The organism is Phyllobacterium sp. YR620 (assembly GCF_900104165.1).
Classification (GTDB): domain Bacteria; phylum Pseudomonadota; class Alphaproteobacteria; order Rhizobiales; family Rhizobiaceae; genus Phyllobacterium; species Phyllobacterium pellucidum.
Map to the genome: position 1 here is coordinate 112974 of NZ_FNJP01000006.1, position 57671 is coordinate 170644.

The following is a 57671-nucleotide window of genomic DNA, read 5'->3' on the forward strand; positions in this document are numbered from 1 at the left end:
TGGCGCGCAGTTCGTCGAGTTTGTTCTTGTCCCATGATGCCATGATCGTGTCCCATAGTCTTCATGCTCGGGGCGATCGGCGCGGATTCGCTTTGTCGATTTTTCAGGATATCCGCTGGTCTGTGTTCCCCGGGCATTTTGCCTCTTTCAATGCATTATCGATCCAAACCCGATGGAAAAGCAATTGACATTGTTATAGCATGGCTTGTGAAAATATCTCACATGACTTTCCCGCGGTTGAGCGCTAATGGAGTTCTATGACGCCTGGTCGCCTGCCCCCGCTCAACCCACTGCGCGCCTTCGAGGCGGCGGCGCGGCATGGGTCTGTTACGGCGGCAGCGCGGGAGTTGAACGTTACCCACGGCGCGATCAGCCACCAGATCAAAGCATTGGAGACAATGCTCGACGTCCAGTTGTTCGAGCGCGGTGCGCAGCGGCTGAAATTGACCTCGCAAGGCGCACTGCTTTTGCCGACGGTCTCGAAGGCTTTCGAAGATATTGCCGCGACGACGGCGCTGATCAAGCGGCCGACCACAAGCGGCGAACTGACAGTGACCTGCGTTCCCGCATTGCTCTCGCTTTGGTTGATACCGCGTATGAACCAGTTCACGGAGCAGTATCCAGACATAAGACTGACGCTGATCGCATCGAACGATTCCGATCATCTGTTTTCGTCGGACGTGGATGTCTGCGTGCTCTATGGCCATGGGAGCTGGACCGACTGCTGGTCCCGCCTGTGGACTACGCTCAAACTTTTTCCCGTAGCGAGCCCGACGCTCCTTAATATGCGCCCGCTCCGATCCGTGCGTGATCTGCGCAATCACGTTCTCCTGCATGGCGATGACGGGCGCGAGTGGAATACCTGGCTTGCTGCTGCCGACGCCACCGAGCATGCGCGGGGCGCTCAGCATTTCATGAGCGATGCGCGCCTGTCGACCGAGGCCGCGGTCTACGGGCAGGGGGTGGCGCTCGGCGATACGATCACCGCAAGCACGCTGATCGCCAAGGGCGAACTCATCGTGCCTTTCGACCTCACAGTGCCGGCCAACAACGCTTTTTATGTCGCCTGTCGCAATGAGGTTCGCAACGCCCCGATCGTCAAGGTGTTTATCGATTGGCTCTTCGCTTCGCTGGAGGCGGATACCATCACCGAACCGCAAACATCAGCCCGCCGGATTATCCGCCGCCGCAGCGGCAAGGTGAGCGCGCCGGAGCGACTGGTCGAATTACCCATTCCGGCAACGCGCCCGCGACGCCCCGAGCGCTCGCAGAAGCGCCGGGCCAAACTTGATACACGATAGGAACGACTATGCCAGTTGCCCCACTCAACCTGCTCATAACGCGTCTCTCGCCCCCGCCAATTCCAGCCGTGCAGTCCTGGGGCAAGTCCTATGACGGCGCCCTTGGGCCGCTGATCGATCTCTCGCAGGCGGTTCCCGGCTATCCGCCGCACCCTGCCATGCTGCAATGGCTCGGCGAGGCAGCCGCATCCCTTGCTTATACCAATTACGGCGCGATCGAAGGCGAGCCTGCGCTCCGTGACGCTTACGCCGCGCATGTGGCAGAGCTTTATGGCGCCAGAATTGGGGCCGAGAATATTCATATCACCTCGGGCTGCAATCAGGCTTTCATGTGCGCTGCCATGGCCGTGGCTGCGGCAGGCGACACCATTCTGGTGAGCAACCCCTATTACTTCAATCACGAGACGACGCTGGCGATGCTCGGCATCAAAACCGAACTTGTCGCGTGCCATGCGAGCGAAGGCTTCGTGCCGACGGTCGAAGCCCTCATCGACGCAATCGTACCCGGCGTCCGCGCACTCGCGCTGGTGACCCCAAATAACCCTACCGGCGCGATCTATCCGCCAGACCGGCTGAAAACCCTCTTCGACGCGTGCAAGCGCAACGGCATCTGGCTCATCCTCGACGAAACCTACCGCGACTTTCTTCCGGAACACTATGGCGCACCGCATGGGCTCCTTCGCGAAGAGCATTGGCCGGACCACCTGATCCAGCTCTACAGTTTTTCAAAATCGTTCTGCATCCCTGGCCACCGCCTTGGCGCCGTTACGGCAAGCCCGCGCGTCGTCGAGGAAATCGCCAAGATCATGGACAATCTGCAAATCTGCGCGCCGCGGGCGGCGCAGGGTGCGGTCGCACAGGCGTTGCCGGCACTTGCGGAATGGCGGGCCGGCAATCGCCACGAAATCGAAGTGCGCTCGCAGGCCTTGCGCGATGTCATGGCCGGGCTCGACGAGTGGAAGCTTGAGGCGATCGGCGCTTACTTTGCCTTCGTGCGCCATCCATTCCAAGGCAGATCATCAACCGAAGTCGCCGAGCATCTCGCAAAACGGGTCGGCATCCTTTCTATTCCCGGACAGTATTTCGGCGAAGGGCAGGATCAGTTCCTGCGCTTCGCCTTTGCCAATGCCAATGCGGCGACGATCGGCCAGTTGCACGGCAGAATGCATGGCTTCAGCATCTGACGCACCTGCAAACCGTCGCTGATGCCTAGTAACCCTTAGCCGCTCCGGAAGCAGCGCGGCTATCCATGGCGCCGTTATACCGCGCTCCGCCGCCTTCTTCGATTTGCGAAAGACTGGCGCCGCCGACGAGGATACCGGCGGCCTCACCCCAGATGGTCCAGTCCTTGTCGATATTTACATCGTGACCCATCTCCACCAGCAGCTTGCGCGTATCCGACGAGAGGGCGTAGGGCTCCATGTAGACGCGATCCGGCAGCCATTGGTGGTGGATGCGCGGGGCGTCGATCGCCTCCTGAATATTCATGCCGTGGTCGATGACGTTGACAATTGCCTCAAGCGTGATCGTGATGATGCGGGCGCCCCCTGGACTGCCGATCACCATGAATGGCTTGCCGTCCTTCGAGACGATGGTCGGGCTCATCGAGGAAAGCGGCGTCTTCTTCGGTTCTATTGCATTGGCTTCGCCTTGTACGAGCCCGTAAAGGTTGGGCGAACCCGGCTTCGAAGTAAAATCATCCATCTCGTTGTTGAGGAGGACGCCGGTGCCCGGCGCCATCACCCCGGCGCCGAACGAGCCGTTGAGCGTATAGGTGACGGCAACGGCATTGCCTTCGTCATCGACGATGGAGTAGTGCGTGGTTTCCTTGCTTTCGCCGAAGCCTTTCGGCATCAACTTCTGCGAGACACCGGCCTTGAACGGGCTGATCTTGTCGCGGATTTCCTCGGCATATTTCTTGTCCAGCAGTTTGCTGACAGGGTTGTCGACAAAGTCGGGATCGCCAAGTGTCGTATTGCGGTCGACATAGGCATAGCGCATGGCCTCGACCATGGTATGCACGGTTTCCGCCGAACCATAGCCGAGATAACCGAGCGGATATCCTTCGAGAATATTGAGTATCTCGCAGATGATTACCCCACCCGAGCTTGGCGGAGGCGAGGATACGATGTCATAACCGCGATAGTTGCATTTGACCGGCTCGAGTTCTCGCACACTGTACTGCTCGAAATCGGCTTTCGCCAGAACGCCGCCACCCGCCTCGCTCGCTTTGACGATGGCATCCGCGGTTGCTCCCTTGTAGAACGCGTCAGGGCCCTTTTCGGAAATGGCGGAGAGTGTCGCGGCGAGATCAGACTGGACCAGTGTTTCGCCGATGGAATAGGTCTTTCCGTCGGGCTTCAGGAAGACAGCGGCCGCCGTCTTGTCTTTGGCAAGGGTCTCGGCACCATCCTGCAGCGACGCGACGTCGCCCTGATCGAGTTCGAAGCCATCACGGGCAAAGCGGATCGCGGGACCGATCAGCTCTTCACGCGGCTTGGTGCCGTATTTGGCACGGGCCGTTTCGAAGCCCATCACCGAGCCGGGCACGCCGATGGCGAGATAGCCATCGGTGCTTGCGCCTTTCACAATATTCCCCTTGTCATCGAGATACATCGTGCGCTTCGCGGCGAGTGGTGCGCGTTCGCGAAAATCGAGGAATGCCGTCTTGCCGTCCTTCATACGGATGGTCATGAAGCCACCACCGCCAATATTGCCTGCGGTCGGGTAGACCACCGCCAGCGCATAGCCGACCGCGACCGCCGCATCGACGGCATTGCCGCCGTTCTTCAGCACCTCTACACCGACCTCGGAGGCCAGATGTTGTGCCGTTACGACCATGCCGTGCTCGGCCTTCACGGGCTCGGGCGAAGCCGCCGAGGCGCCTGTCGTCCCCACAGCTGCCAGCACCACGCTGAGCGTGAGAGCGCTCGCCATCGTTAAGCGATAGTCCATGATCGTTCCTCCCAAAGATCGTGACAAGAGGAGAGATAATGGAGGCAGCCTGAGCGGCGTGTCCAGCAAAAGTATAGTACTTCCTGCTTATGCGTCCTGATCAAGTTCGGCATAGTGGCGAAATATGCCGGATTCATTGAAATCGAGGCGACGGTCCGATTCAAGATATCGGCTGATGTTGGGGCGCTTCTGCACCATGTCGTGCACGGCGGCAACGGCAGGGTAATCTTTGGCAAGCTTTCGCGTCGCGCGCGGAAACGCGTAACGCAGGCCCTCGAAAACCTGGAACAGCGAAAGGTCGACATAAGTGAGACTGCCGCCGACCGCGTGCCCGCTTCCAGCTGGATTTTGCTTCAGCACGCGTTCGAAATAGCCGAGGAACTTGGGTATCCGATGCTCGATGAAATCAGTGGAGCGATGCTTGGCCGCCTCCTTCTGGTCTTCGTAATACGCGTTGGTCGAGAGCGGATGGTGCGTGTCATGCACCTCGGCGACGAAATCTGTGATGGTAAGTTGCAGGCCGTTTGCCACAAAGCGCAACGATTCATCTTGCGGCGCAAGACTGAGCTTTGGCCCGAGATAGAGAAGGATGTTGGCAACGTGCGAGACAATCAAGTCACCGTCTTTCAGGAATGGCGGCGCGAAAGGGATATGCGGCTCGGTCCGGCTTTTGAGAAATCGCATCATGGCCGCCATGCCATCAGACTGGCGTGCCACATCGATGTAGTCAGCGGCGGCTTCCTCGAGAGCGAGACGAATGAACTCGCCGCGTCCCTGCAGACCATCCCAATAATAAAGCTCATACGCCATGCTCACCTCCTGCCTCCGCTATCGTTCCGAGTCGCAAGCCAAGCATGCGATTATGGCAGCAATTCCTTTGAGCCTTGCGAGAATGCAATTGACTTCACTGATCGGCGAGCAAAAGCTTTTGCGGCCAGCATTGTCGTGAAACGGTCAAGCAGCGGCCCTATCATCGCAAGTACCCTACAACCGCGAGAACTGAAAATGAGCCTCCCCATAATTTCATCCGTCGGCTTCTGCACTTATACGAGCGAGGGGGGCGATTTCAGCACGCTTGAAGGGTCGATCCGTACAATCGCCGACCTCGGCGCCACCGCTGCCGAGCTTTCGCTTTACGGTGAGGAGATCATCGCCGGCGGTCGTATTATCCCAAGCCGCGCCGAGCGCCTGGTGCAAATCACCAAACAGTTCGATCTGCATTACAGCGTCCACGGCCAGATCGTATCCAACTTCATGGACAGAGAGCACCTCGCCGAGCAGAAAGCCGTCGTCCGCGCCATGCTTGAACTATGCAACCGTATCGAGGCGGGCGTGCTGGTTCAACATTCCGGCCAGGCGAAGATGCAAGCGGCCACCCGCAACCGTGCGCTCGATGCGATGGAGCGCGACGCGCTCGCCGAGATGGCGGAAGTCGCCGGCCACTATGGCGTGCGCATCGCGCTCGAAAACATCTTCGCCCTAAGCGACAACGAATATCGCCAGACGCCTTCGCAAGTTGGGGAAACGGTCAGGTCCGTTGACAGCCCGCATGTCTGTGCGCTTATCGATTTCAGCCACGCCTATATCGAATGCACGCGCCTCGGCCTCGATTGGCGCGCGGAGATCAAGGCCATGGCGCCCGTCACCGGCCACCTGCACGTGCATGACAGCTTTGGCCGCCCCTACACCATGACGAAGTTTTATCACCCGGCGGAAGCGACTGCCCTCGGCATCGGCGATCTGCACCTGCCGGTCGGCTGGGGCGACATTCCGTGGGAGGAGATCTTTGCAGAACTGACCTTCCTGCCCGATACGATGCTCGTCCTCGAAATCACTGAAGACAGGTTCAAGGCTGAACAAGCGGAGAGTCTTGCGCTCGCCAACAAGCTTGCCGCCCTTGTCAATGATCGGCGGCTTGCCGCCTGATGCCTCAACGTATGGTGAAGGGCTCAAATGCGGCGTAGGCCGCGTCAGGCACCTTGACCGACAGGAGGTCGATATTTCGCGTGAGGCTTGAGGGTTTCGCCGTTCCGATGAGGACGTTGGCGACAACGGGTTCGCGCAATGGAAATTGAATGGCCGCGGCAGCGAGCGGAATCGCGTTGGCTTCCGCAATATCCTGCATGGCGCGAACCCGGGTCAGCACGTCGTCGGATGCCGGGCCATAATCGAAATTCGCGCCCGGAACCGGACCGGTCGCCAATATGCCGGAGTTGAACACACCGCCGATGACCAACGAAATGTTCTGCTTGCGGCAGGCATCCAGAAGACCGCCTTCCGCCGAGCGGTCGAGTAACGAATAGCGTCCGGCAAGCAAAATGCAGTCGATTGGACTGCGCGCAACTACGTCAAGACAGACGTCGACCTCGTTGACGCCGAGGCCGTAGGCGGAAATGGCGCCCGACGCCTTGAGTTCTTCCAGCGCCCGCATGCCGCTATCGAGAAGCTGTCGCAAGTAGACGGCATTCTTCTCGGCGCCATGCGTATACGCGCCAATATCGTGAACGTAGAGAATGTCTATCCTGTTCAACCCGAGACGGGCATAGCTGAACTCGAACGAGCGCATGATCCCGTCATAGCTGTAGTCGTAATCGACCGTGAAGGGCAGGGGATTCACATAGGAATAATCCGGCACCTGATCCTCTGGAACCGGACGAAGCAGGCGCCCAACCTTGGTCGAGAGCACGTAATCTTCGCGCCGCTTGTCGCGCAGGAAATCGCCGGTCCGCCGCTCGGACAGGCCGAAACCGTAGAATGGCGCGGTATCGAAATAACGCAGGCCCGCATCCCAGGCAGCCTGCAACGTTTCCATGGCAGCTTCACGGGTGCACTCGCGGTAGAGACCGCCGATCGCCGCGCCGCCAAATCCGAACGCGGTGACGGCGAGCGATGTATTGCCAATTTTGCGGATATCCAAGACGTCCTCCCGAACCATTGATTATCGTTACGCTATTTCTTGCGCAGGGCATCGGCAAGCGCCGCACCGAATGCGCCCTGCGGCGGCACCGACTGCTGCTTTGGCGCGGGCGCGTTGGAGCGGGGTTTATGCGATGGCGCGTCGCTGGGTCTTGGCCCACGCGGCGCCGGCGCACCGCCATCCTTGCGCATCGTCAGTCCGATACGGCTGCGCTTGACGTCGACATCGACCACCCTGACCTTGACGACATCACCAGCCTTGACCACCTCGTGCGCGTCCTTGACGAAACGGTCCGCTAGCTGCGACAGGTGGACAAGGCCGTCCTGGTGCACGCCGATATCGACGAAGGCGCCGAAGGCCGCGACATTGGTTACGGTCCCCTCGAGCAGCATGCCGGGCTTCAGGTCCTTGATGTCATCGATGCCGTCGGCAAAGGATGCCGTCTTGAACTCAGGCCGCGGGTCGCGCCCCGGCTTTTCCAGTTCAGCAATGATGTCGCGCACCGTCGGCAGACCAAAGCGGTCGTCGACGAAAACGCGCGGATCGAGGGCCCGCAACGCAGCGCCGTCATTCATCAAGGCGCGCACATCACGGCCGCAGGCGCTGACGATTTTCTTGGCGATTCCATAGGCTTCCGGATGCACGGCCGAGGCATCGAGCGGTTCGGTACCATACGGGATACGCAGGAACCCGGCGCATTGCTCGAAAGCGCGCGGCCCGAGGCGAGCCACTTTCAGGAGATCACGCCGCGTTTTGAACGGTCCGACCTCGTTGCGATAGGCAATAATCGCTTCGGCAAGCGCGTTGCCGAGTCCGGAAATGCGAGCGAGCAACGACGCCGATGCCGTGTTGAGGTCGACGCCGACTGCATTGACCGCGTCTTCGACGACACCCTCGAGCGAACGCGCAAGACGGTACTGGTCGACATCGTGCTGATACTGGCCAACGCCGATCGATTTCGGTTCGATCTTGACGAGTTCGGCCAGCGGATCCTGCAGGCGACGAGCAATCGACACCGCGCCGCGCAGCGAAACATCGAGGTCGGGGAATTCGGCCGCGGCGGTCGCCGAGGCTGAATAGACGGACGCACCCGCCTCGCTGACGATGACCTTCATTGGCTTCGGCGACGGCATCGCTGCGAGCATGTCGGCCACGAGCCGCTCCGTTTCGCGGCTTCCTGTTCCGTTGCCGATGGCAACGAGTTCCACCTTGTGGCTGACGATCAATCGCGTAAGCTCGGCCTGGGTGCCGCGCACGTCGTTGCGTGGCGGGAAAGGATAGACAGTCGTCGTCTCGAGAAGTTTCCCTGTACCGTCGACAACCGCCACTTTCACGCCGGTGCGGATGCCGGGGTCGAGCCCCATTGTCGAGCGCGATCCGGCAGGGGCCGCCAGCAGCAGATCCTTCAGGTTACGCGCAAATACGCGGATAGCCTCCTCTTCGGCCCGTTCGCGCATTGTCGTCATGAGGTCGATCGAGAGGTTGAGCGAGAAGCGGATTCTCCATGCCCAGCGCACCACGTCCATCAGCCAGATATCGGCAGCGCCACCCTTGTCGGAGATCGCATAGGCATTTGCGATCATCCGTTCAACCGGCTTGACCGGAGCCGTATCCTCGGCGTCCACTTCGATCTCGAGCGACAGAACCTCTTCATTGCGGCCACGCAGCATGGCGAGCGCCCGGTGGCTAGGGACCGCCGACCAACGCTCGAAGTGATTGAAATAGTCCGCGAATTTCGCACCCGTGTCGGCTTTGCCGTCGACTACCTTGGCGCGCAATACCGCACGGTCCTGCATGTAATTGCGCAGGCGGCCGACCAGATCGGCATTTTCTGAAAAAGTCTCGACCAATATGTCGCGCGCTCCCTCGAGCGCTGCCTTCACATCCGGCACATCGTCATTGATAAAGTTCGTTGCAAGTTGCTGCGGAACCGAGGCTCGATCGGAGAGGATCGCTTCCGCCAAGCGCCCGAGGCCACGCTCGCGAGCGATCTCGGCCCGTGTGCGCCGTTTTGGTTTGTAAGGCAGATAGATGTCCTCAAGCTCTGCCTTCGTCGCGGCTGCCGCGATCTTGCCTTCGAGTTCATCGTTGAGCTTGCCCTGGCTTCGGATCGACTCGATGATCGTATCGCGGCGGGCATCAAGTTCGCGCAGGTAGAGCAGCCGCTCGTCGAGCGTACGCAATTGCGTGTCGTCGAGCCCGCCCGTTACCTCCTTGCGATAGCGCGCAATGAAGGGAACCGTAGCGCCGCCATCCAGCAACTCGATCGCCGCATTTGCCTGTTCAGGCCTCGCATTGATCTCGGCTGCGATAAGACGGGCAATACGGGCGGTGTGGGCACTATTTGCGGTCACGGGGCATTTCCATCACTTATGATCGGGCGGCGACAATAGGACTGCCCGATCATGACCGCAATGCGCGAGACGCTTCGCGTCAGGGCTTTTTCAACAGCGATTTGGCGTCCTTTATGCCGAGTGCCTCCGGCCGCGAGCAGCTTGTCCTGATGTCGATGAACTTCTTTTCTTCGCCGGAGCGAAGGATCGACACCATCACATCCACCCCGTGGAGCGCGCGTTCGAGCGAGCACCGGATGTCGCGGCCCTCGATGATGGCCGCTGCCATGTCAGCGAGACCAGCAGTCCGGTAATTGGCCATCATGCCGGCCGCGTGTTTCTGGTTGGCGATACCGAACGGATGCGACCATGCCTTCACCGGTTTGACCTTCTTGCCCGGCTTCGCCAGCTTGACCTCGCCGCCAAAGAAATTCGGATCGGGAAGGAAGATCGACCCATCAGTGCCGTAGAGCTCCATGTTAGGGTGATGGTGCGCCCAGACGTCCCAGCTTGCAGACAGGGTGACGGTTGCACCGCTCGCGAATTCCAGCAGAGCCTGGATTGTCGTCGGTGTCGTCACGTCGATGACTTCACCCTTGCGGGGAAGGCTCGAAATCGTCCGAGTCGTCGAAGCCATCGAGGTGAGCGCTGCGACGCGCCTGACCGGTCCGATCAGGTTGACGAGATTGGCGATGTAGTAGGGACCGAGATCGAGGATTGGACCACCGCCGGGTCGGAAGAAGAAATCAGGATTTGGATGCCAATGTTCCATGCCATGGCTGAGGACATGAGCCGTGCCTGAGGTAATGGTACCGACCTCGCCATCATCGACCAGCTTGCGGGCCAACTGGTGCGCTCCGCCGAGGAAAGTATCGGGCGCGCAACCCGCCTTGAGCTTTTTCTTCTCCGCAAGCTTTTGAAGCTCAAGTCCGTCTTTCAGCGACAACGTCAGGGGCTTTTCCGAATAAAGGTGTTTGCCCGCGCTCAGGATTTGTTTGGATACGTCAAAATGCGCATCGGGAACCGTGAGATTGACAACGATGTCGACGTCGTCGCTGGCAAGCAGCGCGTCCATCGAACGGGCCTCAATGCCATGTTCGCCGGCGCGATGCTGCGCGGCTGCCGCATTGATATCGGCGATAGCCTGCACTTTGATGCCTTTGAAGAGCGGTGCGAGATTGAGATAGGTCGATGAAATATTGCCGGCGCCGATAATCCCGATACCAAGTGACCTGGCCATGATGCTGCTTTCCTCAGTACGACTTGACGGTGGCAATGGAACGGCGGGCAAACCTTTCGTCATCCGACGGATTGTCGTGCTCCATGATGAAGTATTGCGCGGGCGTCTCGCGCAGGGTTCCCATCAATCCTTTCCAGTCGATAGTGCCGTGGCCGACATCGGCCCAGCCGTCCTCGTTCGCATTTTCGCCCGGCCCCGCAATATCCTTGACGTGAACCGCGACAATTCGATCGCCGTGACCCTTGATCCACTGCACGGGATCGGCGCCGGCACGGATAATCCAGGCAATGTCGGCTTCCCATGCGATACTTGGCGCGGCCGCGAAGATGGCATCTTGCGGCAAGCTGCCGTCGGCGAGCGCCTTGAATTCAAAATCGTGGTTGTGCCAGCCGAAAACGTAGCCTGCTTTGCTGTAGGTTGCGTGGGCGCGTTCGAGCCGCTCGCCGAAAGCAAGCCAGCCTTCCCGGTCCGCGGGCCGCAGGTCCGGCGCAAGGTGGGGGCAAAAAATCGCCTTCATGCCCAGCCTACCGGCAATGTCGAGCACCTTCTGCGGCTCGTTCTCCAGAAGGTCGATACTGAAGTGACCCGTTGGCATGGCAAGGCCGTTGGCGTCGAGGGCCGCTCGCGTTGCTTTCGGATCGGCATAGACGGCGCCGAAGCCTTCGACCTGCGCATAACCATGGCGTTTGAGCATGGAAAAGGTCTTTTCAAGCGGCGGGAAGTTGCGCGAGCTATAGAGCTGATAGGAAAAATCGGTCACTGCGGTTCTCCAGGATTCATGCGGGGACTAGATGCGGATTTCGCTTTCGGCGTCGAAGACGGAAGCGAGGTTGGGATTGAAGGTCAGGAATACCTTCTCTCCGGGTTGATAGCGGCGGCCCGAATCGACGCGGACCGAAATCGGCTTACCCGCAACCTTGAGCCAGACGAGACTATCGGCGCCCATCGGCTCGTCGAGATCGACGGTCGCGGGCGATGACCGCCCGGCCGGACCGGGTGCGTCGCCTATGGCGATATGCTCAGGCCGGAAGCCGAAGATGGCGGCGCGGCCAAAGGGCAGGGGCTGTTGCGCGGCGTAGGACGCGAGGGAGATGTCGAGACCCTTGGCCTTGAAAACGGGACCAGCACTGTTGCCGCCAATCTCGCCTTTCAGGAAATTCATGGCTGGCGAGCCAATAAAGCTCGCGACAAACAGGTTGCGCGGGCGGTTATAGATCGTCAGCGGGTCATCGAGCTGCTGTATCAGCCCGCCCTTCATCACTGCGATCCGGTCTGCCAGCGTTAGCGCCTCGATCTGGTCGTGCGTGACATAGATCATCGTATTGGCGAGCTTCTGGTGCAGCCGCTTTATCTCGACGCGCAATTCCGAGCGAAGCTTGGCGTCGAGATTGGACAAGGGCTCGTCGAAGAGGAACACATCGACGTCGCGCACCAGGGCCCTCCCGATCGCAACCCGCTGGCGCTGCCCGCCGGAAAGCTCAGCCGGCTTGCGATGCAGCAATGGCCCGATCTGCAGGATCTCGGCGGCGGCGGCAATACGCTTTGCTATTTCCGCCTTCGGAAGTCCGGCGACCCTCAGCCCGAATGAGAGATTCTTTTCGACCGTCATCTGCGGGTAAAGCGCATATGACTGGAAGACCATCCCTATGCCGCGATCCTTTGGCTCTTCCCAGGTGACGTTCTTGCCCTTGATGAAGATCTGCCCCTCGGAAATATCGAGAAGACCCGCAATGCAATTCAGCAGCGTGGACTTGCCGCACCCGGATGGTCCAAGCAGGACCAGGAACTCGCCATCGGCCACGTCGATATTGAGGTCCTTCAGGACACCGACCGAACCGAAATTGAGCGAGAGATCTTTGATCGAGACGCTGTGCAACTGGGTCATCCTTTGACGGCGCCAGCGGCAATGCCCCTGACGAAATACTTGCCTGAGAAGAAATAGACGAGGAGGGGGACGGCGCCGGTCAGAATGGTTGCCGCCATGTTGACGTTGTATTCCTTCACGCCCTGCGTCGAGTTGACGATGTTATTGAGCTGCACCGTCATCGGAAAATTCTTGGTCCCGGCGAAGATCACGCCGAAAAGGAAATCGTTCCAGATGCCGGTTACCTGCAGGATCACGGCAACAACGAAGATCGGCAGCGACATGGGCAGCATGATCTGCAGAAATATCCGCCAGAAGCCGGCACCGTCGACACGCGCGGCCTTGAAGAGTTCAGGAGGCAGGGAAACAAAATAGTTGCGAAAGAGCAGCGTCAGGATCGGCATGCCGAATATCGTATGGATGACGATGACACCGGTGAGCGTGCCGAATATCCCAAGTTCGCGGGTGATGATGACCAGCGGATAGAGCATCACCTGATAGGGGATGAACGCGCCGAAGATCAACGCGGTGAAGAACAGCTCGGAGCCCTTGAAGCGCCAGTTCGACAATGCATAACCGTTCACCGAGGCGATAATGATCGAGAAGATCACGCTCGGTACCAGGATCTTCATCGAATTGAAGAAGCCAACCTTGATCCCCTCGCAGTAGAGCCCGGTGCAGGCACTGTTCCACGCTGTCGCCCATGGCTGGAATGTCACTTCGACCGGCGGTGAGAAGATGTTGCCGAGGCGGATTTCCGGCATGCCCTTCAGCGAAGTCATGACCATGACGTAGAGCGGAATGAGGTAATAGACCGCTGCGACGATGAGGATCCCGTAGATCATGATCGAGGTCGGCGACACGATGCGACGAGGACGCCGTCCGCGCGGCCCTGCAGGATTGATGAGGCTCATTTGCCCACTCCCAGCGTCCCGTTTCTCGGCCGATACTCATAGAGCGCCCACGGAACGAGGATGATCAGTACCGTCGTCAGCATGATCGTCGAAGCGGCGAGGCCCTGTCCGAGGTTGCCGCGCGAAAACATGAAATCGTAAACGTATTTCGCCGGAACTTCCGAGGCGATGCCCGGGCCGCCATTGGTCATGGCGACGACGAGGTCGTAAACTTTCACGATCGTAGCGGCGATGATCACGAGGGTCGTCGCAAAGACCGGGCGCATCATTGGAATGATGATGAAGAGATAGGTCCTCCAGGTGGGAATGCCGTCGACCCGTGCCGCCTTCCAGATCTCGTCATCAATGTTGCGAAGCCCGGCCAGCATCAGCGCCATGACAAGGCCGGTGCCCTGCCATAGGCTGGCGATGACAATCGCGTAGATCGTAAAGCGCCCATCGGTCAGGATCGGGAAATTGAACGTCTCGAAGCCGAGGTCGCGCACGACTTTCTGCACGCCGTAGGCGGGCGTCAAGATCCATTGCCAGACGAGGCCGGTGACAATGAACGATAGCGCATGAGGATAAAGGAAGACCGTGCGGAAGGTGTTCTCGAAGCGGATCTTCTGGTCCATCAGCGCGGCGAGAATAAAGCCTAAAACCAGCGAAAAGCTGAGCGCGAGGACGCCGAATATGGCGAGGTTTCGCAGCGATACTATCCACCGCGAGGTGGTGAACAATCGCCTGTACTGATCGATTCCGACGAAATCCAGTGTCGGAAGCGACCGCGATGACGTGAATGAATAGACTACCGTCCAGAGTGTGCAGCCAATGAACACGACGAGCACCGTTGCGATCATCGGAACGGCGGCAATCTTCGCATTCAAATTGCGCAAAGGTGCAAAGGGGCGGGTCGCGGCCATGAAGTGTCTCCAACCTTGCGACAGGCGCCGGCCTTGCGGCCGGTCGCTATCAAGGCGTCATGTCCAGCGGTTCACTTTGCCTGGCTGATGATTTCGACGAAACGCGCCTGCGCGTCGTCGACCGACATGTCCTTGTTGGCAAAGAATTCCGTATTCAAATCTTCGAGCTGGCCCTGCGCGTCGGAAGAAAGCGCCTGCTCGATCGAGGGAAGCACATTATTGGCGTCAGCCAGGATCTTGATGCCTTTCTGCATGCAGGCGTTGGCTGCCTCCATGTCGATATCGCCGCGTATCGGCAAAGAACCCTTGGCAAGGTTGAAGGCCACCTGGGTCTCCTTCGAAACGAGCATGCTCGCCAGTTTCAGCTGGGCGCGCGTGACTTCGGGATTGGCATTCTTCGGGAAATAGAACGCATCGCCGCCCGTATCGAGTATCGGGTGGACGCCGAGGCCCGGCAGACAGTCATAGTCCGTTCCGGCGACTTTGCCGGCAACGCCGAATTCACCTTGTGCCCAGTCGCCCATAATCTGCCCGCCGGCCTTGCCTGTCAGCACGAGTGAGGTTGCCTCGTTCCACTGCCGGCCGACATAGCCGGGATCGGCAAGATCGCGCGCATTGGCGAAAGCCTGCCAGACCGCCTTCATTTCAGGACTTGCCGCCGCGTCCTTGTCCTTGTCGTCCATGATCTTGAGATAGAGGTCCCTGCCGCCGAGCGTGGCGAGCATCACGCGGAAGATACCGTCGACCTGCCACGCATCGCCGGTGGCAAGTGGGATGATGCCCTTTTCTTTAAGCTTCGGCGCCGCGGCCACGAACTCGCTCCAGTTGGTGGGAACCGGCGCACCCGCTTCCTTGAACGCGCCCGGGTTGATCCACATCCACTGCCACGAGTGAATGTTGACCGGCACGCAGTAGATCTTGCCTTCATACTTGCAGGAGTCGAGGAGCTTGGAAGGGCGGATGAAGTCGGCCCAGCCCTCCTTGGCTGCAAGCTCGGAAAGGTCGGTCATCAGCCCTGCCTTGACGAGATCTTCGGCATCACGGCCGGTGTTCAGCTGCGTCGCACCCATGGGATTGCCGCCGAGAATGCGGCTGACGATGATTGGGCGCGCTGTGGTGCCGCTGCCGGCGATGGCGCCATCGACCCATTTGTCACCGCCAAGCTTGTCATAGGATTGCGCAAGGACTTTTGCCGCCGCCGCTTCACCGCCGGATGTCCACCAATGGGTGACTTCGAGATCAACGGCTCGCGCCGAGCCTGCAGCAAAGAGCAAAGTCGAAGCCGCGAAAGCGGCCAGCATCGAACGGTAACGCATCCTATCCTCCCAAATCTGAAACGTTACAGGTAGGCTAGTTCAAACTCCGGCACGATGCAATTCCCGAGCAATGATTTTTTATTGGGTTCCCTTTCACTCTGGCCCAGATCGTAACTATAGCATTGATTTGTCTTATTTTTCCTTTCCGCAAAATCTTGGCTGATGGGTTGAGCTGCCAGGGTCCAGCGGAATAGAGACTGATTTCCGCATGGGAAAGTCGTCGCATGGCTCTGTACATTTTGTTCAAATTTTGAAACGATACAGCCAATGTCAACTTCAAGTGGCCCAGCGGCAATGAAGCCAAAGAAAAGCGCCCGATCCACTGCACATGAGGCCGGACCGCCCGCAGATAGCGAGCGTCCGACGCTGAAGACCATTGCCTTCATGGCCGGCCTCGGCGTCACTACAGTATCGCGGGCGCTCAAGGATGCGCCCGAAATCGGGCAGGCAACGAAGAACCGCGTTCAGCTCATTGCCAAGCAGATCGGCTACCGGCCCAATCGCGCCGGGGTCCGGCTGCGAACCGGCAAGACCAATGTCATCAGTCTCGTTCTCAATGCGCAATCGGAGATCATGGGGCTCACATCAAACCTCGTCTACGGCATTACCGAAATATTGTCGGAGACGCCGTATCATTTGACGGTCACCCCCTACTCGGTGGAGAACGACCCGATGCAGCCGATCCGCTATATTGTCGAGACCGGTTCGGCGGACGGGATCATCATGTCTCGCACCGAGCCCAACGATGCGCGTGTTCGCTACCTGACTGAACACGGCATTCCCTTCGCCACCCATGGACGCACGGAAATGGGCATCGAGCATCCGTTTCATGACTTCGACAACGAGACGTTCGCCTATATTGCGGTCAAAAGTCTGGTAGAGCGGGGGCGCCGCAGGATCGCCATGCTTGCCGGACCTTCGCCGTCGGTCACGTATTACCGGCACCTCGAGCGAGGGTTTGCCCGGGCCATCAGCGAAGGCGACGTCAGTTCATTGTCTTTTTCCGGCTTCGATGTCGATACATCGCTCGCCGGCATTCGCGACCGCATGGTTGAAATCATGTCAGGACCTGACCGTCCCGACGGGATCGTATGCTGCAGCGGCAGCGCGGCGATCGCCATTGTGGCCGGTATCGAGGCGGCAGGTTTGGAGATCGGCAAAGACGTTGATCTCGCCTCCAAGCAGTCGACAGACGTACTGAAGTGGTTCCGCCCCCAGATCATCGTCTTCAACGAGGACGTGCGCCAGGCAGGCCGGGAACTCGCAAGCGCCGTGCTTCGGCGTATTGCCGGCATCAATGCCAGCGAATTGCAAACGTTGAGCTATCCGGGCGAAGGCCACGACTGATCACCGGTTCGGAATTCAAGCTTCTTCAAGGTAGAGCTCGAAGGTGATGCAAACGGGGTTTTCTCCGCGAAGGAGTTGCCCTTGCGTTATCCTTCCCAGTGTATCGACCATGACGATCTCGAGCCTTGTGAGATTCGGCCGCGTCGAGACAAAGCCATCGATGACGAATACCTCGGTTGCAATGTCATCAACGGACGTTCCGTCCGCATAGCGCGCGCCAATCAGGCTGCCGACACCGCCGCGCAATCGGGCATTGGAAAAACCGCTCGCCGGGCAGATCTCTTCGAGCGTCTCGATGATGTCGACGTTAGGCCGGACACGCGCCACTACGATGCGAGGCCCTTTAGCCCTTTGAACCTGTGCAGTCTCTATAGGATGAAACAGGGTGAACGCCGTCTCCGCATCGGGTTCTGATATCATACGCACGTCGTTCGTGCCCCAGGCCGTGGCGCGGATTGGCTTTGCCACGATCGTCTCGTGCGGCAGGAAATGACCACATCGCTTCCTGCCATCGGCCTCGATCCATGTCGCATGGCAGTGAATGAAGGGATGACCGTTCCTTTCCCCAAAAGTCACATTACCGCGTTCGAGCTGCGCCTCGCCTTCGGGTGAATTCGTTTCGCTATACCAGGCTGCATGGTGGCCATCTGTCGACAGCGCCGGCATCAGATAGTGAAGGGGCGCGAAACTTCCACCCCCAAGGACGATTGAAGCTGCCGTCAGCCCAGCCTCCGCGAGGGGGAGGGCGATGGCCTCATTGATCCTGAGGCCCGACTTGAGGGTAAATTGCAGGTATTCCCCGGAGCCGATTACACTTTCGAAGGGGGCCGTGGCCGCCGGGCCCGGCTGACGCAAACGTCGCTCAAACATGGCGTGCAAGCGCGATCAGGCGCTCCCGAGGAGGAGACAATTTCAGGAGGGCGAACCGGACGAAGATCATCGGTCCACATTATAGAGCGAACGCGCCCGCTCAAGTGAATATTTCCCTTCGCGATTTGGGGCCATCCGGGATTCAATTTTGCCTTTCGCAAATTCCACTGATAGGCTGATCCACAATATGGATCGCGGGTCACAATGATGGAACAGACGGTAGCACCGGCTCACAACGGCTCGCAGAGCGTCGATCGGGCCCTCGGCCTGCTCAGCCTCGTCAGCTATTTTGGTGACGAAGGTGGCGCCCTCAGCGAAATCGTCGAGCAAAGCGGACTTAACAAGCCGACCGTAAGGCGACTGCTCCTGGCCCTCATCCGCTCCGGATTGCTGGAACAGGATGCGCGATCACGTCGCTACTTTCTCGGGCAGGAGGCCTATGTACTCGGCACCCTGGCCACACGCCGATACGGCCTCCTTCAGATCGCCCGCGATAGTCTCGGCGTCCTTTCGGGCAAGACGCAGGATACGAGCTTCCTGTCGATCCAGCGCGATCATCACGTGGTCTGCCTGCACCGGGAAGAGGGAACCTATCCAATCAGAACCCATGCGCTCCAGGCCGGCTATCGCCACCCGCTTGGTGTCGGTGCGGGTTCACTCGCCATTCTTTCCGCGCTTGACGACGACGAGATCGAGGCCGCCCTTTCCGCCAACGAGCCAGAACTCCTCAAGGAGTTCCCCGAACTTGCTCCGCCGCAAATCCGCGCGGATATCGCGACTGCGCGGGAACGCGGCTTTTCCTTGAACCCGGGCCGCATACTGCCAAACTCCTGGGGCGTCGGCCTCGCCATACGCTATCCTGACGGACGCCCCGCGGGAGCGCTCAGCATCGCCGCCATCGACAGCCGGATGGAGCCCGACAGGCAGGTGGAACTTGCCTCGCTCATGCGCAGTGAGGCACGAAAGATCGAAGCACGGCTTGCCCATCTGCAGCCGGCTAATAACAGGCCAGGGACCTTGTCAACCAAAGGACGGCCGATACAGCCGAGGGCCTAGATTATCGGGGGAAGAACCATGGAACGCATGTCGAATCGGGTGATGAATCTTTCGGGGGTTCTTGCTCAAACGGCGGCGCGATTTCCCGATGAGGTAGCACTCGTGTGGCGCGACCAAAACTGGACGTGGAGCGGGATACACTGCCGGGTCAATGCCATGGCGGCGGCGCTGCAGAGGGAGTACGGGGTAGGGAAGGGCGATCGCATCCTCGTCCAGTCGCAGAATTGCAACCAGATGCTCGAATCGATGTTCGCCTGCTTTCAGCTCGGAGCGGTCTGGGTTCCAACCAACTTCCGCCAGACACCCGATGAAGTGGCCTATCTCGCCGCCGCGAGCGGCGCGAAGGGCATGATTTGCGGTAATGGGTTTCCGGAGCATGTTTCCGCCTGCCGGGCTGCCAGCTCCGACCTTGCCTTCGCCATCGCCATCGGCGACGCCCCGTTCGGCGAGGATTATGACGCGATTATCGAACGCTTCGAGGGCGAGACGGTAGAGACGGCACCTGTCGATCATAACGACCCATGCTGGTTCTTTTTTACCTCAGGAACAACCGGGCGGCCAAAGGCAGCCGTGCTTACGCATGGTCAGATGGCTTTCGTTGTCACCAACCACCTTTGCGACTTGATGCCGGCGACGACGCGCCTCGACGCGTCGCTCGTTGTCGCCCCGTTGTCGCACGGGGCGGGTATCCACCTTTTGACTCAGGTCGCCCGCGGTTCGAAGACGGTGCTCCTGCCCGGTGAAAAGCTCGATGTCGCCGAGGCCTGGCGCCTCGTTGAAACCTGGCAGGTCAGCAACATGTTCACGGTGCCGACGATCCTCAAACTTCTTGCCGAGCACCCCTCGGTCAACGAGCGCGACCATTCTTCATTGCGCTACGTGATCTATGCTGGCGCACCGATGTATCGCACCGATCAGGTGCACGCATTGAAAGCCCTGGGACCGGTCATCGTTCAATATTTCGGGCTTGGGGAAGTCACGGGAAATATATCCGTTCTGCCTGCAAGCGAACATCACATCGAAGAGACGGATGATAAGCGTCCTGGCACTTGTGGCTATGCGCGCACGGGTATGCAGATCTCGATTCAGGATGATGCCGGCAACGAATTGGAGCCGGGAATGACCGGCGAGATCTGCGTGATCGGCCCGGCAGTCTTTGCCGGTTATTACGAAAATCCGGAAGCGAATGCGAAGGCCTTCCGCAACGGCTGGTTCCGCACCGGTGACCTTGGCCATATGGACACGGCAGGGTATCTCTTCATCACCGGGCGCGCGTCCGACATGTATATTTCGGGCGGTTCAAACATCTATCCGCGCGAGATCGAGGAGAAGATCCTCAGCCATCCCGACATCAGCGAGGTTGCGGTCCTCGGTATCCCAGATCCGATGTGGGGCGAGGTTGGTCTTGCCGTCTGCGTACCGCATGACGGCGCCAGTCCGGATACTGATGCAATGATCGCCTGGATTGACGGCAAAATGGCGCGCTACAAGCTTCCAAAACGCTTTGTCTTCTGGCCGGAAATGCCAAAGTCGGCCCATGGCAAGATAGCCAAGAAACTGATCCGCGAAGAATTGATCAGGCGCGGCGAGCTGGAAGGCCCGACCGCCTAGCGCTCATACGCCGTCAGTTTTCTTTCGGCCAGTGACGACGTGCATGATGATCTTGCTGACGATGGTTCCATCCTTGGCTTTCGCGTGGACCTTCGTTTCGAAGTCTTTTCGCAGCTGCTCGAGCTCTTTAGCCGGTAGCAGGTTGAGTTGGTGCCAGGCGGGATGCGCGAGGGATTTCTCCCAGACGAACAGTGCTTCCTCAGTCAACATTCTATGCTCCTGCATCAATTCCGGGCTGATCTCGGCCACCTCAAATCCGGAACTCTCGAGCAACTCTTTGCATTTTTCGACTGTATTGGCGATCGTGGCATAGGGCAGGTCAATTCCATGCACTTCTGCAACTTCGGCAATGATGCTGTTAATGCCAAAGGGTTCGCCCGGTGCATCGAAAGTCACCATCCCGCCTGACTTCAGCCAGCGGTTCCATTGCCTGAGTGCCGCGTGTGGATCGGACAGAAGTACGAACGCCGAGGAACACAGGATCCTGTCGAACGCGTTATTATCAAACGTCGCCTCCTCGACGTCTCCCTGAATGAACTGGATGTTGCTGAGATTATCCATCCCGGCCTTGAAATGCGCCTGCGTGAGCATTTCCGCCGATAGATCGATGGCGACAACGCCACCTTCATCCCCAACCATTTTCGCGGCCTGCAGCGCCAGTCGCCCTGTGCCCGTGCCGATGTCGAGCACGCAATGCCCCGGTTCGATATCGGCATGTCGAATGATCACAAAAGCGAGTTTCGGGAAAATCGCGTCCTGGTCGTAAGTCTCGCTCCGGCGATCAAAGTAGTCGGTCGTCAAACCCTTGAAATCATGATGATTCTCGGCTTCCTCACGCATGGGACGCCGCACGCCGATATGGAGTTCCAAACGAGAGGACTGCACCGCCGAGGGTGGCGTAGCAATGAGGGGCTGGTTTCAACGATTTTAGTCGAACGCCTGGCGCATTTGACAAGGTTCCGCCCACCTTTCTCTCCTGAAATATAACTTAATTTTGTAAATAGACTCTACATTTAACTCGAATTCGTCTTGAAATGTTCCATTGCCGCTATGTGGACCGCTGCAAGGGTTTTGCCCACCCAGACTGCGTTCAGCAAGCGCCACTATCGGGTGCAAGCTCTACCGCATACCCGGCAATGGCCTTGAGCTTTGGCAAACAATGCTGCGAGCCGGTCGCCAAGATCACCACCCCATCGTAGTTCTCAATCATCTGCCGCAGGTAATCCACCTCGACATGTGCGTAGCGATCATGCGCGTCCTTCACTTCCGAGCGCTTGCCGAAGAGCGCGTCCGCCTCATCAAAGAGCAGCACACCGCCACTTCGCTCTTTCTCATCGAACAACTGCTTAAGGTTGCGCTCGGTTTCACCGATGTACTTGCTGACAACGGCCGAAAGATCGACGCGGAACAGTTCGAGGCCCAGCCCTGCGGCAATGATGGCGGACGCACTAAGCCTGGCTGCACTGTTACCGCCGGTGAGAAGAACTAGACGTGCGCCCGACGACCCGCGCAATGCTTTCCGATCCAGACCGCGCTCTGCCCGAATCCGATCCACCGTCTCGTTCACGCGTTGGGCGGGTCTTTCACCCTGCAAGGCAAAGGCCGTTTTACCGGCAGACGTGTCTATCCGCTCCAAGAAACCTCGCCGCAGGTTTGCCATGGCAATAGTCGCTCCCTTCGGGGGTTGGCACGATGCAAAGCAGCAATATACCCTCGCATCGCAAAGGCCTACTTATGCCGTCTAAACAAGACCATGATCCGGTGTCAATATTTTCTTGTCATTTGCAGTAACGTTTTAAGTGATATTTTATCTCATCTTAAAGTACTATATTTTTCAATCTATTTTGTTGAAACGCCGAGCTGTCCAACGGTTGTGCTTGCATCGCATCGGACTTCAAGGGTAGGAACGTGGGCAATGAATAACGCCTTCCTAGGGGCACCGCTTGCTTACCGCCAACCGGCTTACAATTGCATCTTATGTCTTATCGTTCATAGCGCTTATCGCCGTGCTCGAACTGGGATTGCTTTCGGCGCTTCTTGCCGGCCTCCTCGTCTACAATGTCGTGCATCTCTCGGCACCGCTGCTCGGCAGGGCAGGGGTCGATGGCCGAATTGCCAAGACCGTCGCTCTGGCGCTGCTTGCCCTCGTCTTCATCCTTTTGATCGTGGCGGCCGTGCTTGGCGGCGTCGCATTTCTGAGCGACGGCTCGGAAGGCATCGCATCGCTTTTCAAGAAAATGGCGGAAATCATCGATACGGCGCAGGTACATCTGCCAAGCTGGGCGCGGGATTATTTCCCGTCCAACCTTGAAGAGCTGGAATCGGTTGCCGCCGTCTGGCTGCGTGAACATGCCGGACAGTTGCAGCTTGTCGGCAGAGAGTTCGGTGTCCTTCTCATAAGGATTATCATCGGCATGATCATCGGCGGCATGGTCGCACTGAGTTCGGTTGCGCCGTCACGACAGCTCGGCCCGCTGGCGATCGCACTTACCGATCGTATCGATCACTTCAGCGACGCGTTCCGCAACATCGTCTTCTCGCAGCTGCGTATCTCTGCCTTGAACACGTTCTTTACCGGGATCTTCCTCGTCCTCATTCTACCTTCCTTCGGCGTAGACCTACCACTCGTCAAAACCATGATCGCGGTCACCTTCATCGCCGGCCTGTTGCCCGTCATCGGCAATTTGATCTCGAATACCGTGATCGTCATTGTAGCCCTCAGCGTATCGCTGTTTGCGGCACTCGGATCCCTGGCTTTTCTCATTGTCATCCATAAGCTCGAGTATTTCCTCAATGCGAAGATCATCGGTTCACGCATCAAGGCGCGCGCGTGGGAGTTGCTCTTGGCGATGATTGTCCTGGAGGCCTGGTATGGCATTGCCGGCCTGATCGCTGCGCCGATCTACTACGCCTATTTGAAGGATGAGCTGAAGTTCCGCCAGCTGATCTGACGGCGATTGCACCTTGAGATATACCGGCATTCGCCGAATTTGGTATTGCGGATGCGATTCAAATCTGAGATCGTAATGACAGCCCTGAACAGCAAACAAAAAAGAATGGGGTAAAGGAGGAAACATAGTTCGCAATTCTGTTTTGGAGTTCAACTATGCTTTCACATTCCAGTCATGCCGACATCGTTTACATCCCGGATTCCGCAACATGCCGGACAGCAGTCCAGCAATGTCCAGTGGATACCGGCCCGCAGATCCTGTCGCATAACGCGCCGCACTCCGATCGATGCTTCGTTCGGGGCATCGGGCAAAGTGGTAGGGGGAAGGTGTAATGGACGACAAGTCGTTTTCATCGCCAGTCAGAATAAGTCTTGGCGCCATGGGGCTCCGTTTGGTTGCGACGGCTTGGGAGGCTCTTGAGTGTCTCCGAAATCAATGGCCGCAGCAGGATGGGCTTGAATACAAGCGTGCCGTTCGCATCAATCGCGATGCCCTCGAAGGGTGGATGACGCCGGCAAAAGCCAGGCAGGCCTTTGTCCAGGCAGCGCAACGCGCCGGGGTCTTCATCGACGACCGGACGAACAAATAGTTCTTTGCGTTGCGCACCTGACTTGAGCGGCAGGCGATCGAGGCGCAACTGCACGTGCCGCTCTCCCGCTTGCCAACGTGGCTGTGGCTTCCAAATGGCCACGGGCAATCGTGCGCAATTTTGCCAAGGATGGAAACCGTAGTACTGGTGTCATCAGGTCGGGTTATGACCTGATGATTCAACAGACTGGGTATGCCGATGAGCCACTTCTTCAATCGCAGGGAAAACATCGTCACCGAGGCGCTCGACGGCCTCCTGCTGACCAGCCGCCCGGGTTTATTGGCCCGCCTCGACTCCTATCCGGACATCAAGGTTATCGTGCGGTCCGATTGGGACAGGTCGAAAGTCGCCGTCATTTCGGGCGGCGGCGCAGGCCACGAGCCTGCCCATGCCGGCTTCGTGGGGCGGGGCATGCTTACGGCCGCAGTCTCGGGGGAAATCTTCGCATCGCCAAGCGTTGATGCGGTACTGACGGCCATACGTGCCGTTACTGGCCCTGCAGGTTGCCTCCTTGTCGTCAAGAATTACACGGGCGACCGGCTGAACTTCGGTCTTGCCGCTGAGCGGGCACGCGCCGAAGGGTTCAACGTCGAGATGGTCATCGTTGCCGATGACATAGCGCTCCCGGACCTCGCACAGCCCCGCGGTATCGCCGGCACGCTGTTCGTGCACAAGATCGCAGGTTTTCTCGCCGAGCGTGGTGACGCGTTGCAGGACATCGCAGCAGCCGCCACCACGGCAGCGGCAGAGATCGTTTCGCTCGGCGTTGCCTATTCCACCTGTTCAATTCCAGGCCAGCCGCAGGAGTCGCGGCTCGGCGAGAATGAGGGCGAACTCGGGCTGGGCATTCACGGAGAACCGGGCGTCGAGCGCATCCCCGTCCAGGCCGCGGCGAGTATTGTCGGCATCATGACTGAACGCCTCAGTGCCGCCATTCCCGCTGGCGGCGAATATGCTTTGCTCATCAACAACCTTGGTGCCGTGCCGCCAGTAGAGATGAACCTGATCGCGCGCAATGTTCTTGCAACACCGCTTGGCGCCAGAGTGAAGCTCATCATCGGCCCGGGGCCGATCATGACAGCGCTCAACATGAACGGCTTTTCGCTGTCGCTGATTAAGCTTGATCTGGCGCGCGAAGCGGCTCTTCTCGCGGAGGTTGCACCGCACGCATGGCTAACTCCTGTCGAACGCCATGAGCTAGCCATCGTACCCGCGCCCGCACTGCGAAGCGAAATCGAACATATGGCCGCCAGTCGCGACCCACAAGTCGAAGAAATGCTCGCGACCATCTGCAACAGGCTTGTCGCGCTCGAACCGGATCTCAACCGGCTTGATGCTCGTGCTGGTGACGGCGATACCGGTTCCACGGTTGCAGCAGGCGCGCGCGGCATCCTGGCGCGGATTGATACACTGCCTCTCGCCGACAAGGCGGCAACATTTGCAGCCATAGGTTCGATTCTCGCAACCAGCATGGGCGGTTCGAGCGGCGTGCTTCTCTCGATTTTCTTTACGGCGGCATCGAAGTCGATGGCGGCAGGCGCAAACATACCGGAAGCATTGCTTTCAGGGCTCGATCGCATGACATTCTACGGCGGCGCCAAAGCTGGCGATCGCACGATGATCGACGCACTCGATCCCGCACTGAATGCGCTTGCCGCCAGCGGAGCGCAAGAAGCTTCCGTTGCTGCAAGGTCCGGAGCCCAGGCAACGGCATCGATGACCAAGGCAAAAGCGGGTCGCTCGTCTTATGTCGGCGCGCGCGATCTTGATGGCATAGTCGACCCCGGTGCAGAAGCAGTTGCAGCAGCATTCGAGGCCGCTGCCGCCGTTATGGTGCACGGCAAGACGATGCACCGTCCATGACCGGGCGTACGGCCCGGATCAATTGCCACTTTCTCGCCTGACCTGCGAAGCGTTAGTTCCATAACTACTCTTATGCCATAAATTGCAAATTGTTATAAAATATCAATTACTTAGTACTACACGCGCGCCCGAGTGGTCGAGGCACTTCTCTAGCTGTCGGCCTGCTCGGCGTCACACGTGCCCGCTCTGGTTGCGTCGGACAATCATGAGCACGAGCAGGATGATGCCAAGCGCGATGAACGCGATGCCAATGGTAAGGAACTCTGTCGAACCGTAGCGGTAGCCTGACGCAGTAATCAGGAAACCCAGGATAATGGCGATCAATCCGCCCAGCTTCTTGAAGAGTGAAATCGGTCTGTCATCGTTTAAGGCCATGTCAAACCTCCGACGTTGCAGGCTTGAACGAAGTTCGCCTGGCCGTGCACACGACGGCAGTCCATGCTAGCAGTGGTTGCGGCATTGCTCAATCGCCGCTTTTCGCCGTTGTCTCGAAGAGCCGCCAGTCCGGCGAGCTGATTCAACTCTTGCGTGAAAATATCCTTTGCATCCATTCCGCTTCGGCTAATGTGTTGGCGGGCCAAAAGGCCAGGTACCCAAGAGGATGGAACATGAATAAAACGTTTCTGACGATCGCTGCGGCCATCGTCGCTTTTGCATCTAACGCAGCAGCCCAGGATTGGAAAGAAATCCGCATCGCCACTGAAGGCGCTTATCCACCCTTCAATACCCTGAAGGCCGATGGAACGCTGGCTGGCCTCGATGTCGATATCGCCAATGCGCTCTGCGATGAGATGAAGGCAAAATGCACCATTGTTGCGCAAGACTGGGACGGTATCATCCCGGGTCTGATGGCCAACAAGTATGACGCCATCATTGCGTCCATGAGCATTACCGAAGAGCGCAAGCAGAAGATCGATTTCACCAACAAATACTATACCACGCCTTTGGCGGTCATCGTCCCGAACGACAGCACGCTCGCCGGCGTCGGCGTCGAAGACATGAAGGGCAAGAGCGTCGGCGCGCAGGCGTCAACGACGCAGGGCAACTATGCGACCGACATCTATGGCAAGGCCGGCGTGGACGTAAAGCTCTACCCGACGCAGGAAGAAGCGGCCGCCGACCTCCAGAACGGACGCATCGACGCGCTGATCTCAGACAAATTCGTCGTGGTCGACTGGCTCAACAATGCCGGCAAGGATTGCTGCAAGATGCTTGCAGACGTTCCGGGAACGGCAACTGAAGCCGGCATCGGCATTCGCAAGGGCGACGACGCGCTGCGCGAGAAGTTCAACAAGGCGATCGATGCCATCGTAGCCAATGGAACCTACAAGACAATCGTCTCGAAGTATTTCCCCTTCGATATCTATTGATCAATACAGAGCCATCCGGCCCCGGTCGGGTGGCCCCGCTCTCATCAAATGACTTGATTGGACAGCACAGCGGCCAGATGCCAAGATTGATACGAAAGTCGCATTGGGGACCGCTCAGCACACTCTGTCATCGATCACGAGGAGAGCATCATCATGGCAACCTGGCAACCTGATCCTTCCTTCTATCCCTCGCCGCGCATGGCGGCGAAAGCGCCGGCCGAAAAACTGGCCTATGTCGCCGCCTTCGATCCCGAACGAAAAATCCCCGACGCCATTACCGTCGTGGATGTCGATCCGCAATCGCCCACCTATTCGCAGATTGTCGGCCAGGTCGATATGCCGAATGCCGGTGATGAGTTGCATCACTTCGGCTGGAATGCCTGTTCGTCGTGCCTTTGCCCGAATGCCCCTCACCCGCATATGGAGCGCCGTTATCTGGTCGTACCTGGGTTGCGTTCATCGCGGCTCCATATCATCGATACCAAGCCCGATCCGAAGAACCCGAAAATCGTCCGCGTCATCGAGCCGGAGGAAGTCGCCGAAAAGGCAGGCTACTCCCGCCTTCACACCATTCACTGCGGGCCCGAGGGTATTTATGTGAACGCGCTCGGCAATGCCGAAGGCAAGGCGCCGGGAGGCATCTTCCTCCTTGATCCCACGAGTTTCGACGTCCTTGGACAGTGGGAGATGGACCGCGGCCCGCAGAAACTCGCTTATGATTTCTGGTGGCATCTCGGGCATGACACGATGGTAACCAGCGAATGGGGAACGCCCGACACGTTTGAGAACGGGCTCGTTCCAGAGATACTGCTCGGGAGCAAGTACGGACGCAGATTGCACTTCTGGGACCTCCACAAGCGCAAGCATCTGCAGGAAATCGATCTGGGGGAAGAATACCAGCTGGTGTTCGAACTGCGTCCGGCGCACAACCCGACCAAGGCCTATGGCTTTGTCGGCTGCGTCATCAGCCTCAAGGATCTTTCCGCATCGATCTGGACCTGGTATCGCGACGGCGACAAGTGGGCCGTGAAGAAAATCATCGAAATCCCTGCCGAGCCGGCGGACCCCGACCTGTTGCCGCCCGTGCTGAAGGGGTTCGGCGCGGTCGCGCCGCTTGTCACCGACATCGACCTTTCCATGGATGACCGCTTCCTCTATGTCTCCTGCTGGGGCACCGGCGACATGATCCAATATGACGTCTCCGACCCTTTCAATCCGAAGGAAACCGGCCGGGTCCGCATCGGCGGCATCGTCTCGCGAACGACGCATCCGAAAGCGAAGAACGGCGCCCTGAACGGCGGGCCGCAGATGGTGGAAATCAGCCGCGATGGCAAGCGGGTCTACTTCACCAACTCGCTCTACGGACCCATCGATCCCCAGTTCTATCCGGAAGGGCTCGAAGGCTGGATGGTGAAGCTCGATGTCGGCGAAAATGGCGGCATCACATTCGATGAGAATTTCTTCATCGATTGGCCGAAGAGCCACCGGCCCCACCAGGTGCGGCTCGAAGGTGGCGATTGTTCGTCGGATTCCTACTGCTATCCATGACGGCATCAGGTCAAACGACGAGCAGACACGCAGAATGACATCCATTTCTCCATGGCTGGTGCTTGCCGGCCTTGGCGTTTTTCATGGTCTCAACCCGGCGATGGGCTGGCTGTTCGCGGTAGGGCTCGGGCTCCACCGCGGCAGTCGCATGGTTGTCTTGCGGTCACTCGTGCCGATTGCGCTTGGCCACGCAGCCTCGATCGCGGTGGTTGCCGTCGTTGCCGTATTGCTCGGCTTCATTTTCGACCAGCGCCCACTCGAAATCGCGGCGGGTATCCTGCTGCTCGCCTGGGCGGCATATCAGGCCGCCTATGGTCACCGGCACCGCGTGCGTGTCGGCATGACCACCGGGATGGTCGGTCTCGGCTTCTGGTCGTTCCTGATGGCGAGCGCGCATGGCGCCGGGCTCATGCTTGTGCCGGTTGTGATCCCGCTTTGCCTCGCGTCGATGCCTGGGCAGGACCTGACGGCTTCGGGGTCGCTCTTGATCGCGCTTGCAGCTGTCGGCACCCACATGGCCGCAATGCTGGCGGTCATTCTTGTTATCGCGCTCACGGTCTATGATTGGTTCGGACTCGCGTTCCTGCGGCGCGGGTGGATCAACTTCGATCTAATATGGATCGCGGCGCTGACGGCGACCGGCCTTATCCTGATTGCCTAGCGCACCAGCTTTGCGGGTCCTATGCTTTCAGGCTCAAAGCCCTCTGCACATCCTGGAATTATGATTGAGCTGCCGGAACAGATTTTTCCAGTTGAACGCAAAGCAAGGAGGACGCAGTGACGCGCCCTCCTCGCCTGAAGGTTACTTCTGAATGCAGGTATCGACAGTATCCTTGGTGCATTCGTCAAGACCGGTAAAAACCGGATCCTCGACGGTCTTGCCTTCAATCAGGTTGATCATGACCGAGGGCGCCTTGTAGCCCATTTCGAAAGGCCGCTGACCAACGAGAGCCGTTACGAGGCCTTCCTTGGCAATGGCGACTTCGTCGCCGATCGTATCGGCCGCGCCGATGACGAATTCATTCTTGGCGATCTTGTCAGCCAGTGGCTTGAACAGGTCACGATACGGCTGAGGCGCCCCGAAGAGCGGCCAGCCACCCATGATGCCGAATGCGTCAAGGTCCGGATTGGCGGCCAGGATATCCGTCATCGCCTGGACGCCCTTGGCGCCGTCATCATTGGTAAACACCGGGCAACCGGCAACTTCTGTCCAGCCGCCCTCGCCTTTCAGGGCGGTCAAGCCCTTCTGGCCGCTGAGCGTGTCGCGCATGCCCTGTGCACGGCGCAGGATATTGTCCGCACCGGGGTTGCCTTCGATCGTGCATATCTTGCCGCCACTCGGCTTGCCCTTCTTGATGTACTCGCCGATCTTGGCGCCCATCAGGTAGTTGTCCGTGCCAAGATAGGTCTTGCGCAGGGCAGAGTCTTCTGCAGCAAGGTCGGCATCGAGCGTCATGACCGGAACCGTTGGATTGGCGGTCTTGATCGTCTGCGCGATCAGCTTGGCGTTAGATGGTGAAATGGCAATCGCGGCCGTGTCTGCCTTACCCAACACGTCCTGGACAATCTGCGCCTCGCCTGCCTCATCGGATGTCGAAGCTGGACCGGTGTAGAAGCACTCGTACTCCGAGTTCGCGTTCTCCTTGTTCCACTTCTGGCAGCCCTGGTTGATGGCTTCGAAGAATGGATTGTCGAGACCCTTGACGACGATGACAAGCTGCTTCTTCGCCAGAGCTGGTCCGGCACCGAGAGCGAGCGCAGCGGCGGCTAACAGTAGAATTGATTTCCTCATTTGTTCCTCCCTTGAACCCAACGGACACGAGCGTGCCCGCCACACAGATCAATCTGGATGCCAGACAATACGAGGTTGTTCTGCAATCACACGTATCGCGGAAACCAGTCGATAGTTATTTCAGTCCGATGCAGGCGACCTTTGCCTGATCCCGATGTCTTCCAGGTTCCGGTTCGAACCGGGAACGAGCGGCGAGTACGCGTTACCGCATTGACCGCGAACGGGTTCCGCCCGACTTGCCCCGTCGCTTTCGTGATCAGATATTCCTCCCTGACGCTAGCTAATAACGCCAACGTTTCCCCGTCAACGGGTATTTGTAATATAAAACTATTTTTGGTTGTATGGGCTTGCAATCACCCGAAAGTTGATTGACGCTTGATTGAGCGTTTGCGTAAATTCGACCTACCGCTTTCCTTGGGAGGGGATGGAAGGTCGCGACAATGTCCGCACGAACGAGCGGGATAGCGAGCGCACAGAAAAAGGGAGGCAGGTTAGCTGGTGGCGGTTCTCGAACTCATCAATATTTCGAAGCATTTCGGCGCGATACAAGCGGTCAATGATGTTTCATTCGCGATTGAACCCGGCCAGGTCGTCGGCCTCATGGGGGACAATGGCGCCGGTAAATCAACGCTCGTGAAGATGATCGCCGGGAATTTCCGCCAGAGCGAAGGCACCATGCGCATGGATGGTGCCGAACTCATCATGCACAAGCCGATCGATGCCCGTCAGCATGGAATCGAGATCGTCTATCAGGATCTTGCGCTCTGCGACAATCTCTCGGCGGCGGCAAACGTCTTTCTTGGGCGCGAACTGCGGCGGGGTTTCGGTCCCATCCGCATCCTCGACTACGCCAACATGTACAAGCGCGCCGGCCAGATCTTCGCTGAACTGAAATCCGAGACGCGGCCGCGCGACCTGGTCAAACAGATGTCCGGGGGGCAGCGCCAGGCCGTTGCGATCGCGCGCACGCGTTTATCAGAGGCCAAGATCGTGCTGATGGACGAGCCGACAGCGGCAATCTCGGTCCGCCAGGTTGCTGAGGTCCTCAACTTGATCCGCAACCTGCGCGATCAGGGAATTGCAGTGATCCTCATCAGCCACCGCATGCCAGACGTCTTCGACGTGGCCGACCGGGTCATTGTCATGCGGCGCGGCAGGAAGGTTGCTGACAAGTCGATCGGGGCGACGTCGCCTGAAGAAGTCACGGGATTGATCACCGGCGCGATCGAACAGCTTGCCTGATCCGTCGGGCATCGAACCATTTGGAGGAACCGAGGTCGACCATGGCCATCACACTTGATCAGACAATCAACCAAAGGCAGCACAACTGGCTCTCGTCCGTCCTGGGAAGCCAGACGTTCTGGGTACTGATAGCCGTTATCCTCGCCTGTATCTTCCTCTCGTTCGCCACGGATTCCTTCGCGACGACCAAGAACCTTTACAACATCACGCGCAACGTCACCTTTGTCGCGATCATCGCGCTCGGCATGACACTGGTCATCATCACGGGAGGAATCGATCTCTCGGTCGGATCGGTCCTCTGTTTATGCAGCATGATCCTCGGCGTGGTCATGCATGCCGGCTACAGCATCGAAATCGGCATTGCCGCGTCCATCGCCACCGCTCTCGCCATCGGTGCGTGTCATGGCATCCTGATTGCCTATATTGGCATGCCCCCCTTTGTCGTCACGCTCGGCACCTTGTCGATCGCGCGCAGTCTCGCCATGGTCGCCTCCGGCAACACGGTGGTGTTCCAGTTCGGGCCCGACCATGACAAATTGCTCGCGCTCGGCGGTGGCGCGTGGTTCCTCGGCATCGCCAATCCTGTCCTTTACATGATCGTACTGGCGCTCCTGACCGGCTTTGTGCTGCGCTGGACAAGGTTCGGGCGCCATGTCTATGCGATAGGCGGCAATGAACATGCGGCGACCCTCACCGGCGTGCCGGTCCGGCTCATCAAGGTTGCCGTCTATATGATCTCCTCACTATCGGCCGGCATCGCCGGCATCATCCAGACCGGCTGGCTGGGCGCGATTACCACCAATATCGGCACGGGTCTTGAACTTCAGGTCATCGCCGCGGCCGTCATTGGTGGCGCGGCCCTCGCCGGCGGCGTTGGCACCGCGCTCGGTGCGCTAGTCGGCGCAGCGCTGATCGAGGTGATCCGCAACAGCCTTGGTCTTCTTGGTATCAATGCCTTCTGGCAAGGCTGTTTCATCGGCGGCGCAATCCTCTTCGCCGTCCTCTTCGACAGGCTGCGCAACCTGCGCCAAAGCGACAATTGAGGGCATTGCCGACTCCCAGGCGGCAGTGCCCCGGTACATGGAGAAAACCAGAATGAAGAAGCGTATCGTGTTCACCGGCGGCGCTGGCAAGGCGGGGCGTCACGTCATTCCCTACCTCGTCGAGCACGGCTATGAGGTTCTCAATATCGACCTCGTTGCCCTGGACTATCCAGGCGTCAATACCCTGTTTGCCAATATCACCGACAGCGGTGAAATGTTCAACGCCCTTTCGAGTCACTTCGGCTTCGATGGGTTCGAGACTGGCAATGGTCCGGCGCCGATCGATGCCGTCGTGCATTTTGCCGCGGTGCCTCGCGTTTTGATCAAGCCCGACAACGAAACGTTCCGGGTCAATACGATCGGCACTTACAATGTCATCGAGGCGGCGGTCAAACTCGGTATCCGCAAGGTCATCATCGCCTCAAGCGAAACGACCTATGGCGTTTGCTTTGCCGAGGGCGACAAGGATTTCCACGCGTTCCCGCTCGAAGAAGATTACGACATCGATCCGATGGACAGCTACGGACTGTCGAAGCTCGTCAACGAGAAGACTGCGCGGGCCTTCGCCATGCGCACCGGCGCGGACATTTACGCGCTGCGCATCGGCAATGTGATCGAGCCGCATGAATATGATCGCTTCCCGGATTTCATCGCCAATCCGATGTCGCGCAAACGCAATGCGTGGAGCTACATCGACGCCCGCGATCTCGGGCAGATCGTCGATCTGGCGATCAAGAAGGACGGTCTCGGCTTCCAGGTGTTCAATGCGGTCAACGACACGATCACGGCGACGCTGCCGACGCAGGAATTCCTCGCCAAATACTGCCCCAATGTGACGATCACCCGCGAACTTGGCGAGTTCGAAGCGCCATTGTCCAACCGCAAGACACGCGAAGTCCTCGGGTTCCGCGAAGAGCATGATTGGCGGAAATACGTCAAACAGAGTTGACTTCCCCCTCCCCTCAAAGTCCAATTGCTTCGTCAAGGCAAAGATGACAAGAGCGGAGGGCGGACATGAGCGAGACATTCGTAATTGCGCAAGGCGGCGGCCCTACCGCCGTCATCAACCAGACGTTGGCTGGAGCGGTGATCGAGGCGCGCAAACGCCATAGGGGCGCCCGCATTCTCGGTGCGCTCCATGGCGTGCGCGGCATTCGCGACGGCAATTTCGTCGACCTCTCCGACCTTCCCGAGGAGCAGCTCCGTTTGCTCGGCGCAACGCCCAGCGCCGCATTAGGGAGCACGCGCGACAAGCCGGACGCAGCCTATTGCGAAAAGGTCCTGAAAGGTCTGAGACAGGCGGGCGCCACGGCCTTCATCTATATCGGCGGCAACGATACGGCTGGGACGCAACAGATCCTGAATGACGCGGCAGGCGGCGATATCGCCTTCGTTCACGCGCCGAAGACGATCGACAATGACCTTGAAGAGAACGACCACACTCCGGGGTTCATCTCGGCCGCCGAGTTCGTCGCTACGGCTTTCGCCAGCGTCGATCTCGATTTCCGCGCCTTGCCGGGCATCTATGTCGGCATCGTCATGGGCCGGCACGCCGGCTTTCTGACCGCCGCAGCAGCCGCATGGCAATTTGACGACGAGAGCGGACCGCATCTCCTCTATGTTCCCGAACTCGCCTTCTCGCCAAAGCGTTTCGTCGAGGAGGTACGCTCCGTCATCGATCGTCATGGCCGCTGCATCGTTGCCATGTCCGAAGGCGTTACCGCCGAGGACGGCCGTTCGGTGGTAGAAAATCTCGTGCCGCGCGAGCGCCTTGAATTTGACGCGCATGGCAATGTTCGCCTCTCCGGTGGCGATCTCGGCATGGCGGTGGAACAGGCCTTGCGCGACGGATTGCCCGGCGTACGCGCCCGGGTTGACACATTCGGCTATTTGCCGCGCGGCAATGCCGGGATGATCAACGCGACCGATGCGCAAGAAGCTTTTGATGCGGGCGCATTTGCGGTCGAAGCTGCAGCACAGGGCGGAGGCTCGGTTGCGTTGCAGGAAGAAGGCGGCGTAACACGTATCCGCCTGGTGCCCCTCGCCAATGTCGCGGGAAAGACGCGTCACTTGCCCCCCGGCTTCCTGTCTGCGGAGGGAACGCGTCTTGCTGCCGGCGGCAAGGCCTATTTCGACCGGTTGCTGCCACGGCGGCTCAAACTCGCGAAACCGTTTGTCTAGAGCTACGGGGAACAGCTATTGCGCGACGCGGTCCGCGTCCATTCAGGATAAGTGGGAAATTCACAACTTCCCCGCCGACACGGATTCACTGGATTGACACGAAGCCCAGACGGGTAGGGAAATCAGATCCCCTCGCCTTGGGTGTTCCTCTCCTCATGCGTCAATGTCGCGATGAACCGTTTTGTTCGTTCGCGTTGCGGACGCGTGAAGATATCGCGCGAAGACCCTTGTTCGACGATGACTCCACCGTCGAGAACAATGACCTCATTGGCGATTTTCGATGCGAGCCGCAGATCGTGCGTCGCCATCACCATCGTCGTTCCTTCACGGGCAAGTTGCGCCAGCACGTCGACTACCTCGCCCGATAGTTCGGGGTCGAGCGCCGATGTCGGCTCGTCGCACAGGAGGACCTTTGGCGAAGGCGCGAGCGCCCGCGCGATGGCCACACGCTGCTGCTGGCCGCCCGAAAGCGTCGAGGGCCATACCTCGGCCTTGTGGGCGAGGCCAACCTTTTCGAGAAGCATCATGGCCCGTTCGCGCGCGCGCTCCTTCGGCCATTTCAGTACGGTGGTGAGTCCCTCGGTGACGTTCTCGATGACGGTCCGGTGCGGGAAGAGCTGGAAGTTCTGGAACACCATGCCGGTGTGACGGCGAAGCCTGTGAACGTCCTTGCTGTTGACGCGAAGGTCCGGTCGAAACTCCAACCTGTCGCCGGCTATATCGACGGATCCGGAGGTCGGAATTTCCAGGAGGTTGATGCAGCGCAACAGCGTGCTCTTGCCCCCTCCCGAAGGGCCGACGAGTGCCATGACCGCGCCTTCGGCAACGCTGAGCGAGACCTCATTCAGCACTGTCAGATCGCCGAAACGCTTCACGATATTTTTGAGATCGACCATGCTCATGAGCGCGCCTCCAGGAAGCCGCCATAGCGATTGAGGCGCGTCTCCAGCCGCGCCTGCAGCGATGACAGGACCGAGCTCATCACGAGGTAGATCAACGCCGCCTCGACATAGAGGATCAGTGGTTCATAGGTGGTTGCAACGATGCGCTGCGCTGCCTGGAACAATTCCGGCACCGTGATTGCGGCGGCAAGCGAGGTATCCTTGACCAGCGAGATGAAGGTATTCGACAGGGGCGGAACGGCGACCCGCGCGGCCTGCGGGAGGATCGTGCGACGCATCGCCTGCCCCCAGCTCATGCCGATCGAATAGGCAGCTTCCCATTGCCCCTTGGGCACGGAGGAAATGACCGCACGCAAGATCTCCGACGTGTAGGCACCGATATTGAGCGTGAAGCCGATCAACGCGGCGGTGAACGCATCAAGGACGATACCGACGCTTGGCAGACCGTAGAAGATCAGAAACAACTGGACGAGAAGCGGGGTGCCGCGAATGATCCACACGTAGAACTTGATGACCGCTGCAAAGGGTGCCGGGGCAAACAAGCGGACGAGCGCTGCGATCAGGCCGACAGCCAGCCCCAGGACGAAGGAGAGCAGCGTCAGGGGAATGGTGAAAACCAATCCTGCCCAGAGCAGCGAGGGCAGCGATTCAAGCATCAGTGTCAGCCAATGGGTCAAATCCGGTTCTCCCTGGTGAGCCCGTATTTTAATAGGAAAAAGGCAGGGACAAATGCCCTGCCCTCTTAGAGCGCAAATCGCGCCGGTCGTAAACGGGTGTTACTTGGAGACGTCCTCGCCGAAATACTTGTCGGCAATCTTCTTGTAGGTACCATCCGCCTTGATCGTCTCGAGCGCCTTGTTGATCGCAGCCAGGAGATCCGGCTCGTTCTTGCGAATGATGATGCCGGAAAAGTCGGCATTTTCCTGCTGGGCGGCGATCTTCACATTGGCGTCCGGCTTGTGCTTCTTGAAGTCGAGGAACGAGAGGCTGTCATTGATCGTTGCATCGGCGCGGCCGTTGAGGACGAGCTGGATCGACTGGTCGAAACCATCGGTACCAACGAGCTCGGCGCCCGCTTCCTGCGCGATCTTGCCGAAATTGCTCGACAGGGACTGCGCCGATTTCTTGCCCTTCAGATCAGCGAAGGTCTTGATATCGGCATTGTCGCCCTTGACGATGAGAACAGCCTTGGAGGCGATATAGGGCTCGGAGAAATCATACTTCTGCTTGCGAGCCTCGGTGATGCCAACCTGGTTGATGACAGTGTCGTAGCGGTTCGCGTCAAGACCGGCGATGAGGCCATCCCACTTGCCTTCGAGGAACTGTGGCTTGACGCCGAGGTTCTTGGCGATCGCCTCGCCGATCTCCACGTCGAACCCGACGAGCTTGCCGGCCGCGTCATGATAGGTGAACGGCGCGTAGGTACCTTCGGTGCCGATCTTCAGGACACCCGCCGCCTTGATCTTTTCCAGATTCGATTCTGCATGGGCCTGTGCGGGCACGATTGCGAGAGCGCCGATGACGAGGAGCGATTTCAGCCAGTTCATTTGTTTCCATCCATTGTTTTAGCCTTTTGGCGAATGATCGGAAAATGTCACTTTGCTTGGCTGCTGCATAGGCATTCCCAGCCAGCAAAATCTGCTAAACGGCGAAAGCAATACCAGAAATCGCCGAAACAGCGAAATATTATTCCAGACGCTTTTTCGCGGAAGGCGACGATCGCCTTAGGCCAATCTCATGCCCGACTTGGCGTGGAAGACGTGAACATTTTCCGGCTTGACGCCGAGGCCGATCATATCGCCCGGAGCGCGATCGGTGCGCCCCATGGCGAAGATGCATACCTGCTGATCCGCCATCTTCGTATAGAATTGCGTCGAGAGGCCCAATGGCTCGATGACCTCGATCCTGGCCTTCAAATCATCCGCCCCGCCGATCTCGATGTTTTCCGGCCGTACGCCAACGACAATCCTGTCGCCGTCGGCAAGGTTGAGTTCCTGCCGGAGCGGTACGAACTGGCCATCGGCAAGCTCCGCGGCACTCGTTCCGTTCTGGTTGGTGACAACGGCCGGCAGGAAGTTCATCCCGGGCGAACCAATGAAGCCGGCAACAAAGAGGTTCGCCGGATGGTCGTAGAGTTCGAGAGGCGTTCCGACCTGCTGGATCACGCCATCGTGCATCACAACAATACGGTCGGCCATGGTCATGGCTTCAACCTGATCGTGGGTGACATAAACAGACGTCGTCTTCAACTGCTGGTGCAGCGCCTTGATCTCGGTGCGCATATGTACGCGCAACTTTGCGTCGAGGTTCGACAAGGGCTCGTCGAAGAGGAAGACCTTGGGATCACGCACGATCGCCCGCCCCATGGCGACGCGCTGGCGCTGACCGCCGGAAAGCTGACGCGGAAGCCGCTCGAGGAACACGTCGAGGCCGAGACGCTTGGCGGCGCTGCCGACGCGGCTCATGACGAGGTCCTTGGCCGTCTTGCGCAGCAAGAGGCTGAAGCCCATGTTCGCCGCCACGTCCATATGCGGATAGAGCGCATAGGACTGGAACACCATGGCGATGTCGCGATCCTTGGGCGCGACATCGTTGACGACACGATCGCCGATCTTGATCTCGCCGGCAGAAATTTCTTCCAGCCCCGCAATCATGCGCAACAGCGTGGACTTGCCGCAGCCCGATGGCCCGACGAGGACGACAAACTCGCCGTCGGCGATCGAGAGATCAACGGAGGACAGCACGTTCATGGCGCCGTAGTTTTTCTGAACATTCGATATGGTGACAGAAGCCATGGGATTTATCCTTGGTTAGCCCTTCACTGCGCCGGCGGTGAGGCCGGTGACGAGGTAGCGTTGCAGGAAGGCGAAGAACAGGCAGGCCGGAATCAGCGCGAGCACCGAAGCCGCCATCATCTGCCCCCAGTCCACGGCGAATTTGCCGATGAAGGTGAGGAGCCCGACGGCAAAGGTCTTCTGGCTGTCACTGCTGATCAGCATCAGCGCGAACAGAAGTTCGCTCCATGCGGCGGTGAAGACGAAGCCGAGGGTTGCGCCCATACCGGGCAGTGTAAGCGGAATGATGACCTTGCGCAGCGCTTGTGAGCGGCTGCAGCCGTCGATCATCGCGGCTTCCTCTAGGTCCTTGGGAATACCGTCGAAGAACGACTGCATCAGGAATGTAGCAAAGGCGATGTTGAAGGCGGTGTAGATGATGATGAGCCCGGTGAGACTATTGGTAAGCCCAAGCTGACCCATGATGCGGTAGATCGGCGGAATGACCATCACCAGCGGAAATGTCTGGGTCAGGAGCAGGGTCACGGCGACGGTTGTCTTGCCATGGAATGAGAAGCGCGACATGGCATAGCCAGCCGCCGAGGCTATGATCGTCACCAGCGCAGCGGTTATTACCGACACGATGACGCTGTTGAGGAAGTAGCGCGGGAAATCGGTGGCACGCAGCACGGTGACGTAGTTTTCCCACGTCGAGGTCGACGGCCACATCGTGATGCCTTCCGAATATAGCAGCGATTGCGGCGTCACCGAAATCTTCAGCGTCCAGAACAGCGGGAACAAGGCGAAAATGACATAGGCCCCGACTGCGCCATAGAGACCTATGGCCCCGAAGATCCGGGCATTGCGCGAGCGTCCGGCGATCATCAGGAATACCTCACGAGTGCTTTGCGGATACGGATCAGGACGACCGCGTAGAGGATGAGGAGCGCGAGGAGGAGTACGGCAACCGCCGATGCGTAGCCCTTGTCGAGCGTCTTGAATGCGCTGACATAGATGTAGGTCGCGACAGTATTGGTGGAACCCGCCGGTCCACCCTCGGTCATCACGTAGATGAGGTCGGCGAATGTGGCGATCCAGATTGTCCGCAGCATGACCGTGATGGCGATGGTAGGTGCAAGGAACGGCAAGGTCACTTTGGTGAAACGTTGCCATGGATTGGCGCCGTCGATCGCGGCGGCTTCATGCAGTTCCGACGGGATAGACTTCAGCGCCGCCAGCAGGGTAATCGCAAAGAACGGGATGCCGAACCAGACATTGGCGATGATCGGCCCCCACATGGCTGTCGCGGGATCGGAGAGGATATTGGTCGGCTCTGACTTGAGACCGAGCGCATAGAGCCAGTGTGGCAGAGGCCCGACGATCGGATTGAAAAGCCAGGCCCAGGTAAGACCCGAAAGAAACGAGGGCACCGCCCATGGCAGGAAGACGATGGCCTGGACCAGCTTCTTGCCGGCGAAATTGCGATCGAGGAGCAGTGCGAGGCCAAGCCCAAGGAAGAACTGGAAGAAAAGGCTCGCGACCGTCCACCACAGGGTGTTGATCAGCGCCTCGCCCAGCACCTTGTCGTGTAGCATCGTCTGGTATTGTGCGAGCCCGACAAACTCAGACTTGAAGGCGGAAAACTTGCGGAAGGAATAGCTGATGCCGAAGATCAGCGGTACCACAAGAACGAGGAGCAGAAATACGAGGGCCGGACTCATATAGGCCCATGGTTCAAAGGCATCGGCAAAGCTTCGCTTCTCGCCGGCCCTTCCGCCCTTCTGCGGCAAGCCTGCCGCTGTCGATTGCATGACCATACCTATCGAACCCCTCATCTCGATGTCGTTTCGAATTCGCCGCCTTGTTTCCGGCTTGGCGAACCAAAAGAAATGCTCCGGCACGGTCCGCGCCGGAGCATCGTTGCAGGTGACGTTATTTCTTGTTCTTGGCCATCCAGGCCTGCTGCTGTTCGGTCAGGAACGCAGCCCACTCGTCGGCGACCTCTTTCGCCGTCTTTTGGCCGAGCAGAACTTCCTGGAAATTCTTGACCGAAACCGAGTCATAGAAATTGCCGAGGTTTTCGAGATGCGTCGGCGGCGTGACGAATTCGAAGGTCTTCGGATCGCTCAATTCCTGGAACCAGCCTTTGAAGGCTTCCGAACCGAAATAGGGGTCCTTGTCCGCGCCATTGTGGATCGGCAGGACCCCGACATTCTTGGCGAACTCGATATTGTCCTCGGGCGACAACAAGGTGCCCATGAGCTTCCAGGCCTCGTCCTTGACCTTCGAATTTGCAAACATCGCCCAGCCGGCATAGCCAAGGGTCGGATAGGACTTGCCATTCGGCCCGGTAGGCAGCGGCGCAACGCCGAAATCTTCAGGCTTCATCTTTTCGGCGATACCGATCAGAGCGTCCGGATCCTGGTCGAGCATGGCGCAGGTTCCGGAATAGAAACCGGTCACAACCTCGTTGAAGCCCCAGCTGACGCTATCCTTCGGCGCGTAGCCGCTCTTGTAGATATCGGCCAGCATTTCGAGGCCCTTGACGGCGCCCGGCTCATTGAGTGTCGCGGTACCGTCGGCATTGAAATAGCCACCCTTGCCATTGGCGATGTTCATGAACATCTGCACGCCATTGAAACCGCCGGGTCCGCCACGCAGGCAGTAGCCATACTTGCCCTGGATCGCTGAGATCTTCTTGTTGGCTTCCATGAATTCGTCAAGGGTCTTCGGCGCTTCCTTGAGGCCAGCCTGTTCGAACAGCTTCTTGTTCCAGAACATGGCGCGGACGTAATAGCCGTATGGAATCATGTACTGCTTGTTGTCGACGACGGAGCCGAACTGCTTGGCGCGGTCGCCCAGCGTTGCCGCGTCCTTCCAGTTGGCCATGTAGGGCCCGAGATCCTCAAGCTGGCCATTATTGGCGTAAAGGCCCATCCAGCGCTCCGGCATCTCGACAATATCGGGGGTATCGCCAGCCTGGACCATGGTCAGGAACTTCTCGAACGCCTGGCCCCAGGGCAGCGATACGAGTTCCACTTTCACGCCCGGATTGGCCTGCTCGAATCCGGCGATCTGCTTCTTCAGAAGTTCGGTACGCGGCGGGCTGGAAATCACTTCCACCATCTTGATCGTCGTATCGGCGAAGGCCGCCGATACCGTCATAGACAGTGCCACGATGGCGCCCGCCATAAATGTTCCCATTCGTTTTTGCATTATTGTCTAGCTCCCATTTTTTAGACAGTTCAGAAAGTTCAGCGTTTGGCTTTTGCCAATGCGTTGGTAAGATCCGCCCATAGTTCCTCGACACTTTCGAGCCCCACATGCAGGCGGATGGTTCGCGGGCTTACGCCGAAGCGCCCGATCGAATTGGCGTCCGGCGTCTGCTGCAGCGAGGCCAGCGCCGGTACGACGAGACTTTCGTGACCGCCCCAGCTGACGCCGATGCGGAAGAGTTTCAGCGCATCGACGAAGGTCGGAACATCGATGTCTTCGGTCACCTCAAAGGAAAACAGTCCCGAGTAGCCGGAGAGGGTCGCCTTGCCCGGATGGTTCGAATAGGCCGGATGCATGATGCGGTCGACGCTTTCATGCGCCCTTAACCGCTCAGCGATGGTAAGACCGCTCTTCATGTGGTGCGGCAGGCGCAGGGTCAGGGTGCGCAGGCCGCGCAGCAGGAGCCATGCCTCGAAGGGTGAGAGTTTCGCGCCGAGATAGGAATAGGTGCGGCCGTTGATGCGGTCGATCATCTCGCGCGATCCGGCAACGACACCGGCAACCGTATCGCTATGGCCGCCGAGATATTTCGATGCCGAATGCATCACAAGGTCGATGCCATGGGTGATGGGCTTCTGGAAGAGCGGTGTCGCCCAGGAATTGTCGATGGTCGTAACGACGCCGTGTTGCTTGGCGAGCCGCGCATAGTGGGCGATGTCCTGCAACTCGAACATCATCGAGCTCGGGCTTTCGAGATAGAGCAATTTGGCCCCGGGCAACGCGGCAGCGACCGCATCGGGATCCGAGCCGTCGACATAATCCACCTTGATGCCGAGATGCGGCAACAGGCGCTCGAACAGGCGATAGGCGTCGCCATAGCAGTTGCGCACGGCAACGATCCGATCCCCTGCCCCGACAAAGGCAAGCACCATGGCGCTGATGGCGCCCATGCCGCTCGAAAAGGCGCGCGCTGCCTCCGCGCCTTCCAGCGCGGCGATCTTGCTTTCGAATTCCATCACCGTCGGATTGTCGCCGCGCGAGTACATGGGCTGGCGCTTGCGTCCGGCAAAGGCGTCGGCCATTGCCGCATAATTGTCGAAGGTGAAAAGCGACGTCTGGTAGATCGGCGGCACTACCGAGCCACCCGGGAACGGCTCGTCATGGGCAAGAAGCGTTGCCGCCTGCGCCATTATCTCCTGATCGTGAAAATATGGATTGTCGCTCATTCTTTGCTCTTCTTGGTCTGCTTTTTAAGGTTTGCGTTGCCGCGCTTGAGGTCGTCCTCGACGGTCGCAATGAGTTTCAGCGCCTCGCCGCGGGCAGCGATGGGATTGCGCGCCGCTATCGCGTTGAAAAGCGTGCGGTGATAGGGGAAGCTCGCATGTCCGAAATCGCGCACCCCGAGCGGGTGCTCCCAGAAGCGGTGGAACATCTCGTACATCGCAGCGATTATCTGCTCGAACAGGGGATTGCCGGACGTACGGAACACGGCAAGGTGAAACTCCCAGTCCTCTTCCGCCGACATGCCGTTGCGTTCGTGAAAAACTCGCTCCATGCGGATAAGCTTCTGCTCGATCAGTGCAATATCCGCGTCACTCGCGCGCTCGGCGCACAGCGTGGCGGCCTCCGCCTCCAGCCCGCGTCGAATTTCAAGCGTGTGCATGAGGCTATTGAAGTCGTTGCCCGAAGGCAGGGTCAGCGGCAGGTGAAGCATGTTGCGGGTAACGGCTGCCTTGAGGTAGGTGCCGCTGCCCTGGCGGCGCTCCACGAGGCCGAGTTCCTGCCAGCGCGTCAGCGCCTCCCGCACGGTCGTGCGGCTGACCTTCAAATGCTCGGCAAGGACGCGTTCTGTCGGCAAGCGATCGCCCGGCTTCAGCCTCTCACCCGTCACGAAATTGACCAGCGCGTGCAAAACCGCGTCGTCGCGGGATGATGTGTGCACTGGAGCAAGGATCGGACTGATCACGCGGACAACGCCTAAATTGGTTGGACCATTGTGCCAATTCAACATGAAAGCCAACGGGAGTCAAACCCTGTTTCGCGCTTTTGCGAAATGGACGTGACTATTGACCCAAAGAGCATTTCGCCGTATATGACTACTATAGTCATGAAGGGATTTACAGGTATGCGGGAGATCCAACTAAAGGATGCCAAGGCAACTTTGTCGGCCGTCTTGGATCAGGTGATCGCAGGCGAACCCGCGGTGATCACACGTAGGGGGCGAAAAGAAGCTGTCGTGCTTTCGTTCGAGGAATACGAGCGGCTGTCGCAGGTGCCAAGCCTTGGAAAACTGCTCGCGGCATTCCCCGGCGATAAGGATGACATTCCGGAGCGGAAGCGGAAGCCTATTCGTAATCCGGCGTTTTGAATGTTTTTGATCGACACCAACGTCATATCTGCCCTGTCACCGATGAAAAAAGACCGGCGACAGGAACTCGAGACATGGCTGGACCATGCCAGCCCTTATTTATTCCTGTCCGTTATAACGGCAGCGGAAGTCACGAATGGTATCTTGAAAGCCAAACGTGCCGGTGCCAAACAGAAGGCAACCGCGCTGGCGGCGTGGTGGGAAGCTATCGAACATCTTTATGCCAACAGGCTTCTCGCATTTGATCTTGCTGCCGCGCACGTAGCCGGCACCATTTTAGACTACGCACGCGCTCATGCTCCCGGTTTCGAAGACATTGCCATTGCTGCGACCGCAAAACTGCATGGACTGACAGTCCTAACCGCCAACGAGCGTCACTTCGCACCACTTGGCGTTGTGGTCATCAACCCATTCAAGATGCTTCCGGCGCTGCCCAATCATTAGATTGTAGTCTAGAACGGATTTTCCACCCTCGGCCAGATCTCGCGCGCCAGCTTGCGGTAATTGGTTTTCCGGGGATTCGAAGGATAAGGCGCGCCGGCGTCGATATAGATAATCTCAGCCGCCACCGGCTCGAAGCCCGCATGAAAGTGATTGGTCGATTTGACCAGCAACATATACTTGCGCATCGGGTCGATGCCGAGATTGGAAAAAATATCCGGCTCGAACGTCTGCGTCCGGTTGGTGTTGAGGATAACCTCGATGTCGGTGCCTTCGAGGCGGATAACGGCGGCGGGTCCTAGCGTAACGCGGCTCTTGCCAAAGCTTTGCCATCCCTCCGCGACGGCCTTCACAACTGTCACCCGGGCATCGATCGGCGCGCCGCCATCGGGCCCGGCCTTGCCCCCGAAGCGTAGCTGAATCTGCGCGCCCTCCCCCGCCGCATGGCAGAAGGTGACAGCGATGGGATCCCAGATGGTTGCGACCGCGACATTGTCTATGCCGCGCTCGATGATCCGGCGCAGGATCAGCGTGCCGTCACCGGCGACACCGCCGCCCGGATTATCCCAGACGTCGGCGACAACAACGGGCTTGCCTGATTTCCTGGCAGCGACCGCGATCGCTGCGTCAAGACCGGCTTCAGTGTCGAGCATCGGCATTGCTGTTGTTCCGCGCAGGGCAAAAAGTTCCATGCCAAGCTTTTCGGCCAGTGCGGCACCTTTAGCCGGATCATTGTCGGTGACAACCATCACCTGCGTGCCAAGCTCCGGCACGTCGCCGGCCATGAAGCCATGGATAAGCGACACTGAAAGAATGCCGTTTCGGCCCTGCAATGCTTTCATGCGGTCGACATAGGAACGCATGGGCTCCCGGCTCGTTGGATAGACGCCGATCATCCGGCAATCGAATGTCGAAATTACCGGCTTGATCTCGCCCTTCAGCGCGCGCAAGGCAAGATCGACCACGTGCTCGCCGCGTTCGTAGAAATCGGTGTGCGGAAACTCGAGAAAGGCCGCGAGAATATCGGCATTATGGACACGCTTGGCCGTAAGATGGCTGTGGGGATCCAACTCCGAGGCGATCAGCACGTCTGGACCGACGATGGCGCGAACATGTTCGAGGAGGTCGCCTTCGCAGTCATCATGGCCCTGGGCTACCATGGCTCCGTGCAATCCGAGGATAACACCATCAACAGGCAGCGCCGCGCGGAGCTGGCCGAGGATTTCGTCGCGCAACTCCTCATAGGCCTTGCGCTGCAAGAGTCCGCCCGGCTCGGCCCAGGTCGCCGTGCCCTCGATGAGCTCGAAGCCTTCCTCGCGCGCCCGCTTGCGCAGCACGACCATTGGCGCCGAGCAAAGCGTCGGTGTTTCAGGATGTTCTCCCGGCGCCGCGTAAAACGCCATTTCGAAGCTGGCGCGGTCTGTCGGCACCGGTGAGAACGTGTTGGTTTCGGTCGCGAGCGACGCGGTAAAAATGCGCATGATAGGCCTGTATTTCAGTGTCAGAGCGGTTTGTAGGCGATCGCCTCGATTTCGATTTTGATGTCGATCATCAAGCGCGACTCAATGGTCGTCCGCGCCGGCGGGTCTTTGGGAAAAAAGGTGGCATAGGTCTTGTTGAAAGCGGCGAACTCGCGGGCGTCTTCAAGAATGACGAAGGTCTTGACCACATCCGAAAGCTCCGCGCCGGCAAGGGCAAGCGCCGACTTGACGTTGTCCATGACCTGCTTCGTCTGTGCTTCGATGCCGCCGATGATGACAGTGCCATCGCTCCCTACCGGCACCTGGCCCGAAATGTAGATGAAGTCACCGGCCCGCACGGCAGGTGATAGCGGAACGTGGGACGTGCCGAAGTGCTGCTTCGTCATGATGAAAATCCTTTCTGTTATTTGACGGCGCCGATCGATAGACCCCGCACCAGATAGCGTTGCAGCCAGGCAAAGAGGACCGCAACCGGAACGGAAGCGACGAAAGCGGCGGCCATGACATAGTGCCAGTCGACAGTATAGCGACCCGCGACAAGCGAGAAAACGCGGATCGGCAAAGTGTAGCTGCCCTCGGTCCGCAGCATGGTCAGTGCGATGACGAACTCATTCCACGCATTGATGAAGGTGAAGATCGCCGTGACCACCATCGCCGGCACCGCGAGCGGCAGGAACACGCTGATGAGCGTGCGCCAGCGGCTGGCACCCTCCATCCACGCGGCCTCCTCAAGATCGCGCGGTATGGTCGAAAAATAGCTCTGCAACATCCACACGCAGAACGCGATGTTGAACGCCGTATAGATGACGACGAGCACATTGAGGCTGTCGATCATGCCGGCGCCGGCCACGAGTCGAAACAGGCCGATGACCAACACGATGGGCGAAAGCATTTGCGAGACCAGCAGGAACTGGCGGAAGGCGTCGCGCCCGGCAAACTGGTAGCGGCTCAGGGCATAGGCCGCCGGGATCGAGACAAGGATCGTCAAAGCCGTTGACAACGCCGAAACGTAGAGCGAATTGGCGAGGGCCGGCGCTATGCCGGAGGTCCGCCACATTTCAGGAAAATTCTGCCAGTGCAGTCCGGTCGGCCACCAGTTGGGCGTCAGTACTTCGGTGGCGGATTTCAGCGAACTGATCGTCATCACGGCGTATGGGAAGAGGATCACGACGACGATCGGCGACAGCAAAATCCAGAAGAGAATGGAGCGTTTGAGTTTCGCGCTCATGATTTCGCCTCCCGCATCGCCAGGCGGACATAGATGATCGTAAAGACCAGAAGGATCGCGAACATGATCAGGGAAACGGCCGCAGCCTCGCCGAGTTTACCCACTCGAAAGCCGGTCTTGTAAAGGTAAGTAACAAGGATATCGGTCGAATTGGCCGGACCGCCCTGCGTTGTCGCCCAGATGATAGGAAACGAATTGAACACATAGATCGTGTTGAGGACGAAAGCGATGTTGATGAAGGGGCGCAAGAGCGGCAGCGTGATCAGGCGGAACTGATCCCAGCTCCCCGCACCTTCTGTTGCCGCAGCCTCATAGAGATCGTCGGGCACCGAGGACAGGCCGCCAAGGAAGATGGTCACCGTGAAAGGTATCGAAACCAGGATGCCGATAAATATCTGCATCGGGAATGCCGTCGAAGCTTCCGCCAGCCACTGGATATTGGTGTTGATGAGGCCAAGGCCGCGCAAAGCCGAATTGAGCATGCCGCTTTCACCGTTGAGCGCCCAACGCCAGACGATAGCGGTCATCGTCAGAGAGATCGCCCAAGGCAACATGATCAATATGCGCGCGATACCGCGGCCGTAAAAATCCTCATTGAGAATGAGCGCGATGGGCACCGATATGACCAGCGTTCCAACCACCACGGATGCTGTCCAGAAAAGCGTGCGCCAGGTCGCTGCGATAAAATCGGGATCGGCGAACAGAACGCGGAAATGCTGCAGGCCGATGAAATCGCGGATCATGCCGAAGCGGTTTACATCGTGCAGTGACAGCGAAATGATTTCCTTGAGCGGCCAAAGGATGATGGCGGCGGCCAGGATGAAGCTCGGCAAGATCAGGACATAGGGTGCTGTAGCCCGTTGCATCGGCTTTGAATTCCTCGAGCGTTGAGCGTGAAGGGAAATCGGGAGGCGGCTTGATCCGCCTCCCCGAGCAGACTTACTTCAGCGTCTCGTTGACCTTAGCAGCAGCCTCTTTGAGCGTAGCTTCGGGATCGCCCTGGCCGAGATAGATCTTCTGGATCGCATTAGAGGTCGTCTGCGCAATGTCTTCCCAGCCTGGAATGACCGGCGCGAACCGGGCGTTCGGCAGAAGCGAGGTGAAGACTTTCAGATCCGCATTGTCGGCAAAGTAAGGGTCTTTTGCTTCTTCAGCATTGACCGGCAGGAAGCCCTCAACCTTGTCGAACTTGGTCCGCTGCTCCTTAGTAAAAATGAAGTCGAGGAATTTCCAGGCAGCTTCCTTGTTTTTGGAATTTTCAAAGAGCACGATGGAGTCGGTCACGCCATAGGTGCCCTTGTCGCCGCTTGGCCCTGCCGGGATAGGCGCGACGCCATATTTAAGGTTCGGCGCTTCCGTCTTGATCTGGTTGGAAAGGAACGGTGCAGTGATAACGGTTGCAACCTTGCCTTGCTTGAAGAGGTTCTGCACGTCTTCACGCGAGTAAGAGGTAACGCCAGGCTGCGTCAGGCCTTCGTCGATAAAGCTCTTGTAGAGCTTCGCCGTATCGATCGCCGCCTGGGAGTCGAGGCCCGACTTGCCGTCCTTGACGATCTCGCCGCCGTTCGACCACATGCCGTAGTAGAAATAGACATCGGTCTCGATTTCCTTGCCTTGCAGGCCAAAACCATAGGTCTCGCCGCCGAGCTTTTTGATCTTTTCCGCGTCCGTCTTGAAATCGGCCCATGTGGCCGGCGGTGTATCAATGCCCGCCTTGGCGAAGATATCCTTATTGTAATACATCGCGCGTGCCGAGGCGGCGATCGGCAGGCCATAGACCTTGCCGTTCATGACCGATGGCGACAGGAACGTGTCAATGAAGCGGGCCTTGAAGTCGGGAGTAATGTGGTCGTCGAGCGGTGCGACGATGCCTTCCTTGACGTAGTCGAGAAGCCAGCGCGTGCCGATGATGGAAAGGTCCGCATTTGCGCCCGCGGAAATGTCCGTGGTCAACTTCTGCTGCAGGTTGTCCCACGGAACGACTTCGATCTGGATTTTCGTGTCCGGATTGGCTGCTTCGAATGCCTTTGCAGCCTCTTCGAAGTAAGGACCGGTGCCCTTGCTGTATTCGGCGATGGTAACGCGCACCGTCGTCTCGGCAAGTGCACTGGTGCTGAAAGCAATCAGGCTCGCTCCAGCAAGAAGGCAGATTTTTTGTCTGATCGTCATTGGTAACCCCTTTTTAAAGCTACACGCGGCAGCGCTTTCTCGTTGCAACGCTGTTCGGACTTTTGCTCCAACAGTTCCGTCAGCTTGCTCTTCGGCGACGTCATCTTCAAATGTAATTTAATTTCATGCAAGTGGGATTATTGCGCATAAGCAAGATTTTTGTGTTGCTTTTTTTCACGCACGGTTCTTAGCTGAGGCGGAGCGAGCAGATCGCAAATCAGTCCAGATTCATAGGCCGGTGCATGACTTCAGCAAGTGTCGACGACTTCCTTGGGCTCAGGAACAAGACCGTCCTCATTACCGGAGCGGGGGGTGGCATCGGCCGCGCCCTTGTGGCAGCGTTCCGCTCCGCAGGCGCCGTCGTGTCAGGGGCGGATCAGCATTCAAATACGATGGGCGACCTCGACCTTGCGCATCGCCTGACGTTCGATCTGAGCGAAGCTGGAACAACGACGAATGCCATTCGGGAATTTATCAAGGCGAAGGGTACGCCCGATATCCTCATCAACAATGCGGGTTTCACACGCGGCGAGACGCTCGATCAACTGGATGGCACGATCTGGGATCGCGAGGTAGCGATCAATTTGAACGGCGCCTACCACGTGACGGCTCCGGTCGTCGACGCGATGAGCAAACGAGCCAGCGGCAGCATTGTCTTCGTCTCTTCGGTCAATGGTCTCAGCCACTTCGGCAATCCGGCCTATTCCGCAGCTAAGGCCGGTTTGATCTCCTATGTAAAGGCGCTCGCCGTCGAACGCGGCCGCTACGGAATCCGCGCGAATGCCATCTGCCCCGGCTCTGTCCGTACGCCCGCCTGGGACCACCGTCTGCAGAAGGAGCCGGGCCTTTTGGCCAAGGTGTTGCCGCATTATCCGCTCGGGCGGATGGTGACGCCTGAAGAGGTAGCGAGGGCAGCCGTGTTCCTCGCCTCGCCAGTTGCCTCGGGGATCACCGGCACGGCTCTGGCGGTCGATGCCGGTCTGACTGCCGGCAATCTGCGTTTTATCAACGACGTTCTTGCAGGGGAGTAGCAATATGGCCGGACTGCAGATCAAGAAACTCGTGAAGTCTTACGGTGCGATGAATGTCCTGCATGGCATCGACCTCGACGTCCAAGACGGCGAGTTTCTCGTGCTCATCGGCCCCTCCGGCTGCGGCAAATCCACCCTGCTGCGCATGATCGCCGGGCTCGACGACATTTCCGAGGGCGAGTTGTGGATCGGCGACCGCCTATCGAACAAACTGCCGCCGCAGCAGCGCAATATCTCCATGGTGTTTCAAAGTTATGCGCTTTTCCCGCATATGACGACCCGCAAGAACATTGGATTTGGTCCAAAGATACGGCGGGAAGCTGCCAATGCGATCGACACAAAGGTCAACAAGGCGGCGGAAGTCCTCAATCTTCACGATTATCTCGACCGCCTGCCGCGCCAGCTTTCGGGCGGACAGCGTCAGCGTGTTGCCATGGGCCGCACCATCGTGCGCGAACCCGATCTCTTCCTCTTTGACGAGCCGCTTTCCAATCTCGATGCCAAATTGCGCGTCCAGATGCGCACCGAACTGAAGGCCCTGCACCAGCAATTGAAGACGACCATGGTTTACGTGACACACGACCAGATCGAGGCGATGACCATGGCCGACCGGATCGTCGTCATGAATGGCGGCCGCATCGAGCAGTCAGGTTCGCCGCTCGAACTCTATGACAAGCCGGTGAACAAGTTTGTTGCTGGCTTTCTCGGCTCACCGGCGATGAATTTCATTCCGGGGACCATCGAACGCGGCGACGGCGCGCCGCGCCTGCGCATGGCGGATGGGTCGACCATACCTGTCGGCGCCACAACCGCGGTTTCCGGGCAAGAGGTCGAGGTCGGGATCCGTCCTGAGCATTTCCGACTGGCGGCGGCCGACAGTGAGGGATTTACCTATCAGGTTGTGGTTGTGGAGCCGACAGGTTCGGAAACGCACATCTTCGGTACGATCGACAGCGTTGGCGTTCGCTGCGTCTTCCGCGACAGAATTGCGCCCGAGCCTGGCAGCCTCATGAAGTTGTCGATCGACCCGGACAAAGTGCATGTATTCGATCGCAGAACCGGCAACCGGATCTGATTGAAATGGCCGCCCCGCATTTCGACATCGTCGCCCGTCTGCGGGACATTGCCGATACCGGGCAGCGTTCGGATCAGCGGGTTGCGGCTGCGATTCTAGCCGATGCGGATTTTGCAACGCATGCATCGATCGAGCTTCTCGCCGAGAAGGCGGGGGTCAGCGAGCCGACAATAACCCGCTTCTGCCGCATGCTCGGTTTTGAGGGTACGCGTGAGTTCAAGGTCAAGCTGGCGCAATCGCTGGCCGTAGCCGGACGCTTTATCGTGGCGGCGCCCGCACATAAGGACAACGATATTCCGACGATCATATCCAGCGGTGCCCTTGATGCGATCGGCCATGTGATCCAGCGAATTGACCGCACCGACCTGGAACGCGCAGCCGCGATCGTCGCCGACGCAGGAATGATACGCGCATACGGCTCGGGCGGTGCTTCGTCGATGGCAGCGACGGAACTTGAAAACCGCCTGTTCCGGCTGGGGCTCAGGGCATCATCTTCCATCGACGGCGAAATGCAGCAGATGACTGCCGCTACCAGCAACAAGGAAACGGCAATCGTCGCCTATTCGCTGTCAGGTGAAGTCAGGCCGTTGATCGAAGCCGTAACCATCGCCGGGCGTTACGGGGCAAAGACTATTGCGATAACGGCCCCCGGCTCCTCGCTTGCTGCCGCCGCCCAGGTGGTCCTGCCGCTTAGCATCGATGAGGGCACGAACGTATATCGCCCCTCCCCTGCCCGCTATGCCCTGCTTGCAATGACCGATATGCTGGCGATGACCATTGCCGAGCGCATCGGCGCACCCGCCGTCGAACGCATGCGGCGCATCAAGAACCTGCAGGGCCTGCACAAGACCGGTGCGCCCAACCTACCGCTTGGAGATTAGTCCCGTGAACCTCGCCGAAATCGATACGCCCGCAGTCCTTATTGATGTGGATCGGGCCGACGCCAATCTGCAACGCTTCCAGGCCTATGCCAATCGCCATGGCCTTGCCGTTCGCCCGCATATCAAGACGCACAAGCTGCCACGCTTTGCAAAGCGCCAGGTTGAGCTCGGCGCCGTTGGCATCACCTGCCAGAAGCTTGGGGAGGCCGAGGTCATGGCCGACGCCGGGCTGACGGACATTTTTCTTCCCTACAACATACTCGGCAAGGAAAAGCTCGATCGCCTCGTGGCATTGAACCAGCGCGTCACCCTTGCCGTGACGGCCGACAGCGAGACGACAATCCGGGGCCTCGCCGAAGCATTCGGCGATACGGGCAAGCCGCTTGACGTCCTCATTGAATGCGACACTGGCATGGGCCGATGCGGCGTCCAGACGCCGGACGAAGCATTGACACTCGCCAGGCTCGTCGATGGTTGCACCGGTTTGCGCTTCAGGGGCTTCATGACCTACCCGAAAACCGGTGCCGTTGAAGAAAACGAAGCTTTTCTCGCCGCAGCGAAGCGTCAAGCAACCGAGGCCGGGCTCGATCCGCGCATCATTTCCAATGGCGGATCGCCAGATATGTGGCGAGCGCATGAAGTGACGAGCGCAACCGAGCATCGCCCTGGCACCTACATCTACATGGACCGCTTCCAGGTTGCGCAAGGCGTGGGAACCTGGGACGACTGTGCCCTGACGGTACTTGCTACCGTAGTCAGTTGTCCGACTGAGACGCGCGCTATTATCGATGCGGGCTCAAAATCGCTGTCCAGCGACACTTTCGGCATGGAGGGGTTCGGCCGCATCGCCGAATTTCCAGACGCCGTAATCACCTCCTTGAGTGAAGAGCACGGCATTGTCGATGTGAGTGGTTGCGCCCGCAAGCCGCAGATTGGTGACCGGATTCGGATCATTCCCAACCACGCTTGTGTCGTATCGAACCTTTTTGACGAAGTGGTTTTGATTTCAGGCAACGAGGTTGTCGAAGCCACACCCGTGGCTGCGCGCGGTCGTGTCGGCTAAGATATTTCAGACTGATCATTAATCGGGGTCAAACGCTACGAATGGCTGCCGTGTCCCATATGCTGCCGGAGTTCCAGGGCTTTCTTCACGAAATTATCTAGGAATGCCTCAGCAGAAACCGCGCGTCCGAATAGCGGCCCCATGCCGTAGGTGCAGCCGCATTCAATGAGCGGCTCAATATCAGCTGCATTGTTGACACCAACGGCGGCGGTATACATGCCAAGATCGGCGGCAAGTCTGCAGATCGCCCGTAGAAGCGTCCGTTCCCGTCCGGGCCGGTCAATATTTCGATGCAATGATGGACCGGCTATCAGACATTCGGACTTTACCGCTGTCATCGCCGCCAGGCTGGCATTGTCCAAGCCAAAATAATCGACGGCAAGACGGAAACGAAGTGCTTGCAGCTTGTCCAGGGTCCGCACGATCTGTGCGTCCTCAAGGCTCGAAGCATTGCGGACGATGACAAACATGACGTCCGCACCGTCGACATCCCACTCTTGCTGCAACTCCGTTACGCGTTCGACAAAGAGCGGATCAAAAAGCTGAACCTGCGAGAGATTAATACAAACGACCATGGGCGCTTGCGGATGAAGCGTCTTGAATGTCCGTAGAAATTTGAAAGCCTCGCCGATGATATAAAGCCCGACATCGCGAATGGAGCCGTTCTTCTCGAAAATCGAGAAAAATTCCTTCTGCCTGATCGCACCAAGTTGCGGATGATTCCAAACACCGAAAACCTGAACGGAATCGATCAACCTCGTTTTGAGTTCGGCGATCGGCTGGAATTCAACCGAGAACTCGCCGCCCATAATGGCGAGTGCAACGTTCCCGGTTGCCTCGAGTTCCTCTTCGAGATCATGAAGCAATGCCGGGTTATACCAGACGGCGCCTTCGCTTTGCGTTTTCTCCGCGTAGTGAAGTGCGCCGTTGGCACGCCGCAGCAATAGATCGAAGTCGGTTTGCTCGCTCTGCTTGATGCTGACTGAAGCAACGATCTCAACCGCGCAGCGTATGCCCGCCTGTTCGTAAGGCTCACGCAATGATTTGAGAAGATTGTCGAGCTGGAGATGATCAAGCCCGGAGGCGGTGCAAGCAAGGAGGGCGGTCTCGTGTTCGCTTATGTTGCCGACGATGCTGTCAGGGTATTCGTTCCTTATGCGAGCAACGTTGCGAGCAATGATGTTCGTAAGAGCGGTGCCGCCAAAAACGCCGCCAATATGCGTGTAGTTCGGGATCTTGATCAGAACCAGTTCGATTTGACCGGAGCGCGCAATCATTCCCGAATATTCATTGCTCAATCCGGCGCGGTTGAGCAGGCCCGTTGCAGGATCGTGATAAGCGAGGAATTCAAGACGATTCTGGTTGCGAAGAAGCGCCGCGCGCATACGCTCTACCGCTCCCGCGAGTGCAGCAATCTCCGTTACATTGGTTTCGACATTCACCGGCGTGTCCAGCTTGAGATTACTGACCTCGACGACCGCACGCGACAACCGCTTCACAGGATTGGCAACGTACGAAGCTGTATAGGCAGCAACGGCCAGGCTGGCGAGCAGTCCGACCATCAGGAGGAGCGGTGTACTCGGTCCCCAAAGCGCCGGCTTCGATAGTTCCGGCCCCAGCGTGAGCGTCAGACTCCAACCCTTCAGATCGCTCATCGGCAACGGTACTTCCTTCGAGATCAGCCCGTCCTCGATCTTCGCAGCGCTGGAATCATCGGATATGACCTGAAGCTGGCCGTCCCTGAAAACGATGAATTCCCCTGATCGTGTATGAATCGAAAGATTGGCAAAGGCCTTGCCGGTCATTTGTTGTAGGAATGCACCGATGGGCCGAAGATCCACATCCGCCGTAATGACACCGAGCAGCTTACCGTCGGGGTCATCCACCCTGACGATCCGCGACATTGCCCAAGCGCCGAGCATCTCAGGCGCATTCCCAGGCGCCACATATTTGAACGGGGCGCTCCAGATTGGTTCCTGCCTGATGCTGCCGCCCTGGTACCAGCCGCGGTCGTGAAGAATATAAGGCTTCACAGTCACGGCATTCGTTGGACTGATGAGATCCAGCCGGGTCGGATCATTCGCGTCAGTCTGCGCACGCCCAAGCAGCTTGTCGTCATGCGCATTGATCTTGAAGATCCCGAAGAATTGTCCGCTTTCTGCGCCAAAGGCCACATAGGCTGCTTCGGCTGGGATCGTATCTGGAGCGGCCGCATGTTTCTGAACGATCGCGAAGACACAATCGGCGGTCCGGCACGATGCGGATTTGATCTCGGCGCGCAGGGCCTCGACATAGTCGCTCGTCGGCGAAATGAGCTGGCCTAACTGTCCGGCAATATCTCCAGCCAGTATTTCCGCTGTGCGCTCTGAATAGATGCGACTCTGGTTGGTCCGCTCGGTTTGAACGACCCAGCCTATCCCGAGGAAGACCAGGAATAGAAGGAGCACGAGGGGAAGACCAACGAGCGCAATGAGCGGGATGCCAGGGCCCCTTGCCTGTCGTGGATTATGAGGATCTTGCGCATCCGCGTCCGCAATATTCATGGAACCGATCCTAAAACGCACGAAAAAATCGATAAAATAAAATTGCGGGCCAAACCTCTACAGAAAATGCTGACCGCCCGCTCGCTATCGAAATATCATGCAGATAAATAGCTATCTTAGTATTCATTCCCGGGCCGCACCAGGATTTCACTTGCATGGTGGTTTGCCCGAGAAGCATATGCCTATTCCTTGCAACGCCTAATTGCAAGATTGAATTGTCCAGCCGGGAACGCGCCCGCCGCAACCAACGCCTCCGCATCATTCCAGCCTCGCCGGCGAACTTCCCCCCAGCGCCTTGATTATGGGAACGACGGAGTACAAGCCGTCTTCCGCGCGCTCGGTCAGCGCTCGCAAATATCCGCCGGGGGACCGGATGTCGCCAACGCGTTCCAGGATTGCGGCGACGGTAATGGCGGCATTCACCTCACCCATAGTCGCTTTCGCCCGGTCCCAGGCATCAGGCGAAACACCAAGCATCGACCGGACGACGCCGGCCGCTTGCACCAGATCGCGCCAGTCGGCAATTCCAGCGCGGGCGTAGTCGCCTATCTGCGGACAGGCACTCAACACGGCGGTGAGCGGCACCTGCGCTGTGCCGGGCTCACTCATTGATTTGCGACCATCCGGCTGCGGGTGGTTCCGGTTGCGCCGCGCGGCATTAAGCTGCTTGTGCATTTTAATTAATGCCGCCGTTTTGCCGCTGCTCCCGGTCTCCGCTTGCGGTGCCGCGGATTGCTTCAGCCCTTTTTCTGGGCTTCTATCAAATTGGTGATCTATATTTGAACTCTGAATATGGCGCTCAAAAGAGGAGTCACTGGCGCTCATTTCTTCATCTGAGAGTGACGCCAGATAGCTTTTCTCCACACGCACACGTAACGCCATCAGCGCGTCACGCCGCCGCTCGAGGGTCTCCAGCGGTAAATTGCGCCCTACCCGCCCTGACAGGGCAGCAAGCTCCTCAGCATATTGCATCCAGGCTCCAGGCCGGCCTTCGCTCAATCCAGCCTCTATGGTCTTCGATATGTCGCGCAGGTGAATTGTAATCTCGCTGCGTATGCGGTGGATGGCCCGCGCAAGGTTGCGTGCGTCAGCCGCGTGGGCTTCAATTTCGGCATGGCGCAACGCCAGCGGCGAGATGTCAAAGCCGAACGCACGTTCTATCTCGCCCGTGTCTCCCCGCCGGGCATAGCGCTTGCCATTCGGGCTGTCGCGGCGAATGATCAGGCCGGCCTCAACCAGAGACGCCAGATGTCTGCGGATTGTTGCCGGCGCCATGCCGCGCGTGCGCATCGAC

The 57671-nt window shown here is 58.7% G+C and carries 54 protein-coding genes (2 of these 54 cut by a window edge); 21 read left to right on the forward strand and 33 right to left on the reverse strand.

Annotation, left to right across the window (positions count from 1 at the left end; all coding sequences use genetic code 11):
• A protein-coding gene (gene speB / locus BLR72_RS18850; protein ID WP_027232182.1) for an agmatinase crosses the window boundary here: on the reverse strand, window positions 1-43 show its start. 1019 nt of this gene lie to the left of the window's left edge; only the first 43 of its 1062 coding nucleotides appear in the window; its start codon is at window positions 41-43; its stop codon lies off the left edge, out of view.
• 214 nt (window positions 44-257) lie between these two features.
• Between speB and gcvA the strand changes: the two genes are divergently transcribed.
• On the forward strand, window positions 258-1301 hold the full coding sequence (gene gcvA, locus BLR72_RS18855) for a transcriptional regulator GcvA (protein WP_091951020.1): 1044 nt from the start codon (window positions 258-260) through the stop codon (window positions 1299-1301).
• A gap of 8 nt (window positions 1302-1309) precedes the next feature.
• Window positions 1310-2485, forward strand: coding sequence for an aminotransferase (locus BLR72_RS18860; RefSeq protein WP_091951022.1), 1176 nt, complete (start codon window positions 1310-1312; stop codon window positions 2483-2485).
• Window positions 2486-2510: 25 nt separating this feature from the next.
• On the opposite strand, the gene ggt is transcribed toward BLR72_RS18860, so the two are convergent.
• On the reverse strand, window positions 2511-4238 hold the full coding sequence (gene ggt, locus BLR72_RS18865) for a gamma-glutamyltransferase (protein ID WP_244506769.1): 1728 nt from the start codon (window positions 4236-4238) through the stop codon (window positions 2511-2513).
• A 105-nt stretch (window positions 4239-4343) separates the two neighbouring features.
• A complete protein-coding gene (locus BLR72_RS18870; protein ID WP_091951026.1) occupies window positions 4344-5066 on the reverse strand; it encodes a glutathione S-transferase in 723 nt (240 codons plus the stop codon).
• Window positions 5067-5261: 195 nt separating this feature from the next.
• On the opposite strand from BLR72_RS18870, the gene BLR72_RS18875 reads away from it, so the two are divergent.
• Window positions 5262-6182 (forward strand): sugar phosphate isomerase/epimerase family protein, encoded by a 921-nt coding sequence (locus tag BLR72_RS18875; RefSeq protein ID WP_091951028.1) that lies wholly within the window; start codon window positions 5262-5264, stop codon window positions 6180-6182.
• Between the two features lie 4 nt (window positions 6183-6186).
• Here BLR72_RS18875 and BLR72_RS18880 read toward each other — a convergent pair whose 3' ends face one another.
• From BLR72_RS18880 to BLR72_RS18915, 8 genes are all read right to left on the reverse strand, one after another.
• The gene (locus BLR72_RS18880; RefSeq protein WP_091951030.1) at window positions 6187-7173 is read right to left on the reverse strand and encodes an aldo/keto reductase; all 987 of its coding nucleotides are present in this window, start codon (window positions 7171-7173) and stop codon (window positions 6187-6189) included.
• A 32-nt stretch (window positions 7174-7205) separates the two neighbouring features.
• Complete coding sequence (locus BLR72_RS18885; protein WP_091951032.1) at window positions 7206-9527, reverse strand: Tex family protein; 2322 nt, start codon at window positions 9525-9527, stop codon at window positions 7206-7208.
• Between the two features lie 79 nt (window positions 9528-9606).
• A complete protein-coding gene (locus tag BLR72_RS18890; protein ID WP_091951034.1) occupies window positions 9607-10746 on the reverse strand; it encodes a Gfo/Idh/MocA family protein in 1140 nt (379 codons plus the stop codon).
• A 13-nt stretch (window positions 10747-10759) separates the two neighbouring features.
• Window positions 10760-11506, reverse strand: a complete 747-nt coding sequence (locus tag BLR72_RS18895; protein ID WP_175492408.1) for a sugar phosphate isomerase/epimerase family protein — start codon at window positions 11504-11506, stop codon at window positions 10760-10762.
• A 27-nt stretch (window positions 11507-11533) separates the two neighbouring features.
• Entirely contained in the window at window positions 11534-12631 is a 1098-nt protein-coding gene (locus tag BLR72_RS18900; protein WP_091951036.1) for an ABC transporter ATP-binding protein, read from the reverse strand.
• Entirely contained in the window at window positions 12628-13524 is an 897-nt protein-coding gene (locus tag BLR72_RS18905; protein ID WP_027232193.1) for a carbohydrate ABC transporter permease, read from the reverse strand. Before BLR72_RS18905 ends, BLR72_RS18900 begins: the two co-directional genes overlap by 4 nt.
• Window positions 13521-14426, reverse strand: coding sequence for a carbohydrate ABC transporter permease (locus tag BLR72_RS18910; protein WP_091951038.1), 906 nt, complete (start codon window positions 14424-14426; stop codon window positions 13521-13523). Before BLR72_RS18910 ends, BLR72_RS18905 begins: the two co-directional genes overlap by 4 nt.
• A gap of 71 nt (window positions 14427-14497) precedes the next feature.
• Window positions 14498-15742 carry an ABC transporter substrate-binding protein gene (locus tag BLR72_RS18915; protein ID WP_091951040.1) on the reverse strand — a complete coding sequence of 415 codons (1245 nt, stop codon included), beginning with the start codon at window positions 15740-15742 and terminating at the stop codon, window positions 14498-14500.
• Window positions 15743-16036: 294 nt separating this feature from the next.
• Between BLR72_RS18915 and BLR72_RS18920 the strand changes: the two genes are divergently transcribed.
• Window positions 16037-17089 carry a LacI family transcriptional regulator gene (locus tag BLR72_RS18920; RefSeq protein ID WP_244506770.1) on the forward strand — a complete coding sequence of 351 codons (1053 nt, stop codon included), beginning with the start codon at window positions 16037-16039 and terminating at the stop codon, window positions 17087-17089.
• Between the two features lie 15 nt (window positions 17090-17104).
• Here BLR72_RS18920 and BLR72_RS18925 read toward each other — a convergent pair whose 3' ends face one another.
• Window positions 17105-17959, reverse strand: a complete 855-nt coding sequence (locus tag BLR72_RS18925) for a PCC domain-containing protein (RefSeq protein WP_091951044.1) — start codon at window positions 17957-17959, stop codon at window positions 17105-17107.
• Between the two features lie 207 nt (window positions 17960-18166).
• Between BLR72_RS18925 and BLR72_RS18930 the strand changes: the two genes are divergently transcribed.
• Both BLR72_RS18930 and BLR72_RS18935 read left to right on the forward strand, forming a co-directional pair.
• On the forward strand, window positions 18167-19015 hold the full coding sequence (locus BLR72_RS18930) for an IclR family transcriptional regulator domain-containing protein (protein WP_091951304.1): 849 nt from the start codon (window positions 18167-18169) through the stop codon (window positions 19013-19015).
• Window positions 19016-19033: 18 nt separating this feature from the next.
• Entirely contained in the window at window positions 19034-20626 is a 1593-nt protein-coding gene (locus BLR72_RS18935; RefSeq protein WP_091951046.1) for an acyl-CoA synthetase, read from the forward strand.
• Window positions 20627-20629: 3 nt separating this feature from the next.
• Here the strand turns inward: BLR72_RS18935 and BLR72_RS18940 are convergent, their stop codons facing one another.
• Both BLR72_RS18940 and BLR72_RS18945 read right to left on the reverse strand, forming a co-directional pair.
• Window positions 20630-21496: a class I SAM-dependent methyltransferase gene (locus tag BLR72_RS18940; RefSeq protein WP_139202556.1), complete on the reverse strand. Its 867-nt coding sequence runs from the start codon at window positions 21494-21496 to the stop codon at window positions 20630-20632.
• Between the two features lie 220 nt (window positions 21497-21716).
• Window positions 21717-22286, reverse strand: coding sequence for an AAA family ATPase (locus BLR72_RS18945; protein ID WP_091951050.1), 570 nt, complete (start codon window positions 22284-22286; stop codon window positions 21717-21719).
• A gap of 283 nt (window positions 22287-22569) precedes the next feature.
• Here BLR72_RS18945 and BLR72_RS18950 point away from each other — a divergent pair, with 283 nt between their 5' ends.
• Window positions 22570-23577, forward strand: coding sequence for an AI-2E family transporter (locus tag BLR72_RS18950; RefSeq protein ID WP_027232201.1), 1008 nt, complete (start codon window positions 22570-22572; stop codon window positions 23575-23577).
• A gap of 349 nt (window positions 23578-23926) precedes the next feature.
• Here the strand turns inward: BLR72_RS18950 and BLR72_RS22755 are convergent, their stop codons facing one another.
• Entirely contained in the window at window positions 23927-24220 is a 294-nt protein-coding gene (locus tag BLR72_RS22755; RefSeq protein WP_244506759.1) for a hypothetical protein, read from the reverse strand.
• A gap of 144 nt (window positions 24221-24364) precedes the next feature.
• Between BLR72_RS22755 and BLR72_RS18960 the strand changes: the two genes are divergently transcribed.
• Window positions 24365-26029: a dihydroxyacetone kinase subunit DhaK gene (locus tag BLR72_RS18960; RefSeq protein ID WP_091951306.1), complete on the forward strand. Its 1665-nt coding sequence runs from the start codon at window positions 24365-24367 to the stop codon at window positions 26027-26029.
• A 171-nt stretch (window positions 26030-26200) separates the two neighbouring features.
• Here the strand turns inward: BLR72_RS18960 and BLR72_RS18965 are convergent, their stop codons facing one another.
• On the reverse strand, window positions 26201-26404 hold the full coding sequence (locus tag BLR72_RS18965) for a hypothetical protein (protein ID WP_027232204.1): 204 nt from the start codon (window positions 26402-26404) through the stop codon (window positions 26201-26203).
• Window positions 26405-26637: 233 nt separating this feature from the next.
• Between BLR72_RS18965 and BLR72_RS18970 the strand changes: the two genes are divergently transcribed.
• The 3 genes from BLR72_RS18970 to BLR72_RS18980 all read left to right on the forward strand — a co-directional run bounded on the left by BLR72_RS18970 (window position 26638) and on the right by BLR72_RS18980 (window position 29608).
• Window positions 26638-27399, forward strand: a complete 762-nt coding sequence (locus BLR72_RS18970; RefSeq protein WP_091951052.1) for an ABC transporter substrate-binding protein — start codon at window positions 26638-26640, stop codon at window positions 27397-27399.
• A gap of 153 nt (window positions 27400-27552) precedes the next feature.
• Window positions 27553-28947 carry a selenium-binding family protein gene (locus BLR72_RS18975; protein WP_091951054.1) on the forward strand — a complete coding sequence of 465 codons (1395 nt, stop codon included), beginning with the start codon at window positions 27553-27555 and terminating at the stop codon, window positions 28945-28947.
• Window positions 28948-28981: 34 nt separating this feature from the next.
• A complete protein-coding gene (locus BLR72_RS18980) occupies window positions 28982-29608 on the forward strand; it encodes a hypothetical protein (RefSeq protein ID WP_091951056.1) in 627 nt (208 codons plus the stop codon).
• A 141-nt stretch (window positions 29609-29749) separates the two neighbouring features.
• Here BLR72_RS18980 and BLR72_RS18985 read toward each other — a convergent pair whose 3' ends face one another.
• The gene (locus BLR72_RS18985; RefSeq protein WP_091951058.1) at window positions 29750-30739 is read right to left on the reverse strand and encodes a substrate-binding domain-containing protein; all 990 of its coding nucleotides are present in this window, start codon (window positions 30737-30739) and stop codon (window positions 29750-29752) included.
• Window positions 30740-31237: 498 nt separating this feature from the next.
• Here BLR72_RS18985 and BLR72_RS18990 point away from each other — a divergent pair, with 498 nt between their 5' ends.
• The 4 genes from BLR72_RS18990 to BLR72_RS19005 all read left to right on the forward strand — a co-directional run bounded on the left by BLR72_RS18990 (window position 31238) and on the right by BLR72_RS19005 (window position 35205).
• On the forward strand, window positions 31238-31981 hold the full coding sequence (locus BLR72_RS18990; protein ID WP_027232209.1) for an ATP-binding cassette domain-containing protein: 744 nt from the start codon (window positions 31238-31240) through the stop codon (window positions 31979-31981).
• Window positions 31982-32022: 41 nt separating this feature from the next.
• Window positions 32023-33024: an ABC transporter permease gene (locus BLR72_RS18995; protein ID WP_027232210.1), complete on the forward strand. Its 1002-nt coding sequence runs from the start codon at window positions 32023-32025 to the stop codon at window positions 33022-33024.
• 52 nt (window positions 33025-33076) lie between these two features.
• Entirely contained in the window at window positions 33077-33973 is an 897-nt protein-coding gene (locus tag BLR72_RS19000; protein WP_091951060.1) for an NAD-dependent epimerase/dehydratase family protein, read from the forward strand.
• Window positions 33974-34038: 65 nt separating this feature from the next.
• Window positions 34039-35205 (forward strand): diphosphate--fructose-6-phosphate 1-phosphotransferase, encoded by a 1167-nt coding sequence (locus tag BLR72_RS19005; RefSeq protein ID WP_091951062.1) that lies wholly within the window; start codon window positions 34039-34041, stop codon window positions 35203-35205.
• Window positions 35206-35327: 122 nt separating this feature from the next.
• Here the strand turns inward: BLR72_RS19005 and BLR72_RS19010 are convergent, their stop codons facing one another.
• From BLR72_RS19010 to BLR72_RS19050, 9 genes are all read right to left on the reverse strand, one after another.
• Complete coding sequence (locus BLR72_RS19010; protein ID WP_027232213.1) at window positions 35328-36101, reverse strand: amino acid ABC transporter ATP-binding protein; 774 nt, start codon at window positions 36099-36101, stop codon at window positions 35328-35330.
• A gap of 2 nt (window positions 36102-36103) precedes the next feature.
• A complete protein-coding gene (locus BLR72_RS19015) occupies window positions 36104-36784 on the reverse strand; it encodes an amino acid ABC transporter permease (RefSeq protein WP_027232214.1) in 681 nt (226 codons plus the stop codon).
• A gap of 99 nt (window positions 36785-36883) precedes the next feature.
• Entirely contained in the window at window positions 36884-37654 is a 771-nt protein-coding gene (locus BLR72_RS19020) for an amino acid ABC transporter substrate-binding protein (RefSeq protein WP_027232215.1), read from the reverse strand.
• 177 nt (window positions 37655-37831) lie between these two features.
• Complete coding sequence (ugpC, locus tag BLR72_RS19025; protein ID WP_027232216.1) at window positions 37832-38902, reverse strand: ABC transporter ATP-binding protein; 1071 nt, start codon at window positions 38900-38902, stop codon at window positions 37832-37834.
• 15 nt (window positions 38903-38917) lie between these two features.
• Window positions 38918-39766 (reverse strand): carbohydrate ABC transporter permease, encoded by an 849-nt coding sequence (locus BLR72_RS19030; protein ID WP_027232217.1) that lies wholly within the window; start codon window positions 39764-39766, stop codon window positions 38918-38920.
• On the reverse strand, window positions 39766-40602 hold the full coding sequence (locus BLR72_RS19035) for a carbohydrate ABC transporter permease (RefSeq protein ID WP_244506771.1): 837 nt from the start codon (window positions 40600-40602) through the stop codon (window positions 39766-39768). The genes BLR72_RS19030 and BLR72_RS19035 overlap by 1 nt, the downstream gene beginning before the upstream one ends.
• A gap of 211 nt (window positions 40603-40813) precedes the next feature.
• A complete protein-coding gene (locus BLR72_RS19040; protein WP_091951064.1) occupies window positions 40814-42085 on the reverse strand; it encodes an ABC transporter substrate-binding protein in 1272 nt (423 codons plus the stop codon).
• A gap of 50 nt (window positions 42086-42135) precedes the next feature.
• Window positions 42136-43323 (reverse strand): PLP-dependent transferase, encoded by a 1188-nt coding sequence (locus BLR72_RS19045; RefSeq protein ID WP_027232220.1) that lies wholly within the window; start codon window positions 43321-43323, stop codon window positions 42136-42138.
• Window positions 43320-44060 (reverse strand): FadR/GntR family transcriptional regulator, encoded by a 741-nt coding sequence (locus tag BLR72_RS19050; protein ID WP_244506772.1) that lies wholly within the window; start codon window positions 44058-44060, stop codon window positions 43320-43322. Before BLR72_RS19050 ends, BLR72_RS19045 begins: the two co-directional genes overlap by 4 nt.
• Window positions 44061-44222: 162 nt before the next feature.
• On the opposite strand from BLR72_RS19050, the gene BLR72_RS19055 reads away from it, so the two are divergent.
• A complete protein-coding gene (locus BLR72_RS19055; RefSeq protein ID WP_091951310.1) occupies window positions 44223-44465 on the forward strand; it encodes a type II toxin-antitoxin system Phd/YefM family antitoxin in 243 nt (80 codons plus the stop codon).
• The gene (locus BLR72_RS19060; protein WP_091951068.1) at window positions 44466-44909 is read left to right on the forward strand and encodes a type II toxin-antitoxin system VapC family toxin; all 444 of its coding nucleotides are present in this window, start codon (window positions 44466-44468) and stop codon (window positions 44907-44909) included.
• Window positions 44910-44917: 8 nt separating this feature from the next.
• Here BLR72_RS19060 and BLR72_RS19065 read toward each other — a convergent pair whose 3' ends face one another.
• The 5 genes from BLR72_RS19065 to BLR72_RS19085 all read right to left on the reverse strand — a co-directional run bounded on the left by BLR72_RS19065 (window position 44918) and on the right by BLR72_RS19085 (window position 49784).
• On the reverse strand, window positions 44918-46387 hold the full coding sequence (locus tag BLR72_RS19065) for a M81 family metallopeptidase (protein ID WP_091951070.1): 1470 nt from the start codon (window positions 46385-46387) through the stop codon (window positions 44918-44920).
• A 20-nt stretch (window positions 46388-46407) separates the two neighbouring features.
• On the reverse strand, window positions 46408-46776 hold the full coding sequence (locus tag BLR72_RS19070) for a RidA family protein (protein ID WP_175492415.1): 369 nt from the start codon (window positions 46774-46776) through the stop codon (window positions 46408-46410).
• A 14-nt stretch (window positions 46777-46790) separates the two neighbouring features.
• Window positions 46791-47618, reverse strand: a complete 828-nt coding sequence (locus BLR72_RS19075) for a carbohydrate ABC transporter permease (protein WP_175492416.1) — start codon at window positions 47616-47618, stop codon at window positions 46791-46793.
• Complete coding sequence (locus tag BLR72_RS19080) at window positions 47612-48481, reverse strand: carbohydrate ABC transporter permease (RefSeq protein ID WP_091951076.1); 870 nt, start codon at window positions 48479-48481, stop codon at window positions 47612-47614. The genes BLR72_RS19075 and BLR72_RS19080 overlap by 7 nt, the downstream gene beginning before the upstream one ends.
• A 73-nt stretch (window positions 48482-48554) precedes the next feature.
• Window positions 48555-49784: an ABC transporter substrate-binding protein gene (locus BLR72_RS19085; protein ID WP_027232227.1), complete on the reverse strand. Its 1230-nt coding sequence runs from the start codon at window positions 49782-49784 to the stop codon at window positions 48555-48557.
• Window positions 49785-50026: 242 nt separating this feature from the next.
• Between BLR72_RS19085 and BLR72_RS19090 the strand changes: the two genes are divergently transcribed.
• The 4 genes from BLR72_RS19090 to BLR72_RS19105 are packed head-to-tail and all read left to right on the forward strand — an operon-like array spanning window position 50027 to window position 53834.
• On the forward strand, window positions 50027-50815 hold the full coding sequence (locus BLR72_RS19090; RefSeq protein ID WP_091951077.1) for an SDR family oxidoreductase: 789 nt from the start codon (window positions 50027-50029) through the stop codon (window positions 50813-50815).
• A 4-nt stretch (window positions 50816-50819) separates the two neighbouring features.
• Window positions 50820-51890, forward strand: coding sequence for an ABC transporter ATP-binding protein (gene ugpC, locus BLR72_RS19095; protein WP_091951079.1), 1071 nt, complete (start codon window positions 50820-50822; stop codon window positions 51888-51890).
• Between the two features lie 5 nt (window positions 51891-51895).
• Window positions 51896-52771, forward strand: coding sequence for a MurR/RpiR family transcriptional regulator (locus BLR72_RS19100; RefSeq protein ID WP_091951081.1), 876 nt, complete (start codon window positions 51896-51898; stop codon window positions 52769-52771).
• The gene (locus BLR72_RS19105) at window positions 52761-53834 is read left to right on the forward strand and encodes a D-TA family PLP-dependent enzyme (RefSeq protein WP_175492409.1); all 1074 of its coding nucleotides are present in this window, start codon (window positions 52761-52763) and stop codon (window positions 53832-53834) included. The genes BLR72_RS19100 and BLR72_RS19105 overlap by 11 nt, the downstream gene beginning before the upstream one ends.
• A 35-nt stretch (window positions 53835-53869) precedes the next feature.
• Here BLR72_RS19105 and BLR72_RS19110 read toward each other — a convergent pair whose 3' ends face one another.
• The gene (locus BLR72_RS19110; protein WP_091951084.1) at window positions 53870-56377 is read right to left on the reverse strand and encodes an EAL domain-containing protein; all 2508 of its coding nucleotides are present in this window, start codon (window positions 56375-56377) and stop codon (window positions 53870-53872) included.
• Between the two features lie 258 nt (window positions 56378-56635).
• Window positions 56636-57671: the 3' portion of a plasmid replication protein RepC gene (gene repC / locus BLR72_RS19115; protein WP_091951086.1), read on the reverse strand. Its footprint extends 281 nt past the window's final position; only the last 1036 of its 1317 coding nucleotides appear in the window; its start codon lies off the right edge, out of view; it ends in the stop codon at window positions 56636-56638.

What these genes read in the sequence shown, in the direction of transcription:
- BLR72_RS18930 (WP_091951304.1), top strand. Translation starts at nt 18,167, where the DNA reads ATGGAACAGACGGTAGCACCGGCTCACAACGGCTCGCAGAGCGTCGAT.
- BLR72_RS18925 (WP_091951044.1), bottom strand. Translation starts at nt 17,959, where the DNA reads ATGTTTGAGCGACGTTTGCGTCAGCCGGGCCCGGCGGCCACGGCCCCC.
- ggt (WP_244506769.1), bottom strand. Translation starts at nt 4,238, where the DNA reads ATGGCGAGCGCTCTCACGCTCAGCGTGGTGCTGGCAGCTGTGGGGACG.
- ugpC (WP_027232216.1), bottom strand. Translation starts at nt 38,902, where the DNA reads ATGGCTTCTGTCACCATATCGAATGTTCAGAAAAACTACGGCGCCATG.
- BLR72_RS19030 (WP_027232217.1), bottom strand. Translation starts at nt 39,766, where the DNA reads ATGATCGCCGGACGCTCGCGCAATGCCCGGATCTTCGGGGCCATAGGT.
- BLR72_RS19010 (WP_027232213.1), bottom strand. Translation starts at nt 36,101, where the DNA reads ATGGTCGATCTCAAAAATATCGTGAAGCGTTTCGGCGATCTGACAGTG.
- BLR72_RS19045 (WP_027232220.1), bottom strand. Translation starts at nt 43,323, where the DNA reads ATGAGCGACAATCCATATTTTCACGATCAGGAGATAATGGCGCAGGCG.
- BLR72_RS18905 (WP_027232193.1), bottom strand. Translation starts at nt 13,524, where the DNA reads ATGAGCCTCATCAATCCTGCAGGGCCGCGCGGACGGCGTCCTCGTCGC.
- BLR72_RS18900 (WP_091951036.1), bottom strand. Translation starts at nt 12,631, where the DNA reads ATGACCCAGTTGCACAGCGTCTCGATCAAAGATCTCTCGCTCAATTTC.
- BLR72_RS18910 (WP_091951038.1), bottom strand. Translation starts at nt 14,426, where the DNA reads ATGGCCGCGACCCGCCCCTTTGCACCTTTGCGCAATTTGAATGCGAAG.
- BLR72_RS18860 (WP_091951022.1), top strand. Translation starts at nt 1,310, where the DNA reads ATGCCAGTTGCCCCACTCAACCTGCTCATAACGCGTCTCTCGCCCCCG.
- BLR72_RS19060 (WP_091951068.1), top strand. Translation starts at nt 44,466, where the DNA reads ATGTTTTTGATCGACACCAACGTCATATCTGCCCTGTCACCGATGAAA.
- BLR72_RS19040 (WP_091951064.1), bottom strand. Translation starts at nt 42,085, where the DNA reads ATGGGAACATTTATGGCGGGCGCCATCGTGGCACTGTCTATGACGGTA.
- BLR72_RS18915 (WP_091951040.1), bottom strand. Translation starts at nt 15,742, where the DNA reads ATGCGTTACCGTTCGATGCTGGCCGCTTTCGCGGCTTCGACTTTGCTC.
- BLR72_RS19000 (WP_091951060.1), top strand. Translation starts at nt 33,077, where the DNA reads ATGAAGAAGCGTATCGTGTTCACCGGCGGCGCTGGCAAGGCGGGGCGT.
- BLR72_RS19085 (WP_027232227.1), bottom strand. Translation starts at nt 49,784, where the DNA reads ATGACGATCAGACAAAAAATCTGCCTTCTTGCTGGAGCGAGCCTGATT.
- BLR72_RS18975 (WP_091951054.1), top strand. Translation starts at nt 27,553, where the DNA reads ATGGCAACCTGGCAACCTGATCCTTCCTTCTATCCCTCGCCGCGCATG.
- BLR72_RS18890 (WP_091951034.1), bottom strand. Translation starts at nt 10,746, where the DNA reads ATGGCCAGGTCACTTGGTATCGGGATTATCGGCGCCGGCAATATTTCA.
- ugpC (WP_091951079.1), top strand. Translation starts at nt 50,820, where the DNA reads ATGGCCGGACTGCAGATCAAGAAACTCGTGAAGTCTTACGGTGCGATG.
- gcvA (WP_091951020.1), top strand. Translation starts at nt 258, where the DNA reads ATGACGCCTGGTCGCCTGCCCCCGCTCAACCCACTGCGCGCCTTCGAG.
- BLR72_RS19035 (WP_244506771.1), bottom strand. Translation starts at nt 40,602, where the DNA reads ATGAGTCCGGCCCTCGTATTTCTGCTCCTCGTTCTTGTGGTACCGCTG.
- BLR72_RS19080 (WP_091951076.1), bottom strand. Translation starts at nt 48,481, where the DNA reads ATGCAACGGGCTACAGCACCCTATGTCCTGATCTTGCCGAGCTTCATC.
- BLR72_RS18970 (WP_091951052.1), top strand. Translation starts at nt 26,638, where the DNA reads ATGAATAAAACGTTTCTGACGATCGCTGCGGCCATCGTCGCTTTTGCA.
- BLR72_RS19100 (WP_091951081.1), top strand. Translation starts at nt 51,896, where the DNA reads ATGGCCGCCCCGCATTTCGACATCGTCGCCCGTCTGCGGGACATTGCC.
- BLR72_RS19005 (WP_091951062.1), top strand. Translation starts at nt 34,039, where the DNA reads ATGAGCGAGACATTCGTAATTGCGCAAGGCGGCGGCCCTACCGCCGTC.
- BLR72_RS18935 (WP_091951046.1), top strand. Translation starts at nt 19,034, where the DNA reads ATGGAACGCATGTCGAATCGGGTGATGAATCTTTCGGGGGTTCTTGCT.
- BLR72_RS18980 (WP_091951056.1), top strand. Translation starts at nt 28,982, where the DNA reads ATGACATCCATTTCTCCATGGCTGGTGCTTGCCGGCCTTGGCGTTTTT.
- BLR72_RS19065 (WP_091951070.1), bottom strand. Translation starts at nt 46,387, where the DNA reads ATGCGCATTTTTACCGCGTCGCTCGCGACCGAAACCAACACGTTCTCA.
- BLR72_RS18875 (WP_091951028.1), top strand. Translation starts at nt 5,262, where the DNA reads ATGAGCCTCCCCATAATTTCATCCGTCGGCTTCTGCACTTATACGAGC.
- BLR72_RS18965 (WP_027232204.1), bottom strand. Translation starts at nt 26,404, where the DNA reads ATGGCCTTAAACGATGACAGACCGATTTCACTCTTCAAGAAGCTGGGC.
- BLR72_RS18960 (WP_091951306.1), top strand. Translation starts at nt 24,365, where the DNA reads ATGAGCCACTTCTTCAATCGCAGGGAAAACATCGTCACCGAGGCGCTC.
- BLR72_RS18995 (WP_027232210.1), top strand. Translation starts at nt 32,023, where the DNA reads ATGGCCATCACACTTGATCAGACAATCAACCAAAGGCAGCACAACTGG.
- BLR72_RS19020 (WP_027232215.1), bottom strand. Translation starts at nt 37,654, where the DNA reads ATGAACTGGCTGAAATCGCTCCTCGTCATCGGCGCTCTCGCAATCGTG.
- BLR72_RS19110 (WP_091951084.1), bottom strand. Translation starts at nt 56,377, where the DNA reads ATGAATATTGCGGACGCGGATGCGCAAGATCCTCATAATCCACGACAG.
- BLR72_RS18870 (WP_091951026.1), bottom strand. Translation starts at nt 5,066, where the DNA reads ATGGCGTATGAGCTTTATTATTGGGATGGTCTGCAGGGACGCGGCGAG.
- BLR72_RS18920 (WP_244506770.1), top strand. Translation starts at nt 16,037, where the DNA reads ATGAAGCCAAAGAAAAGCGCCCGATCCACTGCACATGAGGCCGGACCG.
- BLR72_RS18945 (WP_091951050.1), bottom strand. Translation starts at nt 22,286, where the DNA reads ATGGCAAACCTGCGGCGAGGTTTCTTGGAGCGGATAGACACGTCTGCC.
- BLR72_RS19055 (WP_091951310.1), top strand. Translation starts at nt 44,223, where the DNA reads ATGCGGGAGATCCAACTAAAGGATGCCAAGGCAACTTTGTCGGCCGTC.
- BLR72_RS19090 (WP_091951077.1), top strand. Translation starts at nt 50,027, where the DNA reads ATGACTTCAGCAAGTGTCGACGACTTCCTTGGGCTCAGGAACAAGACC.
- BLR72_RS18985 (WP_091951058.1), bottom strand. Translation starts at nt 30,739, where the DNA reads ATGAGGAAATCAATTCTACTGTTAGCCGCCGCTGCGCTCGCTCTCGGT.